Raw genomic sequence first — 55,974 nt, forward strand, 5'->3', positions numbered from 1 at the left:
GCGTGCACCACTACCAGGGTGTGCCCGTCATCGTCACCTACCACCCCGCCTACCTGCTGCGCGCCCTGCCCGAAAAGGCCAAGGCCTGGCAGGACCTGTGCCTGGCGCTGGAGGTGATGGGCGCCAGCGGTGAAGCCGGCGCTGCCTGACGGGATCAAGCCGCCGCGTTTGCGCTGGCGCAGCACCCGCGCTGCGCAGCGGCCGCGCCTGCCCACCGCTTGACCCAGGTCATTCAGACGCGCCTGTCGCCGCCGTAAGGTGCCGCCGGTGCGTGCGCTGCCACCGCAGCGTGCGCCGACCGAAGGAGTGCGCCCCATGGTGGAAGACCTTGCCCGAGCCCTGAGCGCCGCGGCCCAACCGCGCGCGATCGCCGATGCGCCGGACGCCGAGCCGCTGCCGCAGCGCGCGCCCGATCTGGTCTGCCCCGCCGGCAGTCTGCCGGCGCTGAAAGCGGCCGTGGACGAAGGCGCCGACTGCGTCTACCTCGGCCTGCGCGACGCGACCAACGCGCGCAACTTCGCCGGTCTGAACTTTGACGAAACAGCCATCCGCACCGGCATCGACTACGCCCACCGGCGCGGCCGCCAGATCTTGCTGGCCTTGAACACCTACCCGCAGGCGCGCGCGCCCGAAGCCTGGTTCGCCGCGTTGGACCAGGCCGCCGCCTGGGGCGTGGACGCGGTGATCCTGGCCGATCCGGGCCTGATGCAGTACGCGCAGAGCCGCCATCCTGGGCTGCGGCTGCATCTGTCGGTGCAGGGCTCGGCTACGCACCACGACGCCATCAACTTCTACCAGGCGCAGTTCGGCATCCAGCGTGCGGTGCTGCCGCGCGTGCTGTCGCTCACGCAGGTGCGGCAGGTGATCGAGCGCACCTCGGTCGAGATCGAGGTGTTCGGCTTCGGCAGCCTGTGCGTGATGGTCGAGGGGCGCTGCGCGCTGTCGTCGTACGTCACCGGCGAATCGCCCAACACGCACGGCGTGTGCTCGCCCGCCAAGGCGGTGCGCTGGCAGCAGACGCCCAAGGGGCTGGAGTCGCGCCTGAACGGCGTGCTGATCGACCGCTACGCCGACGGCGAGCACGCGGGCTACCCGACGCTGTGCAAGGGGCGCTTCGACGTGGCCGACGAGCACGACTACTACGCGCTGGAAGAGCCCACCAGCCTGAACACGCTGGAGCTGCTGCCCGAGTTGGTGAAGATCGGCGTGCGCGCCATCAAGATCGAAGGCCGCCAGCGCAGCCCGGCCTACGTGGCGCAGGTCACGCGCGTGTGGCGCGAGGCCATCGACCACTGCATGGCGCAGCCGCACCGCTATTCGCCGCGCACGCACTGGATGGCGGCGCTGAACGAGGTCGCCGAAGGCCAGCAGCACACGCTGGGCGCCTACCACCGGCCGTGGAAATGAGTGCCGCGCCCGAACCCGCCGCCCATCGAACAGAGATCCGCGCCATGCAACTCGCCCTCGGTCCCCTGCTGTACTACTGGCCGCGCGACACCGTGTTCGCGTTCTACGACGCCATGGCCACCACGGCGGTGGACGTGGTCTATCTGGGCGAAACCGTCTGCTCGCGCCGACACGAGCTGCGCCAGGCCGACTGGCTCGCGCTGGCGCACATGCTCAGGGATGCAGGCAAGCAACCCATTCTGTCCACGCAGGTCCTGCTGGAATCCACCGCCGAAGTCGCGCAGATGAACCGCATCGTGGGGCAGCGCGAGTTCATGGTCGAGGCCAACGACATGGGCGCGGTGCAGCACCTCGCGGGTCAGTGCGCTTTTGTCGCCGGGCCGCAGCTCAACCTGTTCAACGCGGCGTCGCTGGCGTGGATGGCGTCGCTGGGCGCCGCGCGCTGGGTCATGCCGCTGGAAATGCAGCGCGACGACCTGCGCGCCCTGCAGGCCACGCGGCCCGCAGGCTTGCAGACCGAGGTGTTCGCGCATGGGCGCCTGCCGCTGGCGTTCTCGGCGCGCTGCTTCAGTGCGCGCCACGCCAACCGCCCCAAGGACGACTGCGGCTTTCGCTGCCTGGACGACCCGGACGGCCTGCGCCTGCACACGCGCGAGGGCGCGCCGTTTCTGGTGCTCAACGGCACGCAGACCCAGTCGGCGCGCGTGCACCACCTGCTGGCCGAGGTGCCCGAGCTGCGCGCGCTAGGCGTCGACGTGCTGCGGCTCAGCCCGCAGTCGCAAGGCATGGCGCAGGTGATCGCCGCGTTCGACGCTGCGCGCCGTGACCTGCCCATGGCCGCGCCGCCCATGCCGGACGCGCCCTGCAACGGTTACTGGCACGGCCAGCCGGGCATGGCGCAGTGGCCGCAAGCCTCGCCCGCCTGAGCGCTGCCCTTCTTGCATTGCTTGTTGTTCCAACGGATTGCCATGTCGCCCGATTCCGCTGCTCCTTCCCACGCCCGCGGCGCAGAGTTCGCCGTGCCCGCACCGGTCGCCGCCCTGCTTGCGCGCCTGCCGGCGCTGCCCGGCTCCTTGCTGCTCGTGACGGCGCTCAATGCGGTGCTCATCCGCCACCTGCCTGGCGACGTGCGCCAGCGGCTGGCGCACAGGCGCCTGTCGATCCGCGTGCGCGACGCACGCGTGGCGTTCGACTTCGTGTGGATGGGATCGCACTTCGAGCCGCGCCCGCCGCAGGCCGAGCCAGACCTGATCGTGAGCGCCAGCGCGCACGACTTTCTGCGGCTGGCGCAGCGCAAGGTGGATGCCGACACGCTGTTCTTCAGCCGGCGCCTGGTGATGGAGGGCGATACCGAACTCGGTCTGGTCGTGAAGAACGCCATGGACGCCATCGAGCTGCCCGTGCTCGACCCGCGCCACTGGAGCCCGCGTGCGGTGCTGGCGCGCCGCACCCAAGCCGCGCGAGGCCGGGCATGACCCCCGCGCGCGACGCCGAACAGCCGCTGGTCTACGCCTGCTCGGGCTGCTCCAGCGCGGCGCAGCTGGCGAACCACGTTGCCCTGCAGCTCGACCGGCGCGGCGTGGCCGAGATGTCCTGCATTGCGGGCGTGGGCGGCGACGTTCCGCACCTGCTGAAGACCGCGCAATCGGGGCGACCGGTGGTCGTGCTGGACGGCTGCCCGCTGGAGTGCGCCCGCAGTTGCCTCGCGCGCCATGGCATCGCGCCAGACCGGCACTACCTGATGCACGAGATGGGCGTGAAAAAGCGCAACCACGAGGACTTCGATGCGCAGGAAGCCGCACGCGTGCTGACCGCGGTCGAAGCGGATCTGAAAGAACGGCCTGTGATCGCTTCCCGCGACACGGCGCCCGCGCATGGCTGAGGCCCGGCGCCGCCTCATCGTCGGCATCTCGGGCGCCAGCGGCGCGGTGTATGGCGTGCGCTTGCTGCAGGCGCTGCGCGCCGTACCGGGCGTCAGCACCCACGCCGTCGTGTCGCGCGCGGGCTGGCTCACGCTGCGCCACGAACTCGACATGGGTCAGGGCGAGGTGGCCGCACTGGCCCATACGCTGCATGCCCACGACGACGTCGGTGCCTCGATCGCCAGCGGCTCGTTCGGCGCGCAGGCCATGGTGGTCGCGCCCTGCTCCATGCGCACGCTCAGCGCCGTGGCCCATGGCCTGGGCGACAACCTGCTCACGCGCGCCGCGGACGTGATGCTGAAAGAGCGCCGCCGCCTGGTGCTGATGGTGCGCGAATCGCCGCTGCATCTGGTGCACCTGCGCAACATGGTCACGGTGACCGAGATGGGCGCGATCGTCTGCCCGCCCGTGCCCGCGTTCTACCAACGCCCGAGCAGCCTGGACGAGGTGGTCAGTCACACCGTGGCGCGCACGCTCGACCTGCTGGAGGTGCCGCATGCGCCGGTGCCGCGCTGGAGCGGTCTGCCTGAAGCCAACAACGCTACCGAATGAGTAGCTGGCTGCGCTTGAATCTATTGCCTTTCAGGGCATTTCCATCTTGAACTCACCCGACTGCGATCTGCGCGATTTCATCGCCCGGCTGGAGGCCAACGGCGAGCTGCGCCGCATCGCCCACCCCGTTTCGCCGCACCTGGAAATGACGGCGCTCTCCGCCCACGTTCTCCACAAGGGCGGCCCCGCGCTGTTGTTTGAACATCCGGTGGGGCACGGCATGCCCGTGCTCACCAACCTGTTTGGCACACCCGGGCGCGTGGTCAGTGCCCTGGGCCTGCAGGCCATGAGCGAGCTGCGCGCCACCGGCGAGCTGCTGGCCGAGTTGCGAGAACCCGCACCCCCGCAGGGCATGCGCGATCTGTGGGCGCGTCGCGGTCTGTTGCAGAAGCTGCGCCACATGGCGCCGATCACGGTGCGCAAGCCGCCCTGTCAGGCCATGGTGCGCGAAGGCGCCGAGGTCGACCTGGGCGCACTGCCCGTGCAGCACTGCTGGCCGGGTGACGCAGCGCCGCTCATCACCTGGGGCCTGACCATCACGCGCGGGCCGCGCAAGCCACGGCAGAACCTGGGCATCTACCGGCAGCAGGTGCTGTCGCGCAATGAACTCATCCTGCGTTGGCTGCCGCACCGCGGCGGCGCGCTCGACTTCGCCGAACACGCTACCGCGTTTCCGGGCACGCCCTACCCCGTGGCGGTCGCCATCGGCGCCGATCCGGCGACCTTGCTCGCCGCCGTGACGCCCGTTCCCGACAGCCTGTCCGAATACCAGTTTGCCGGCTTGCTGCGCGGCGCGCGCACCGAGGTGGCGCCCGCGATCGGTGTGCCGCTCGACGTGCCCGCGCGAGCGGAGATCGTGCTGGAAGGCCACATTCGCCCCGACCCCGGTCATCCGAGCGGCTGGCAGCATGCGATGGAAGGCCCGTACGGCGACCATACCGGCTACTACAACGAGCGCGCCGCATTCCCCGTGCTCACCGTCGAGCGCATCACCCAGCGCGCCGGTGCGATCTACCACAGCACCTACACCGGTCGGCCGCCCGATGAGCCCGCGATGCTCGGGCTGGCGCTCAACGAGATGTTCGTGCCGCTCATGCAGCGCGCCTTTCCTGAAATCGCCGACTTCTACCTGCCGCCCGAAGCGTGCAGCTACCGCATGGCCGTCGTCAGCATCCGCAAGGCCTACCCCGGCCACGCGCGCCGCGTGATGATGGGGGTATGGGGCCACCTGCGCCAGTTCCTGTACACCAAGTTCGTCGTGGTGGTGGACGCGGACGTTGATGTGCGGCACTGGCCCGACGTGGTCTGGGCGATGAGCACACGCATGGACCCGGCGCGCGATACGCTGATGGTGGAGCACACGCCCATCGACTACCTTGACTTCGCCTCGCCGGAGCCTGGCCTGGGCAGCAAGATGGGCCTGGACGCCACGCACAAATGGCCAGGGGAAACACGCCGCGAATGGGGCCGCCCCATGACCATGGATGCGCAGGTCGGCGCACGGATGCGGGCGCTGGCGGATGCGTTGGGCCTTTAGGCCGCGCCGGGCGGCGAGCCGTTGCAAGGGGCTCGCGAAGGTGACCCCATGAATGGCGAGCGATGCAGCCCACGCCGCGGACAGTGTCTGAGGTGGCGTGCTGCGAAGTCGTGTTCTGGACAGTTTTCACACGTACAGACGGCCATCTGGACACGTCAGGCCGTCCCCATCGCGCGCTGGCGCGATATACCCCTCCCTGTCACCTTTCTTCGTTCGTGATTACCCCGATGACCAGATGCGTTCCTTGATCTAGATTATTAGATATCGAAGCAAATAACGCGCCGCAGCGTACGGCGCACCGAGCGCAGGTTGCTCAGTTCGGCGCAACCGCCGGCGGCGACCTGTCTGCCGACATCAGCATATTCATCGGAGCCAACAACCACATGGACAAACGAACCTTCCTCGGGTTGCTCGCCGCGACGGCTGCTCTGCCCAGCCTGGCGCAGGATGCGGCCTGGCCGAGCCGCCCCATTCGCATCATCACCCCCGCGGGCGCCGGCGGCGCGGGCGATATCCTGGCGCGCGAATTCGCCACGCGCTTGTCGACCCGGCTGGGCCAACCCGTCATCGTGGACAACCGCCCAGGCGCGAATGGCACTATCGCCACCGTGGCCGCCGCCCGGGCGCCTGCCGACGGACACACCTTGCTGCTGACCCTGACGCAGCACGTTCAGGCGCCAGTTCAGTACAAGGACGTGGGGTATGACCCCTTCAACTTCACACCGCTGACGCGCATCGGCGCCGTGGTCACGCTGCTGGTGATTCGGCCGGAACTGGGCGTGCGCAATGCCGCCGACCTGCTGCGCCTGGCGCCGGGCAAGAACTGGAGCTTCGGCGCCACGGCCACGGGCACGCAGGTAGTCATGGAGGCCTTCAACAAGCACCGAAATCTGGGACTGCTGTCGGTGCCGTACAAGGGCGAGCCCGCTGCGCTGACCGACCTGCTGGGCGGCCAGATCGACATGGCCCTGGCCACGATGGCTGGCGCCAAGCCCTACTTGCAGACGGGCAAGCTGGTGCCCGTCGGCATCAGCGCCCCGCAGCGCGCCAAATCCATGCCGAACATCCCCACCTTTGCCGAGCAAGGCGTGGACGATTTCGGCTGGGTCGGCTGGTACGGCTTCCTGGCGCCTCCGGGCCTGCCGCCCGCCATCGCCACCCGTCTGATGGCCGAGTTCAAGGCGATCCTTGAAGAGCCCGGCATGCGCACGCGGCTGGAGGCGCTCGACATGATGAACAACTTTGCCGAAGGCCCTGCGTTCATGGCCGACATGAAACGCGACACCGCCAACTGGACAGCGCTGGTCAAGCGCTCGGGCCTGAGCTTCGACCGTTGACGCCCCCACGCGCCGCCTCCCACACCAAGATGCCGACATGAGTTCCCGCACCCTCGACAGCAAGTACTGGCGCGCCAGCTGGATCCGTTTTCGCGAACCGGTGGAACAATTCGCGCAGGCCGAATCGCTCGTGCTGCACGCGCACGATGGCGTGCAGGTGCGCGGCCTCGCCTGGGTGCCCAAGCACCATCCGAAGCCACGCGTGGCAGTGATCGCCGCGCACCAGCGGGTGGACTTCTCGCGCCACTACGCATTCCCCGCGCTGCTGCGCGCTGGCTACCTCTGCGTGGGTGCCAATTTGCGCTCGCTGCACAACGACACCAACTGTGTACACGAGCAGTTGCTGCTGGACGTGGCAGCCTACGTCAACTGGCTGAAAAACGAGCGTGGCATCGAAAAGGTGGTTTGGCTGGGCAATTCGGGCGGCGGGTCGCTGGGGACGTTCTACCAACAGCAGGCCAAAGCGGCGCCTGCCGATAGGCTGAAGCTGACCCCCGGTGGCCGCCCCATCCCACTTGCAGATGCGTCGATGCCGGCCTTTGACGGCATGATCATTAGCGCCGCCCACACCGGGCAGGGCAACATCATCAACGGCACCATCGATCCCTCCGTGGTGGATGAACACGAGCCGTTCCTGACCGACGCCTCGCTCGACATGTACGACCCTGCGAACGGATTTCAGCCCGCGCCGGAATGGAGCCGCTACAGCGCCGAGTTCGTGGCGTGCTACCAGCAGGCGCAACGGGCACGCGTGAAGCGCATCGACGACATCGCCCGCGCGATGATCGCCGAGCGCCAGTCCAACGAACAGTTATGTCGGTCTGACTGGTTCGATCGCCTTTCCTACGCTCAGCAGCGAAGCGCCTTGCAGCGCGCCAACTTCACGCCGGTGATGGTCACACACCGCACGATGGCCAACCTCCACTACGTCGACAACAGCATCGACCCGAGCGATCGCGCGTACGGCTGCCTGCTGAGCAACCGCCCGGACATCATGAACTACCAGTTGCTGGGGTTTGCCCGCCTGCAAACGCCCGATGCCTGGCTTTCCACTTGGTCCGGAATCAGCAGCAACGCCGACCTGCTCAAGACCGCGCCCGCCGTGACCGAACCCGTCATCGTTATCCACGCCGGTCGCGATCTGGATGTCTACCCTTCGCACACACAGGCCATCCTGGACGCTCTGGGCAGCACCGACAAGACCCGGCACGACTTTCCGAATCGGCTGCACTACTTTGAGCCTGGAGACGAGGCCGAAGACCCCAATGCCCCGGTGCTCGAGCAAATGGCGGCCGTCCTCCCCTGGATGGCACAGCGTTTTGCGCCCTGACGCTGAAGGCTGCCAAGTTACCGCAGCCATATGCGCAGTGACCTCGGACAGCAGCCGCACCTGCCCACGGCGCTGACTCGAAAGCGGAAAACGCTTCTAATTCGATAGCTTCCAGCGCACGTTGGGCGCGCCTTAGCGCACAAAAACATTCAAAAACCCAGGGCGCCTGAATGCCCGGATGACAGCACGCTCAGGCGTCGATGTTCACCGCGCGCAGTGCGTTGGTTTCGATGAAATCGCGGCGCGGCTCAACCTCGTCGCCCATGAGGGTGGTGAACACGCGATCGGCTTCGATGGCGTCATCGATCTGTACGCGCAGCAGGCGGCGGACTTCGGGATCCATCGTGGTTTCCCAAAGCTGCTCGGGGTTCATCTCACCCAGACCCTTGTAGCGCTGACGGCTGGTGGTGCGCTCTGCCTCAGCCAGCAGCCATTGCATGGCTTCGCGGAAGCTGCCGACGGCTTGCTCGCGCTGGCGCTCACCTTCACCGCGTGTCGCGCGCGCACCTTCGCCCAGCAGCCCTTTGAAGGTCTGAGCGGCCTCCACCAGTGCAGCGTAATCCGCACCTTGAACGAAGTCCTGCGTCACCACGCTGCTCTTGATGTTGCCGTGGTGCGGCCGGCTGATGCGCAGCACCGGCTTGTCGGTGCGCACGTCGAACTCGCTGGCGACTTCGGGCGTGGTGCCGTTCGTGTGCATGGCCGCCAGTTGCTGCTGCAATGCGATGGCGCTGGCCTCCGCGCTCTCGACCGTGTCCAGATTCAATACCACGCCGCTGGCGATGGCGCGCAACGCCTCGGCGTCCATGAAGACCGACAGGCGCTCGATCACCGACTCGGCAAGCTGGTATTTGCGCGCCAATTCGGCCAACGTGTCGCCAGACAGTTCCTGCGGCTGCGCACCACCCGTATGGATGACCGCGTCCTTCAAGGCCACGCGCATGAGGAAAGCCTCCAGCGCAGCGCCGTCCTTGAGGTAAAGCTCTTCCTTGCCCGCCTTGACCTTGTACAGCGGGGGCTGGGCGATGTAGATGTGCCCGCGCTCGACCAATTCAGACATCTGCCGGTAGAAAAAGGTGAGCAGCAGCGTGCGGATGTGGGCGCCGTCCACGTCCGCGTCGGTCATGATGATGATGCGGTGGTAGCGCAGCTTGTCGATGTTGAAATCATCGGCGCCGCTCTTTCCGGAGTCGGCCGCGGTCTTGCCGATGCCCGTGCCCAAGGCGGTGATCAGCGTGACGATTTCGTTGCTGGTGAGCAGCTTTTCATAGCGGGCACGCTCGACATTCAGGATCTTTCCGCGCAGCGGCAGGATGGCCTGAAACTTGCGATCGCGACCCTGCTTGGCGGAGCCGCCGGCAGAGTCGCCCTCGACGATGTAGATCTCGCACAGCGAGGGATCTTTCTCCTGGCAGTCGGCCAGTTTGCCGGGCAGGCCGAAGCCGTCGAGTACGCCCTTGCGGCGTGTCATCTCGCGCGCCTTGCGCGCGGCCTCGCGCGCACGCGCCGCTTCAACGATCTTGCCGCAGATGATCTTGGCGTCGTTGGGGCGCTCTTCCAGGTACTCGGCAAGCGACCGGGCCACGATGTCTTCGACCGGCGCGCGGACCTCACTGCTGACCAGCTTGTCCTTGGTCTGGCTGCTGAACTTGGGCTCGGGCACCTTCACGCTGAGCACGCAGGTCAGCCCTTCGCGCATGTCGTCGCCCGAGACGTCGACCTTGGCCTTCTTGGCCAGTTCGTTGTCGGCGATGTACTTGCTGATCACACGCGTCATGGCCGCGCGCAGGCCGGTCAGATGCGTGCCACCGTCGCGCTGCGGAATGTTGTTGGTGAAGCAGAGCACCTGCTCGTTGTAGCCGTCGTTCCACTGCATGGCGACTTCAACGCCGATCTCGGTGTCGGGAATGCCGCCGTACGAGTCGGCCGGGCGGGCGCCCGTGGCGTGGAAGGCGTTCGGGTGCAGCACGCGCTTGCCGCCGTTGATGAAATCGACAAACCCCTTGACACCGCCAGCGCCGGAAAAATCGTCTTCCTTGCCGCTGCGCTCATCGATGAGGCGAATGCGCACGCCGTTGTTGAGAAAGCTCAGTTCGCGCAGGCGCTTGCTGAGGATCTCGTAGTGAAACTCGTTGTTTTCCTTGAAGATTTCGGTGTCGGGCAGAAAGCGGACTTCGGTGCCGCGCTTTTCGGTGTCGCCCGTGATCTTCATCGGCGAGATTTCGACACCGCTCACCTGTTCAAGCACGCGGTCCTGCACGAAGCCTCGGCTGAACTCGAGTTCGTGCTTCTTGCCGTCGCGGCGCACGGTCAGGCGCAGCTTGCTGGAGAGCGCGTTGACGCAACTCACGCCCACACCGTGCAGTCCGCCCGATACCTTGTAGCTGTTCTGGTTGAACTTGCCGCCGGCGTGCAATTCGGTCAGGGCGATCTCGGCGGCCGAGCGCTTGGGCTCGTGTTTGTCGTCCATCTTGACGCCGGTGGGAATGCCGCGCCCGTTGTCGACCACGCTGATGGAGTTGTCGCTGTGGATGGTGACAACGATGTCGTCACAGAAACCGGCCAGCGCTTCGTCGATGGAGTTGTCCACGACTTCAAACACAAGGTGGTGCAGACCGGTGCCATCGCTGGTATCACCAATGTACATGCCAGGGCGCTTGCGCACCGCTTCCAGGCCTTCGAGGATCTGAATGGCACCTTCGCCGTACCCTTCGGCGCCACGCGGCGCCTGCGGTTGGCGCGGTTGGTCGGGGTGTTGGTTGGGGTCGGTCATATCGTTCTTTCGCACTTTTTAAGGTCAAAACCCGCCGGAGCCGGCGGGTTCAGAGCGCAAGCAGCTCTCAATTCAATAGCGATTTCAAATGCGCATCGGCATCACGACGTACTTGAATTGCGCGTTGTCGGGAATGGTTACCAGCGCCGAGCTGTTGGAATCCTGCAGCTCGATCTTGACCATGTCCTGGCCCATGTTGGCCAGCGCATCGATCAGGTAGGTGACGTTGAAGCCGATCTCGATGGCGTCGCCACCGTAGTCGATGTCGAGCTCGTCGACGGCCTCTTCCTGCTCGGCGTTGTTCGAGGCAATGCGCAGCAGGCCCGGCTCGACGTTCAGGCGCACGCCCTTGAACTTCTCGCTGGTCAGGATCGCGGTGCGCTGCAGGCTGGCCAGCAGCGGCGCACGCCCCAGGGTGACGGTGTTCTTGTGGCTCTTGGGAATCACGCGGTTGTAGTCAGGGAACTTGCCCTCGACCAGCTTGGTCACGAATTCCATGTGGCCGAAGCTGAACTTGGCCTGGTTGCCGGCAAACTGCATTTCGATCATCGGCGCCTCTTGCCCTTCGGGCACGCTGGCGTCGGACAGCAGGCGCTGCAGCTCGATCACGGTTTTGCGCGGCAGGATGACTTCCTGCTTGGGCACTTCGACATCCAGCGTGGCGCCCGTGTAAGCCAGGCGGTGGCCATCGGTGGCAACCAGGCTCAGCTGGCGACCTTCGGCCACGAACAGAATGCCATTCAGGTAGTAGCGGATGTCGTGCACCGCCATGGCGAAAGCCACCTGATCGAGCAGCTGCTTGAGCGTCTTTTGCGGCACCTGAAACGCGGGGCCGAAGTTGGGCGCTTCCTGCACCAGCGGGAAGTCTTCGGCCGGCAGCGTTTGCAGCGTGAAACGGCTCTTGCCGCCTTTCAGAACCAGCTTGGCCTGCTGCGATTCCAGGCTGACGGTCTGATCGGCCGGCATGGTGCGCAGAATGTCGATCAGCTTGCGCGCGCCGACGGTGGTGGCGAAGTTGCCCGCATCGCCACCCAGGTTGGCATTGGTGCGAATCTGGATTTCGAGGTCGCTGGTGGTCAGTTGGATCGTCTCGCCCGTCTTGCGCAACAGCACGTTGGCCAGCACCGGCAAGGTGTGGCGCCGCTCGACGATGCCCGACACGGACTGAAGCGCAGCCAGCAATTGGTTTTGGGTGGTCTTCAGAACAATCATGTCTTCCTCGTCAGGGCTCGTCTTGGCGGGCGGCGCAGGGGCCACCACAGGTCGATGGAAATGTTTTGTTTAACGCGCGCGCGTGCGCGAATGTCAACCCCGTATTGTCGCCGCTTTTGTGTCAGCTCTTTTCAGCCTTTCAGCGTCTGTTCCAGCACGTGGAGCTGCTGGTTCAGCTCGGTCAGCTGCTGGCGTTCGGCCGCGATCTTGCGCACGGCGTGCAGCACGGTCGTATGGTCGCGCCCGCCGAACAACTCGCCTATCTCGGGCAGGCTTTTCTGAGTCAGCTCTTTGGCCAGGTACATCGCGATCTGGCGCGGCCGCACGATCGAGGCTGGACGCTTCTTGCTGTACATGTCTGACACCTTGATCTTGTAGTAGTCGGCCACGGTTTTCTGGATGTTTTCAACGCTGATCTGGCGGTTCTGGATAGACAGCAGGTCTCGCAACGCTTCACGCGCCAACGGAATGGAGATTTCCTTCTGGTTGAAGCGTGAATACGCAAGAATCTTGCGCAGCGCCCCTTCGAGCTCACGCACGTTGGAGCGCACGTTCTTGGCGACGAAGAACGCCACCTCCTCCGGCATGTCGGCACCTTCGCTGGCGGCCTTGTTGATTAGGATCGCCACACGCATTTCCAGCTCGGGCGGCTCCAGCGCCACGGTCAAACCAGAATCGAAGCGCGACACCAAGCGCTCATGGATGTCTGCCAGGCCCTTGGGATAGGTGTCGCTGGTCATGACGATGTGGCTCTTTTTGGCCAACAGCGCCTCGAAGGCGTTGAAGAATTCCTCTTGCGTCCGGTCCTTGTTGGCGAAGAACTGCACGTCGTCGATCAGCAGCAAGTCCAGCGAGTGGTAGCGGTTCTTGAATTCGTCGAAGGCTTTGCGCTGGTAGGCCTTGACCACATCGGACACAAACTGCTCCGCATGGATGTAGAGAACTTTCGCATCCGGGCGACCGGCCAACAGATGGTTACCCACAGCGTGCATGAGGTGCGTCTTGCCCAAACCGACACCGCCATAGATGAACAGCGGGTTGTAGAGGCGTCCAGGCGCGCCAGCAACGTGAAGCGCTGCAGCCCGCGCCATCCGGTTGGCCGACCCTTCAACCAGGGTATCGAAGGTCAGGGCGCTGTTGAGCCGGTGTCGTTGCGTTTGGGCTTGTTGCGCCTCGACGACTTCATTGGAGGGAGGTCGGCTCGAAATATCCGCATCGACTATTGCAGCCCCCTGAGGCGACGCAGGTGCCGAAGAAACGCTATGTTTTGTTGGCAACACCCGCGGAGCAAGCGCCAACTCCACCTTCACTGGCTGTTCATACAGACGCTCCAGGACGTCAGCGATCCGACCTGCGTACTGAGCACGCACCCAATCCAGCTTGAACCGGTTCGCAATGAAAAGCGTGAGACGCGCATCGGCGGGCGCAAATTGCGCTGCCAAGGGCTTAATCCAAGTATTGAACTGCTGCTCAGGCAGCTCCTGAGCAAGAACATCTTGGCAAGCTGACCAAAGGGACGAGGCTGGGTCTCCGGGGCCCGCCGCAGGCGGAACATCTAGCATTGAATGCACCCCGAGACTGTGGATAAACCTAAATTTTGCAACCTTCAATTATCTCATAGAAGAGGGTTTTCCACATGACTGGGGGGCCCGCTCGGAAGCATACGGCACTCCGCTGCTGGCAATTGAGTAGAGATACGCTTGGCTCACGGCAGTTTGTCTGCGATAATGCGGGGTTCCCCTGTGTGCGTTCACGGTGGCGCCGTCGGTTCGGTCCGATGTCGCGCGCGCTAGGCAGCGTTTTCGCTCGCCACGCCAAGGGATGCCGGGCGCGCAAGTCGGCCGCCCAAACATTCAAGCCCATCGAATTCAAGGACGACTTGTCATGAAACGCACTTACCAACCTTCCAAGACTCGCCGCGCTCGCACGCACGGTTTTCTGGTCCGCATGAAGACCCGCGGTGGCCGCGCCGTCATCAACGCACGCCGCGCCAAGGGCCGCAAGCGCCTGGCCGTCTGATAGTCGAAGCTTTCGCGTTCCGCCCCCCTCGGCGCGCCACGGTTCGGATAGCCAGGCCGGAGCTGGTTCATGCGGCGTTTGCGTACCCGCGCCCAGTTTCAGGCCCTGCTGCGCACGCCGCCTGTGGCCAAAACCGCTCATTTCGCGCTGCACCGGTTGAAGGCGACCTCGCCCGATGTCGCTGAAGGCGGCCCCGTGTCCGCGCCCGCCTTTCTGCCTGCTGGTTCCGCATGGCTGGGTGCCATGACGCCCAAGCGCTGTGCGCGTCGCGCGGTCACGCGCAACGCCATTCGCCGTCAGATCTACGCTATGGGCGAGCAGCTGAATCTGCCCTTGAGCGATCAGGCCTATCTGATCCGTTTGCGGGCGGCGTATTCACCAACCCGGTTCCCGAGCGCGCGCTCTGAAGCACTGCTCCACGCGGTTCGCGCCGAATTGCTCCAGTTGTTTCAGCGGATTCAGCCGTCATGCGCGCCGTGTTGATCGCCCTCGTCAAAGGCTACCGGCTGATGCTGTCGCCGTGGCTGGGCGCTTCGTGCCGGTTTGAACCCACCTGCTCGGTGTACGCGATCAGCGCCCTCGAGCGCCACGGCAGCCTGGCCGGCAGCTACCTGACCCTGCGGCGACTGGCGCGCTGCCAGCCCTGGTGCCAGGGCGGCTGCGACCCGGTGCCCGACACACCTCCCAAGCTTTTCACCGGGCTGTTGGCCAGCCGGGAAGCGAAGCCGTCTTCTCCTCGTCAGTCCTCATGAACGACATTCGCCGCACGATCCTTTGGGTCATCTTTGCCTTTTCCCTGGTCATGCTGTGGGATCAGTGGCAGGTTCACAACGGCAAAAAGCCCACCTTCTTCCCCGGTAGCGCCACCACGGCCGCCAGTGGGGCCAGCGCCCCGGCGTCGGCCGCACAAGCCCCAGGCTCGGCACCGTCGGCGGTGCCCAGCGCACAGACCTCGGCAACAGGCGCGACGCCGCCGACCGGTGCCCCCGCCACAGCGGCCGCCGCCACGCCGCGGGAGCGCGTGGAAATCACCTCCGACGTGCTCAAACTCACCTTCGATACCGAAGGTGGCACGCTCATCAAGAGCGAATTCCTCAAATTCCCAGAGCAAGACCAGCAGGGCGCTCCCTTCGTGCTGCTCGACACCAGCGCCAACCGGGTTTACCAGGCGCAAACAGGCCTGATCGGCGGCAATTTCCCGACCCACAAGACGCCGATGACCTTCACCGGCGACCGCGCGCTGAAGGACGGCGCCAACGATCTGGTGCTGCGCTTTGCCTCCGCCGATGTGGGTGGCGTGCGCCTGACCAAGACCTACACGCTCAAGCGCGGCTCCTACGTGATCGATGTCCGCCACGAAGTGGTCAACGACAGCGGCCAGCCCGTCAACCCTCAGCTGTACCTGCAACTGGTGCGCGACGGTAACAAGGCGCCGGGCGAATCGTCGTTCTATTCCACCTTCACTGGCCCGGCGTTCTACACCGACGCCAAGAAGTTCCAGAAGGTGGCCTTTACCGATATCGAAAAAGGCAAGGCGGACTTCGTCACCCAATCGCCGGACGGCTGGGTCGCGATGGTTCAGCACTACTTTGCCAGCGCGTGGCTGCCGGCGCCGGGCAAGAACCATGAAAACTTCGCCCGCAAAGTGGGTGACAACCTCTACGCGGCCGGCCTCATCACGCCATTTGGCGCCGTCGCGCCGGGCCAGACCGGCACGACCCATAGCCGCCTGTTTGTCGGCCCCCAGGAAGAAAAGATGCTGGAGGGCATCGCCCCCGGCCTGGAGTTGGTCAAGGACTACGGTTTCTTCACAATCCTGTCCAAGCCGCTGTACTGGCTGCTCGACAAGCTGCACGGCTTCATCGGCAACTGGGGCTGGTCGATCGTGGCGCTGGTGGTGCTGCTGAAGATCGCCTTTTACTGGTTCAACGCCAAGGCCTACGCGTCGATGGCCAAGATGAAAGCCATCAACCCCAAGGTGATGGAGCTGCGTGAGCGCTACAAGGACAACCCGCAGCAGATGCAGATGGAGATGATGCGCATCTACCGCGAGGAAAAGGTCAACCCGATGGGCGGCTGCCTGCCGATCATCATCCAGATTCCCGTGTTCATTGCGCTGTACTGGGTGCTGCTGTCGTCGGTCGAAATGCGCGGCGCGCCCTGGATCCTGTGGATCAAGGATTTGTCGGTGCGGGACCCGTACTTCATCCTGCCGATCATCATGACGCTGACCACGCTGCTGCAGACGGCGCTGAACCCGGCGCCGCCCGATCCGATGCAGGCCAAGCTGATGTGGTTCATGCCGCTCATCTTCAGCGTGATGTTCTTCTTCTTCCCGGCCGGCCTGGTGGTGTACTGGATCACGAACAACGTTCTGACCATCGCGCAGCAGTGGATTATCAACACCCGCATGGGGGTGCCACCCCAGTTCAATCTGCCGAAATTCAAGTAGAAGCGTCCCTCTGCTTCCGTCTGAGCCGCGCCCTGCATGGGTCGCGGCTTTTTTTTGCGCTGTCAGCCGGGTAGAAACACTGGTCGGTATTTGCCGGTTTTTTTGTAGCATTGCCGGTTTCAACATTCCGTCCGGAAAGGCTTCCCCTATGGCACGTTCCCTGTTTGCTCGCGGCGCGGTTGCGCTGGCCGTCCTGGCCGCCACCGGGCTGGCCCACTCGGCCACCTTGCGCATCGCAGGCGCCAACGACATCCTGACGTTCGACCCGGCCGGTCAGAACCACCAGACCACGCTGGCCTACCAGCAGATGGTGTACGAGAGCCTGATCCGCTACGACGAGAAGTTCCAGATCCAGCCCGCGCTGGCCACCAAGTGGACGTTCGTCACGCCCACCCAGCTGCGCTTCGAGCTGCGCAAGGGCGTCAAATTCCACGACGGCGCCCCGTTCACCGCCGACGATGTGGTGTTCTCCATCACGCGCGTGATGACCCCGCCGTCCAACCTGACTTCCGCCGCCCAGAGCGTCAAGGAAGTCAAGAAGGTGGACGACTTCACCGTCGACGTGATCCTCAAGGGCCCCAGCCCCGTGGTGCTGCGCGAGCTGGTGGAGGCGCGCATCATGAACAAGGCCTGGGCCGAGAAGAACAACGCCACCAAAGCGCAGGACTACAAGGCCAAGGAAGAGAATTTCGCGTCCCGCAATGCCAACGGCACGGGACCGTTCCAACTGGTCGGCTGGCAGCCGGACACCAAGACCACGCTGAAGAAAAACCCGAACTGGTGGGACAAGCCCAAGGGCAACATTGACGAGGTGATCTTCACCCCGATAAAGTCCGCCGCCACGCGCTCGGCCGCGCTGATCTCCGGCCAAGTCGACATGGTGGTCGACCCACCGGTGCAAGACCTGGAGCGCACCAAGCGCGACCCCAACATCCGCGTCATCGAAGGCGCCGAGAACCGCACCATCTTCCTGGGCTTCGATCAGTTCCGCGAAGAACTGATGGGCTCCAACGTCAAGGGCAAGAACCCGCTGAAGGACAAGCGCGTGCGCCAGGCGCTCTACCAGGCGGTGGACATGGGCGCGATCGAAAAGAACGTCATGCGCGGCCTGGGCAAGCCCACCGGCACGATGATCGCCCCGATGGTCCATGGCTGGACCAAGGAACTGGGTGCGCGCGCGTCCAAGTACGACGTGAACGCCGCCAAGAAGCTGCTGGCCGATGCGGGTTACCCCAACGGCTTTGAGCTGACGCTGGACTGCCCGAACGACCGCTACGTCAACGACGAGGCGATCTGCCAGGCGATCACCGCGATGTGGACCCGCGTCGGCGTCAAGACGAAGCTGCAGACCAACCCCATGGCCATCCACAGCGCCAAGATCCAGAAGTTCGACGTCAGCGCCTACATGCTGGGCTGGGGCGTGGCCACGTTCGACGCGCTGTATTCGCTCGATTCGCTGATCAGCACCGTCGATCCGAAGGGCGGCGCGGCCGGCAACTTCAACTGCGGCCGCATGAGCAACCCGAAGGTTGATCTGCTGATTAACAACATCAAGACGGAGATGGACGCCAAGAAGCGCGACGACATGATCCACGAGGCGCTGCAGATCGTGAAGGACGACTACAACTACCTGCCGCTGCACGACCAGATCCGCCCCTGGGCCATGCGCAAGAACGTGACCACCGTGCACCGTGCGGACGATCGCCCGATGCCGACCTGGACAACTATCAAATAAATAGCTACTCGCGCAGATGGTTGTAGGGCTACCGCCCTATTCGATCTAAAACCCCGGCCAATGCGCCGGGGTTTTTCTTTGTTCAGGCTGCGAGCCGGTTGACCCGCAGCTGCCCGCCTTGCATCACCAGCGGAATGCGTTCGCCCTGCCCGGCCAGGCAGTGCAGATCGTCCAGCGGGTTGCCGTCCACCAGCAGCAGGTCGGCGCGCGCGCCGGGCACGATTTCGCCCAGTCGGCCAGCCTCGCCCAGGATTTCCGCGCCGATCAGCGTCGCGCTTTGCAGCACTTCCAGTGGCGTCTGCACCTGCGCACGGATCAGGAATTCTTCGCTCTGGAGCCCGTGCGACGCTCCCAGCAGATCGGTGCCAAAACCCAGCTTCACACCCGCTTCCCGAAAGATCTGCAGCGATTGCAGCCCGGCTTCGCGCACCTGCGCGATCTTGGCGACGCTGTCGGCGCCCAGCCCCAGCCGCTGCCCGTCGCGCGCCAGCGCTTCGTACGTAATGAGCGTGGGCACGGCATACGCGCCGCGCGCGGCCATCAGCGCAGCGGTGGGCGCATCGATCAGGTTGCCGTGCTCGATGGTGCGCACGCCGCATTCCACCGCGCGGCGGATCGCCTCGGGCGTGTAGGCGTGCGCCAGCACATAGGTGTGGCGCGCGGCGGCTTCGTCGACGATGGCGCGCGTTTCCTCCAGCGAGTACCCCAGCGCGTTGACCGGGTCGGTGGGCGAGGCCACGCCGCCCGACGACATGATCTTGATCTGGTCGGCGCCCATCTGCAGCAGCTCGCGCACGGCGCGCCGCGCCGCGTCCACGCCATCCACCACGCGCGTGCTAGCCAGCCGCTGGCAACCACAGCCCAGCGGCTGCAAGCGGTCGCTTCGTGGCCGGAAATCACCGTGTCCGCCCGTCGGGCTGAGCGCCGGGCCGCTGACGAATAGACGCGGGCCGGTCACTGTGCCGTCCATGCCGTCGTCGATGGCGGCCTTCAGCGCGTGGTCGGCACCGCCCGCATCGCGCACGGTGGTGAAGCCGCGCTGCAGCATCCCGCGCAGGATGGGCAGCGCGCGCAAGGCCAGCGTGGTGTTGGCGGTGTCGGCCAGCAGGCCCAGGTTGGTCTGCGAGAAGGTGACGTGCACGTGGCAATCGATCAGCCCCGGCATCAAGGTGCGGCCGCCGCCGTCGATGCTGCGGGCGCTGGCCGCCGCGATGGGCCGGTCGGACACCTCGCGCACGGCGTCGTCTTCGACCAGCACGCTGTGATCGGGCCGCAGCTCGCCCGATCGCACGTCGAGCAGGTGGACGTTGTGCAGCAGGATCAGGCTCATGGCGAACGGCGCGGGGCGTGCAGCGGGGTATCGGACAATCATGCCATGCAGCCGCCACGCCCCGACCCCATCGTTGCCATTGCCACAGCCCCCGGGCGCGGCGCCGTGGGCATCGTGCGCGTCTCCGGCCACGCGCTCGGGCCGCTGGCCGATGCGCTGCTCGGCCGCCTGCCAGCGCCCCGTGTGGCGGCCTACGGGCCGTTTCGCGACGCCGATGGTTCCGGCATCGACCACGGCCTGGCCCTGCACTTTCCGGCCCCGCATTCGTACACGGGCGAAGACGTGCTGGAGCTGCAGGCGCACGGCGGCCCCGTGGTGCTTCAGCTGCTGCTGGCCCGCTGCCTGACAGCGGCGGCCGAGGTCGACGCCGGCACGGGCGCGGCACGCCTGCCCCGCCTGCGGTTGGCACGGCCGGGCGAGTTCACCGAGCGCGCCTTCCTGAACGACAAGCTCGATCTGGCGCAAGCCGAGGCGGTGATGGACCTGATCGACGCCAGCACCGAGGCGGCAGCGCGCTCGGCAAGCCGATCGCTCGCGGGCGAGTTCTCGGGCGCCATCCACACGCTGCGCGACGGGCTGATCCACCTGCGCATGCTGATCGAGGCGACGCTGGACTTTCCTGAGGAAGAAATCGACGTTCTGAGCACGCACGACGTGCGCGGACAGCTATCAAACTTGAAGCAAACGTTGGCCGATGTGCAGGCGCGTGCGCGCCAGGGTGCGCTGCTGCGCGAAGGCATCAAGGTCGTGATCGCCGGACAGCCGAACGCGGGCAAGAGCTCGCTGCTGAACGCGTTGGCGGGGGCCGAGCTGGCCATCGTCACGCCCATCGCCGGCACCACGCGCGACGTGGTGCAGCAGACCATCCAGATCGAGGGCGTGCCGCTGCACGTGCTGGACACCGCGGGGCTGCGCCAGAGCGAGGACGAGGTTGAGCGCATCGGCATCGAGCGTGCCTGGGCACACATCGCCTCGGCCGATGCGGTGTTGCTGCTGCACGATCTGACGCGGCTGCAAGACCCGACCTACCAGGTCGAGGACCGCCACATCGCCGCCGAGATGGCGGCGCAGCTGCCGCGCAGCGTGCCGGTGCTGCACGTCTGGAACAAGCACGATGCGGTGCCTGGCGCGCTGCCCGCAGGGGACGGGATCGGCCTGTCGGCCAAGACGGGCGACGGCTTGGAGGCGCTGCGCCAGCGGCTGCTGGCGCTGGCCGGCTGGCAGGCGGGCGCGGAAGGTGGTGTGTTCATCGCCCGCCAGCGGCACCTGCAGGCGCTGGCGCGCGCGAACGACCATCTGGCGGCCGCCGAAGCCCACCTCGGGCCGCCGGCAGCCGCGCTGGACCTGCTGGCGGAAGAGCTGCGGCTGGCGCAAGTGGCGCTGGGCGAGATCACGGGCGAGTTCTCGGCCGACGACCTGCTGGGCGTGATCTTCTCGCGCTTTTGCATCGGCAAGTAGCGCGCATGGCCGGAAGCCACGCGTCTGAAGAGTGTCAGATGAAAATGGCCTGTAAGGCAGACAGGGCCTGCGCGGCCAGCTATCGAATCAGAAGTTAGTCTACTGTGGCAGGGGTGCGGTCGGCTGCCCGCGCTGGACTCAGTGCCCTTCGAAATCGACCAGCGTGAACAGCGACAGCCCGGATTCCTTCAGCCGGGCCGAGCCGCCCAGCTCCGGCAAGTCAACGATGGCAGCGCCTTCGGTGACGACGGCGCCCTGCTTTTCGAGCAGTCGGCGGCCCGCCATCATGGTGCCGCCCGTGGCGATCAAGTCGTCGATCAGCAGCACACGCTGGCCGGGCTGCACGGCGTCGGTGTGCAGCTCGACAGTGGCGCTGCCGTACTCCAGCTCATAGGTCTCTTCGACCGTGGTGAACGGCAGCTTGCCCTTCTTGCGGATCGGCACGAAACCGACGTTCAACTCGTACGCCACGACCGAGCCGACGATGAAGCCGCGCGCATCGAGCCCTGCAACCACGTCGGGACGCAGGGCCGGGTCCATGTAGCGGTGAACGAAAGCGTCGATCAGCACGCGGAACACGCGCGGGTTCTGCAGCAGCGGCGTGATGTCGCGAAACTGCACGCCCGGCGCGGGCCAGTCGGGCACGGTGCGGATGTGCTGGCGCAGGTAATCGCTGACGGACAAGGGTGTAGTCATGGGCCGATTGTGCCGCGCGGCCGCGGGAGAGCTCAAGCGGCCAGCGCCAGCTCGGCGCGGGCCAGTGCGTCCGCCCTGCCAGACAGCACGACGGTGTCGCCGCCATTCACCTGCGGATCGTCGTCTGTGGGTGCGGGGCGGCCGTTGCGGCGGCGCAGGCTGATGGCGCGCAGCTCGCCTCCGCTCTCGCTCAGCACCTGCGCGAGGTGGCGCCCGGCGAACCGTTCGGGGATCGTGAAGGTGGCCAGACGCTCTTGCGCCATCTCGTCGTCGCTCACATCGTCAGCGCCGTGGAAGAAGCCGCGCAATAGGCCGTAGCGGGCCTCGCGCTGCTCCTGCACGATGCGGATCACGCGGCGCATGGGCACGCCCATGAGCGCGAGGGCGTGGCTGGCCAGCATGAGCGAGCCTTCCAGCGATTCGGGTACCACCTCGGTGGCGCCAGCTGTGCGCAGGATTTCAAGGTCGCGGTCGGTCTGGGTGCGAACGATCACGGGAACCTGCGGCGCGTGGTGGCGCACCGTGTCCAGAACCTTCATCACGCTGTGCTGGTCCAGGTAGGTGATGGCCACCGCACTGGCGCGCCCCAGCCCCGCTGCAATCAGCGCCTGCGCCTTGGCGGCATCGCCAAACGCCACCGCATGGCCCGCCGCGCGCGCCTGGCGCACACGGTCGGGGTCCAGGTCCAGCGCGACATAGGGAATGCCTTCGCGCTCCAGAAGGCGCGCCATCGCCTGACCACTGCGCCCATAGCCGCAGATCAGCACGTGGGCACGGGTATTGATCGATTCTTGAGCGATCGAAGTCATCTGCAGCGACTGCTGCATCCATTCGCTGGCCACCAGCCGCATCACGATGCGGTTGCTGGCCATGATGATGAAGGGCGTGGCCAGCATCGACAGCACCATGGCGGCAAGTACGGGCGTAAACAGTTCCGGCGGCACCAGCCCACCGCGCCGCCCGATAGACAGCAGCACAAAACCGAATTCACCGGCCTGGGCAAGGTAGAGACCGGTGCGCAGGGCCACACCGCCGCTGGCACCCAACCAGCGCGCCAGCGCGGTCACGAGCACCAGCTTGAAGGTCACGGGGATGAGCAGCAGCACCAGAACCAGGTACCACTGCATGACCACCTGACGCCAGTCGAGCAGCATACCGATGGTGATGAAGAACAGACCGAGCAGCACGTCGTGGAAAGGGCGGATCTCGGACTCGACCTGCACCTTGAACTCCGTCTCCGATATCAGCACGCCGCAGATGAAGGCCCCCAGCGCCAGGCTCAGCCCGGCCTGCTCTGTCAACCAGGCCAGACCGAGCGTCATCAGCAGCAAGTTGAGTACAAACAGCTCTTCGCTCTTGACCCGCGCCACCAGCGTCAGCCACCACCGCATCACGCGCTGGCCGCCCCACAACAGCAACGTGATCAGCAGGGCCGCCTTGAAACCCGCCGCCAGCAGCGCGCCGGCCAGCGCCTCTGGCGCGGCGCCCAATGCCGGCACGAGCACCAGCAGCCAGACCACGGCCAAGTCCTGGAACAGCAGCACGCCCATGACGCGCTGGCCGTAGGGCGAATCCAGTTCAAGGCGATCAGCCATCATCTTGACGACGATAGCGGTGCTGCTCATGGCCAACGCCCCCGACAGGGTTAGCGAGGTCTGCCAGCCCAGCGGCCACACCTGCGGGAGCCAAGCCTGCAGCGCCACGCCAGCCAGCGTGACGACCAGCATCGTCAGGCCCACTTGCGCAAGGCCCAGGCCAAACACATGGCGCCGCATGGCACGCAGCTTGGGCAGGTTGAATTCGAGCCCGATCACGAACATCAGAAACACGACGCCATACTCGGCCAGGTGCCGTATGCTTTCAGCGTCCTGCCCGTAGGCAAGTCCAAGCGTGTGGGGCTCCATCATGACCCCCGCCACCAGGTAGCCCAGGATGGCGGGGAGCTTGAGCCAGCGACAGGCTGTCACTGCCAGCACGGCGGCCAGCAAGTACAGCAGCGTGAGCTCAAGCGCATTCATCCACGAATGCTACTGGAACGCACTCTATAAAATCCCAAGGATGAGTTTCGACCCTGCCCAGGCACTGCGCTTGGCCCATGAGACGCTGGCCATCGAGGCTGCCGCCGTGCTCGGCCTGCAACGCAGGCTGAACAGCGACTTTTCGCGCGCCGTAGCCATGGTGCTGGGTGTGACCGGTCGCGTGGTCGTCATGGGCATGGGCAAGAGCGGCCACATCGGCCGCAAGATCGCCGCCACTCTGGCCTCCACCGGCACGCCCGCGATGTTCGTTCACCCTGCCGAAGCGAGCCACGGCGACCTAGGCATGGTGATGCCGGTCGATGTGGTGCTGGCGATCTCCAACAGCGGTGAAGCCGACGAACTCACCACGCTGCTCCCGCTGATCCGCCGCATGGGCGCACCTCTGGTCGCGATGACGGGCAACCCGCAATCGACACTCGGCCGCAACGCCGACCTGGTGCTGGACAGCAGCGTCGAGCGGGAGGCCTGTCCCCTAAACCTTGCCCCGACGGCGAGCACCACCGCCCAAATGGCCTTGGGCGATGCGCTTGCCATGGCGCTGCTGGATGCGCGCGGTTTCAAGACCGAGGACTTTGCGCGTTCGCACCCCGGTGGCGCCTTGGGGCGCCGCCTGCTGACCCGCGTAATGGACATCATGCGCAGTGGCGAGGCCGTGCCACGCGTGGGGCCGGAGGCGGACTTCAGTGTGCTGATGCGGGAGATGACGCGCAAGGGCCTGGGCGCGTCGGCCGTCGTCGACGACGATGGCCGAGCCCTGGGCATCTTCACCGACGGCGATCTGCGTCGCTTGGTGGAAACCGGGCGCGATCTGCGTGCTCTGACGGCCCGTGAAGTCATGCACGGCACCCCACGGCATGTCCGTTCCGACGCTCTGGCCGCGGAGGCAGCCAAGCTGATGGAGCAGCACCGCGTCACCGTGCTGCTGGTCCACGATGCCGACGGCAGGTTGGTCGGGGCCATCAACAGCAACGACCTCATGCGTGCGAAAGTGATCTGATGAGGCCAAGCATGCATTGGCCACCCGATACGCTGCTGGCGGCGCAAGGCATTCGCGTCGTCTTCTTTGACGTCGATGGCGTATTGACCGACGGGGGTCTGTATTTTTCCGCTGAGGGTGAAACGCTGAAGCGTTTTCATACCCTTGACGGCCATGGGATCAAATTGCTGGCACAGGCTGGCATTGTGCCGGCAGTCATCTCCGGCCGTGACTCCGCCGCGCTGCGCAAACGGCTTGGCGCGCTGGGGGTATCCCATGCCCGACTGGGCACTGAGGACAAGTTGCCGGCTGCCGAAGCGCTGCTGGCCGAATTGGGCCTCACGTGGCAGGAGGCGGCAGCGATGGGCGATGACTGGCCAGATTTGCCCGTGATGGCGCGTGCTGCCTTTTCCTGCGCGCCGCCGGGTGCTCACGCCGAGGCATTGGCGGTAGCGACCTACGTAACCCGGGCCCGTGCCGGCGAGGGGGCTGCGCGCGAGCTGTGCGACCTGTTGCTGGTGGCGAGTGGACAGTACGACCGCCTGCTGAACACCCATCTTCAGATCGGCCTGGCTGACACGGAAAGCTCGACATGACCGAATCGCGCCTGATGCGCATTGGCCGCGACCAGCTTTCGACTTGGTTGCCTGCCCTGTTGATGATGCTGTTCGCCCTTGGGACTTGGTGGCTCGTGCGCAGCGCGCCCAAGTTCGCAACCGATGCGCAGCCTCGCGCCGTGTCCAAGGAGCCGGATTACTTTATGCAGCAGTTCCGGGTGCGCAGCTTCGACGCCAACGGTCGCATGACGTCCGATCTCACGGGCGTGGAGGGTCACCATTTCCCTGTCACCGATACGCTGGAGGTCAAGGATCCGCATATGCGCTCGATCGACGCACGGGGGCGCGTCACGGTCGGCACCGCATTGCGCGGCGTTTCGAACAGCGATGGTTCGGAAATTCAGCTCTACGGCAACGCGGTGGTGGTGCGCGAGCCGATCACCCGCCCGGATGGCACCGTCGTGCCGCGCTTGGAGTTCCGCGGCGACTATCTGCATGCGTTTGTCGACGAAGACAGGGTGAGCTCCGACAAACCCGTCGAATTGCTGCGCGGCACCGACCGCTTCGTGGGCGACCAGTTCGAGTACAACGACAAGACCGGCGTTGCCCAGCTGAAGGGGCGGGTACGCGGCGTGCTGCAGCCCAAGCCTTCGGCCAAACCCTAGCCTGAATGCGCTCGGGCCAGCCCCCACCCCCGTTGGCGTTCATCACCGGCGCATCGAGCGGCATCGGACAGGCATTGGCGCTGCGCTACCGACAGGCGGGCTGGCGCGTCGCCCTGATTGCGCGCCGCAAAGAGGCCATGCAGGCCTGGACGCTGGCCCAGGGTTGGTCACCTGACTGCTTCAGGATCTATGCTGCAGACGTGTCGGCGCCGGATGAGGTCATCGCCGCTGCGCAGGCGTGTCTGGCCGAGCAAGGGTTGCCCGACGTTGTAATCGCCAACGCGGGCATCAGCATTGGCATGGACACCGCCGAACACAGCGACCTTGACGTCATGTCACGCACGCTGGCGACCAACAACATCGGCATGGCAGCGACATTCCACCCATTCGTGGCGCCCATGCGTCAGCGTGGCAGTGGACGACTTGTAGGCATCGCCAGCGTCGCAGCCGTTCGTGGCCTACCCGGTCACGGGGCGTACTGCGCCAGCAAAGCCGGCGTCGTCAGCTACTGCGAGAGCCTGCGCGGCGAACTGCGCGGTTCGGGTGTCAAGGTGTTGACGATCGCCCCTGGCTTCATAGACACGCCGCTCACTCGGGGCAACCGCTATCCGATGCCTTTCCTGATGTCTGCACCTGCATTTGCCAACCAGGCCTTTCGCGCCATCCAGGCTGGCCGGAGCTACTGCGTCATTCCCTGGCAGATGGGCGTGGTCGCCAAGTTGATGCGCGCACTGCCCAATGCCATGTTCGATCGGCTGATGCACGGTCGAGGGCGCAAAGCGCGCGAGGGCGAGGTTTGACTTCCATGCGCAAGCATGCAGCGCACTGGACACACCCTTTGGACGGATTAAGCGTCACCCACGAAAAAGGCCCCTAAGGGGCCTTTCAGTGCGCGTATCGCAGACGTGAGATTCGACGAACGATCAATAGTCGTCGCCACCGTCGCGGCCGCCACCGTCGTAACGGTCGTCGCGGCGACCGCCGCCACCACCGTAACCGCCTTCGCGACGACCACCGCCAGCGCCACCGCCACGCGGACCTGCGCCATAGGGGCTGCGGAAGCTGCCATCGCCGCCACCGCCATCACGGCTGCCACCGTAGCCACCGCCGCCTTCGCGACGACCGCCACCGTAACCGCCGCCGCCGCCTTCGCGACGACCACCGCCGTAGCCGCCACCGCCACCGCCACCGTAACCACCACCGCCACCACCGTAGCCGCCACCGCCACCGCCGTACCCACCGGAGCGGGGAGGACGTGCTTCCATCGGGCGTGCTTCGTTCACGACCACGTTGCGGCCGCCCAGCGACTGACCGTTCATGCCGTTGATGGCGGCTTGCGCCTCATCATCGCTGCCCATTTCGACGAAACCAAAGCCCTTGGAGCGACCGGTATCGCGCTCCATCATCACCTTGGCGCTCGTGACCGAGCCAAACTCGGCAAAGGCTTGCTCCAGATCGGCGTCGCGCACCGAATACGGCAAGTTGCCGACGTACAGTTTGTTGCCCATTAAACAGGGACTCCTCAAAGACAAAAGAAAAGCGATGGAGTCCGCAAACCGCCTTCGACGAAGCTGCGCTGGGCCGGCAAGGAAGGGAGACTGACTGAGTTCACCGCAAAGACCACAAGATGTGCCAAGTGCACATGGCCAGAATTATGCGGCAGAACGCCCAAAGTCAAGCATCCGGATAATCCCCGACCAAAATAAATGGCTATTCGGCGCTGGGGCCTGTTGTACGCGCGACACGCCAGGCGCCTAGAATGCGCCTCCCGCGCCCGCCTTGCCCGGCCCCGAACTGCCAAAAAAGCGTTTCTGCCCCTGGCTCCGCCGCCCGCTTCGACTCACCCTCTTCCCAGAAATCAAGCACCGGATGGAAGCCTTTCTGATATCCACAGGCATCGTCGCCCTCGCCGAAATGGGCGACAAGACCCAGTTGCTGTCCCTGATCCTCGCCGCACGCTTTCGCAAGCCTTGGCCGATCGTCCTCGGCATCCTGGTCGCCACGCTGGTCAACCACGCGCTGGCTGGGGCGGTGGGCAGTTGGGTAACCACCTTTCTTGGGCCCGACGTGCTGCGCTGGGTGTTGGGGTTGTCGTTCATCGCCATGGCGATCTGGATGTTGATTCCCGACAAGTTGGACGACAGCGACACCCCCTCCAGCACCGGCAGCCTGGGCGTCTTTGGGACCACGGTGGTCGCGTTCTTCCTTGCCGAGATGGGCGACAAGACCCAGATCGCCACCGTGGCCCTCGCCGCGCAGTACAAGGCCTGGTTCGCCGTGGTGGCGGGCACCACCCTGGGCATGATGCTGGCCAATGCGCCCGTCGTCTGGTTTGGCGACAAACTGGTCAAGAAGGTGCCCATCCGCGTGGTGCACACGGTGTCGGCGGCCATTTTTGCAGCACTGGGTGTAGTAGCACTGATCGGCTGGGGGCAGTAAGGCGCCGCCTGGCGCGCTATACTGACCCTTCAGCGCCGATTTGCCTCAGCTTGCGGGCGCTCAATAAATTCCGCTAAAACCGAGCGCATGAAAGACCCGGCGCCGTTTTGGCGAACCGGGTTTTTTGTTGCCACCATGTCGTTCATCGTTTCGCCGCAAACCCTGCAGTTCGACGCACCGCTGCCCTTGCAGAGTGGCGCGTCGATCCGCGGCTATTCGCTCACCTACGAAACCTACGGGCAGCTCAACGCCGCGCGCGACAACGCGGTGCTGGTCTGCCACGCGCTCAATGCGTCGCACCACGTCGCCGGCACGCACGAGGGCCAGCCGCGCAGCGAAGGCTGGTGGGACAACATGATCGGCCCGGGCAAGCCGGTCGATACCAACCGCTTCTTCGTCATCGGCGTCAACAACCTGGGCTCATGCTTCGGCAGCACCGGGCCGATGCACACGAACCCCGACACCGGCCGCGTCTACGGCGCCGACTTTCCGGTGGTCACGGTCGAGGACTGGGTCAACGCGCAAGCCCGCCTGCTCGATGCGCTCGGCATCCAGCAGTTGGCGGCCGTCATGGGCGGCAGCCTCGGCGGCATGCAGGCGCTGTCGTGGGCGCTTCAGTACCCCGACCGCATGCGCCACGCTGTGGTGGTGGCCAGCGCGCCCAATCTGTCGGCCGAAAACATCGCGTTCAACGAGGTGGCGCGCCGCGCCATCGTCACTGACCCCGATTTCCACGGCGGCAACTTCTACGACCACGGCGTCGTGCCCAAGCGCGGACTGCGCATTGCGCGCATGGTCGGGCACATCACCTACCTCTCGGACGATGTGATGAACGAGAAATTCGGCCGCCAGCTGCGCGACGCGGTGGCCGAGAACGTCAACGGCTACCGCTTCAGCACGCAGGACGTCGAGTTCCAGATCGAAAGCTACCTGCGCCACCAGGGCGACAAGTTCAGCGACTATTTCGACGCCAATACCTACCTGCTGATCACGCGCGCACTCGACTATTTCGACCCGGCGCGCGCCTTTGGCGGGGACCTCACGCAGGCGCTGGCGCGTGCAACGGCCAAGTTCCTGCTGGTCAGCTTCACCACCGACTGGCGCTTTTCGCCAGCGCGCAGCCGCGAGATCGTCAAGGCGCTGCTGGAGAACGACCGCGACGTCAGTTACGCCGAGATCGACGCGCCCCACGGGCACGACGCCTTCCTGCTGGAGGATTCGCGTTATCTGAACCTTGTCAGATCCTATTTTGATAGCATGCTGCGCGCACCTGATAAGGGCCAGACGCCAAAAACGCATGAAACTCAGGCAACGGGAGTGCACTCATGAGCGACACCGCTGTGCTCCGCTCGATCGCCCGGCTGGTGCCTGAAGGCTCGCGCGTGCTCGACCTGGGCTGTGGCGACGGCGCCCTGCTCGACCTGCTCACGCGGGAAAAGGGCTGCACTGGCTACGGCATCGAGATCGACGACGACAACGTACTCGCCTGCGTGCAGCGCGGCATCAACGTGCTGCAGCTCAACCTGCACCAGGGGCTGAAAGCGTTCCAGGACCAGAGCTTTGACGTCGTCCTGCAGATCGACACCTTGCAGCACCTGCGCAACGCCGAAGTCATGCTGCGCGAAACCGCCCGCGTCGGCCGCATGGGCATCGTCGCCTTCCCCAACTTCGCCCACTGGCCCAATCGCCTGTCGGTGTTGCGCGGGCGCATGCCGGTCACGCGTCGCCTGCCCTACCAGTGGTACGACACGCCGAACATCCGCGTCGGTACCTATCGCGACTTTGACGCGCTGGCGCGCAAGAACGGCTTGCGCGTGCTCGACAGCTTTGGCCTGCAGGACGGCCACGAGGTGCGCACACTTCCCAACCTGCGTGCGGCCACGGCGGTGTTCAAGCTCAGCGGAAGTTGAATGCCATCTGGCTGAAGCGCTTGTGCAGCGAGCGCAAGCAGCTACTGTTTCCATAGTGACGACGATGCGACTCCCCACCCTTCAATCGCTCAGCGCGGATCTGTCCGCCGGCCGCACCACCGCCCAGCAGTTGACCGCCGCCGCCCTCGCGCGCGCGCAAGACCCTGCCGGCGAAGGCGCCCGCGTGTTCACGCGGCTGGACGCGGAGCGCGCCCGTGCGGCCGCGCAGGCGTCCGACACGCTGCGCGCGGCAGGCATCGTGCGTTCGCCGCTGGAAGGCGTTCCGGTGTCCATCAAGGATCTGTTCGACGTAACGGGTCAAGTCACGACCGCGGGCTCCGTCGTGCTGAAAGGCGCGGCGCCCGCCACGCGCAACGCACCGGTCATCGACCGCCTGATCGCCGCCGGCGCCGTCATCGTCGGCCGCACCAACATGACCGAGTTCGCGTTCTCCGGCCTCGGCCTCAACCCGCACTACGGCACGCCCAAGAACCCCTGGGACCGCGCCACCGGGCGCATCCCGGGCGGCTCGTCGTCCGGCGCGGCGGTGTCGGTGACCGACGGCATGGCCGCGGTCGGCATTGGCAGCGACACCGGCGGCTCGGTGCGCATTCCGTCGGCGCTGTGCGGGCTGACCGGCTTCAAGCCGACGCAGCGCCGCGTACCCATCGCAGGCACCGTGCCGCTGTCGACATCGCTCGATTCGATCGGTCCGCTGGCCGCCAGCGTGCGCGACTGCGCCATCGTCGACGCGATTCTGGCGGGCGAACCGGTGCCGTCTGAGGCCGCACTGCCGCTGCGCGGCGCTCGCCTGGCCATACCGCAAACGCTGGCGCTGGACGGCATGGACGCGCAGGTCGCCACGGCCTTTAAGCGCGCCTGTGCCCGCCTGGCTGAAGCCGGTGCGCTGCTGGCGCCGCTGGCCATCCCCGAGTTCGCCGAGCTGGGCGCCCTGCACGCGCGCGGCACCCTGGCCGCCGCTGAAGCCTGGGCTTGGCACCGAGGCCTGCTGGCTAAGCACGAAACCGACTACGACCGGCGCGTGGCCAGCCGCATCCGCGGCGCGCAGGCCATGGGCGCGGCCGACTACATCGACCTGCAGCAGGCGCGCCGCCGCTGGATCGCCCAGGTCGAAGCGCGCATCGCGTCGTACGACGCCTTGCTCATGCCCACGGTGCCGGTGGTCGCGCCAGCGATTGCCGACCTGCAAGCCAGCGACGACGCCTACACCGCCGCCAACGGCCTGATCCTGCGCAACAGCACCTTCATCAACTTCCTGGACGGCTGCGCGCTGTCGTTGCCCTGCCATCGCGCGGGCGAAGCGCCGGTCGGCCTCACGCTGGCCGGTCCGGCCATGGCCGACGCGCGCATCCTGGCGCTGGGCGCCGCCGTGGAGGCGCTGCTGGCCGCCTAAAGCAGCGCGTAGGTGGTGCTAGCGCGGCAAACGCTCTTGCCGTCGTCCGCGCCGCGCAAGTCGATCTCACCGAACGCCATGGTCTTGCCAGCGCGCAGCACGCGCGCTTCAATCAGCGCGTCCTGGTTCGACAGCGGCTTCAGGAAGCTGGTGCTGAGCTGTACCGTGGTGCATGGCCGAAATTCGCCAAAGTGCCGGATCAGCGCCAGCACCATCGCGGTGTCGGCCGCCGCCATCATGGCCTGCCCGCACAGCATGCCGCCGCTGCGCGCCAATTGCTCGCTGTGCGGCAAGCGCAGCAACACGGCGCCTTCAGGCTGCGTCGGCTCCACACGCAGGCCCAGCGCTTGAACCCAGGGCGCGAAGTAATCGGTCAGGGCGGCTTGAAGGGTGGTGATGTCGGTCATGCGGCGATCGTAGCGGCCAGCGCGTTGGGGGCGAGGTGAACACGGGTGGCTCATCCGCCTCGGTGTTGTGCGCATATTTCACACAGTCGTATCAAAAAATGTAGCTGCCTGCGCTTGCTCCACGCCTGCCAAAGCCTTTTTTGTCGAGATATTGAGTCCACCGCAGCTCTTGCTCGGGCGACCGCCACACTCCTTCAGATGACGGATGTTTTTAGCGCGGCCGATTTCCACAATCGCCGGCATCGCATCGCCCGCCAAGGAAATCGCCGTGTCCGCTCAACTTCCTCAACGTCTCCTGCGCCGCTGGCGCGCCCTCTTCGCGCTGGTTGCCCTGGCGCTCGGTGCCGTCGCCCCCGTTTCCGCCGCCTGGGTCACCACGCCGTGGGCGCCCGAGGCGGGTGAGGTGTTCGATATCGTGCCGCACGCTAACGCCCCGACGCAGGGCATCTTGGTAGGCGGCGCCGAGTTTTTCGGCAGTGGCACCCTTGGCAAAGGCATCGTGCGGCTGAACGCGGCTACCTTGGCGCAGGACACCGGCTTCACGGCCAGCGTGACCCAGGGTGCCAACGCGGGCGAGGTGCACGCCATCGCCGTGCAGTCGGACGGAAAGATCGTCATCGGCGGACGGTTTGACGCAGTCAACGGCGTGGCGCGCAGCAACATCGCCCGCCTGAACGTCGACGGCACGCTGGATGCCACCTACACCGCCAGCGTCACTGCCGGGAGCGAAGGAATCCTGACCATGGTGATGCAGCCCGACAACAGCGTGCTCATCGGCGGCGGCTTCACGCAGGTCAACAGCACGGCACGCGACTACCTCGCCCGCCTGACCCCTGCGGGCGCGCTGGACGCAGGTTTCAGCAACCCCGCCCTGGACAACCAGGTGCGCACCCTGGCGCTGCAGCCCGACGGCGCCGTGCTGGCGGGCGGCTTCTTCAACGTGGCGCATGGGCAACCGCGTGACGCGCTGGTCCGGCTGACTGCCAACGGCTCGCTAGACACCACGTTCGCCAACCCCGCCATCACAGGTTGGGTGAACGCGCTATACCTTCAGCCCAACGGGCAGTTGCTCGTGGGCGGTTCACTGGGCACGATTGTCGGCGCGGCGCGCGAGGGGCTGGCTCGGCTGAACGCCAATGGCACGCTGGACGCCGGCTTCACGGTCGACGCGGACGGATCGGTGCATGACATCGTCAGCGCCGACGCCAGCCGGGTCGTCATTGTCGGGGGCTTTGAAAACGTCGCGGGCACGCCGCTGCGGCGCGTGGCGCGCATCAACTACAGCACCGGCGCGCTCGACCCCACGCTGACCGACGTCGGCGTGCTGAACGCCGGCTTCATCACGTACACCGCCTTCTCGCGCAGCCCGACCGATGTGTTGATCGGCGGCTGGTTCGCCCTGGTGGACGGGCAGTCGCGCAGCAACCTCGCGCAGATCGTTGAGCAGGCCGGCGCGCCGCTGGCGCCCAGCATCACGCAGACGCAGGGCCTCAACAGCGGGGCAATGGTCACCGTGGCAGCGCCCGCCGACACTGGCAGCGGCCCGGTGACCGGCTACAACGTGACCTGCACGCCGATGGGGCCTGGCGCACCGGTCACTGCCAGTGGCCTCAGCCCGGTGGCGCTGACCGGCATGGTCAACGGCACGCCGTACCAATGCGTGGCACGCGCGGTCAATGCCGCCGGTGCGGGTCCGGCCTCGGCGCCGGCAATGGTCACACCCACCGCCGATGGCGGCGTGGTGCCGGTGCCCACGCTGTCGATTGGCGCGCTGGTAGGGCTCGCGCTGGGCTGCGGTGCGCTTATGGGGTGGCGGCGGGGGCGCGCCATCCGCTCTTGATTTGGTAGCTGCTTGCGCTTGCTCTGCCTAGGCTTTCGCCATTTTTTCTGACAAGATTTTCCTGAACCCGAGGGGCACCACCATGAAGCTGACCCGCTCCTTGTTCATTGCCACGACCGTGCTGGCCGCCAGTGGCGCGCTGCAGGCGCAGACCTTCGTCACCACCACGGCGCTACCAGCCGCCGTGCCCGATCCGGCCAACGGTTGTAACACCCCGGCCGACCCGCTGAACCTGACCATTCCGGTGAGCGGCATCACCGGCCCGCTGAGCAGCCTGTCGGTGCAGATCGGGCTGTCGGTGGCCAGCGCCGGGGACGTGATCATCGACCTGGTTGCGCCCGGTGGCGCGCCCAGCCTGCCGCTGGTCGGCCGCATCGGCGCGAATGGTGCGCTCAGCCCGGGCGACTTCTCCGTTCTTTCCGGCACCTACCGCTTCGTCGATCCCAGTGCGCCCGGAGCGGCCAGCATCTGGGCCGCTGCTGCGGCGGCGGCCGACGACGCGGTGATTTCGCCGGGCACCTACTACACCTCCGAAGTCGGGGGCGCGGTCAGCTCCAGTGGGGTCGGCACGCCGCTGAACGCCACCTTCGCCGGCCTGACCCCGACGCAGATCAACGGCAACTGGACGCTGCGCATCGTCGACTATTGCCACCGCGACGCCACCGCCGTCCAGGGCCCCGTCGCGCTGACCTTGAACGCGGCAGCCCCCGTGGCGGTCTCCACGCTCCGCGAATGGAGCCTGGCGCTGCTGGCACTCATCTGCGCGGCAGCTGCAACGCGCCGCTTCTCAACTGCGCGCCGGCCGATCCGCTGAGGCCTGGGGGCGTGGCCGCCCGACGACATCTTCCGGGCTCGCTTCTTGCTCCTGTTTCAGGAGCTGTTTACGCCCGCTGTTACTGCATTTTCTGGGTCTTCAACCCAATCTCCAGGGAGTACACATCCTTCACATGAAGGATGCCCGGCGTTGACCCTGCCTCAACAATTCTCTTGCGGACTGCGCCCGGGTGTGCCAAAACATCACTCCCCAAGCGCAGTGCCGAGGAAGGGAAACCCACACCATGCCGACCGGCGCCCCCGAACCCGAGGTGCTGAGCACCGCTGCGGGCGCTGAGCCTGTGCCCGCAACCGCAGCCGAAGACGAGGTCTCACTGGCCGCCTTCGATCGCGTTCAGACGGCCCTGTACCGCGCCGTGGGCGCGGACGCGGCCTGGTCCGATGCTCTGCAGGTGATCGCACAGGAATTCGACGCCAGCTTCTCGATGCTCGTGGCCGCCGGCCAGGGCCAGCGCGACCAGAGCTTTTACGCCGCCTGGAACCACCCCGAAGCCGCGGCGCGCGCCTATTCGGACCACTGGTGGCAGCACGACCTGTGGCTGCAGCAGGGCGTGGCGCGCGGCCTGATGCGGCAGGGCAACATCATGCGCGGCAGCGACCTGGTGCCCCCTGCCGTACTGCGCGCCAGTCCGTTCTACCGCGACTACCTTGCCACGCTGCCGGCCGAACATCTGCTGGTGTGCCTGGTCTCCGACGGGCGCACGCCCGGCATGGCGCCGCCGTCCCACCTGAGCTTCTTTCGGCGGCCGACGCAGCCCGATTTCAGCACCGGCGATGTCGCCCGGCTGCGGCGCCTGTACCCGCACGTGCTGCGCGCGTTCGATCTGCACTGGAGCACGCGGCGGCTGGAAGACCAGGTCACGCTGCTGCACCGCTTTCTCGACGCGTTCGATTTCGGCCTGCTGATGCTGGACCCAGCCGCTGCCGTCACTTACGCCAACCAGACCGCACGCGAGCTCAGCACCCAGCCCACCCTGGCACGCTGGCTGGGCAGCCTGCCGCAGCGCGTGCAGACGCACGAGCCGCTGGGCAAGCTGGTACGAAGCTGCGCGCGCGGCCAGGGTGGCGGGCGCGTGCTGGGCGAGCGCACGCCCGAGCTGATCGCGCTGGCGCTGCCCGTGGGCGGGCCGACCGATCAACCCGGTGCGTGCATGCTGCTGCTGACCACCTACGCCCAGATGCCTTCGTCGGCACTGGACTTCGTGATACGCACCTTCGGCCTGAGCCAGGCCGAGGCGCGCCTGCTGCCGCTGCTGTTGCACGGTCACTCGCCCGCGGACATCGCTGCCGATCTGGGCGTCAAGCTGAGCACCGTGCGCACCCAACTGTCGGCCATCTTCGCCAAGACCGGTGCGATGCGCCAGCAGGACCTGATCCGCCTGCTGGGCAGCGTGCCCCCGGTGCGCCTGCTGGAGAAAAGCGTATGAGCGTGCCAGCCGGTGGCACTGCGCCGCTTTCCCTCACCGAGTTCGATCAATTCCTGCACACCTTGTACGGGGCCGTGGGCCACGACGAAGCGTGGACGGAAGTGGTGCGCGCGCTGGCCGCGGCCCTGCGGGCCGACGTGGCCTGCTGGTGCACGACCGACGGCGAAGGGCCGCAAGCGCCGAGCTTCTACGCCGCCTGGAACCTGCCAGAGGAGCTCAACCGTGCCTACGCGGAACGCTGGCTGCCCGACAACCCCTGGCTGCAGGCCGGCCTGGTGCGCAATGCGTTCATGCAGGGCAGCATCCTGCGCGGCACGGATCTGGTGCCTGCGCCGGTGCTGCGCCAGACCCGCTTTTACCGCGAGTACATGCTGCGCTACCCGGTCGAGCACATGCTGACGGCGGTGATGTCCGACGGCAGCGTGCCAGGCCTGGCGCCACCGATGCTGCTGAACCTGTTCCGCCACCCGCAGCAGCCCGATTTCGACGCCGCCGACGTCGCACGGCTTCACCTGCTCTACCCGCACCTGCTGCGCGCGTTCGACCTTCACTGGCTGCAGCGCCGGCGACAGGAGCAGGTCGGCCTGCTGCACCAGTTCCTCGACGCACTGGACTTCGGCATGGTGATGCTCGACCCCGCGGCGCAGGCGCTCTACGCCAACTACGCCGCGCGCGCCCTCGCCGCCACGCCATCGCTGGCGCCTTGGCTGGGTCAGTTGCCAGTGCGGGTAACGGCGCACGATGCCCTCGCCCGGCTGGTGCACGCGGCGGCGCGAGGGCGCGGCGGCGGACTGGTGCTGGGGGACGAGCAGCGCCGCCTGATGGCGCTGGCGCTGCCGATCGACGAGCATCGTCGTCTTACCGCTGACGGTGCCCCGAATCCGGCGCCACCGCCTGGCGCCTGCATGCTGCTGCTGGCCCAGCAAGGGCATGCGCCGACGGGCGTGCCCGATTTCGTCACCCGGCTCTTCGGCCTGTCGGCGGCCGAGGCGCGCGTGCTGCCGCTGCTGCTGCGCGGTCAACCCCCGGCCGACATCGCCACCGAATTGGGCGTCAAGCTGAGCACCGTGCGCACGCAACTGTCGGCCATCTTCGCCAAGACCGGCGCAATGCGCCAGCAGGATTTGATCCGCCTGCTGGGCAGCGTGCCACCGGTGCGGCTGTGATCCGAGATGTATGCAGAATAGGCTTTTCCGCCTACAACCACCTGCGCGAGCAGCTATTACTTTGGCAGCATTTTGAAAGTCATGAGCGATGGGCACCCACTTCGCGCGCCACGTCGGCCTCGAAGTTGTCGGCCAGCAGCGCGCTCTGCACGTCCGAGCCTGCCAGCCAGCCCGGGTACTCGCGGCGAAAGTCGCTGACGATCTGGTCCAGCGGCAAATCGTCGAAGCTGCCGCGCTCGTTCACATACTCCATGTGCCGGTTGCCGGCCTTGTCGAACGCGTGGTAGATCGAGTCGTGTTCGCCATCGAAGTCCAGCGGGTGCAGCCCGAACTTCTCGCACAGGCTCAGGTTGAACGCGGGCGTCGCCTTGCGCCAGGCGCCGTTGAGCCAGATCTCGGTGTAGCCGTGCCAGATGAACATGTCGGTCTTCATGGTCTCGCGCATGCGCTCGGTCGACAGGTGGTTGCGAACGTCGGCAAAGCCCAGGCGCGCCGGCAGGCCGGCGGCACGGCATACGGCCGCCAGCAGCGTGGCCTTGGGCACGCACCAGCCGTAGCCTTGTGCCAGCACGGTGCTGGCGCGCATGCCGTCGGGCGACAGGTCGATGCGGTAGGGGTCGTAGCGGAAGGCGTCGCGCACGGCATGCACCAGCGCCACGGCGCGTTGGCGCTCATCGGCGCCGCGGTCGTGTTCACGCACGAAGGCCAGCACAGCCGGATGGGTGCTGTCGATCGCTTCGGTGGGCGCCAGATGCGCCGGGGTGGGTTGAGGGCTCATGGCCCAACGGTAGCAAAAAACGAGGCGCCGGGCTTTGATCGGAACGAAGGAGTCCGCCGCTCAGGCGCGCAGCAGGCTCGCCAAGTCGTCCATCCGCGCGAACAGCTTCCGCGCGCCGGCCGCTCGCAGCGTCTCGGCCGGGCCGCCCGGCGGACAGTAGCCCCACACCGTGGCGCCTGCGGCCACGCCGGCCTGCACGCCGGTGGGCGTGTCCTCCACCACCAGGCAGCGCGCAGGAGCTGCGGCCAGGTGCGCGGCGGCGGCCAGATAAACGTCGGGCGCGGGCTTGGTGCGCGGCATGTCATGCCCGCTGAACACCGCGCCGCCGAACCAGGGCGTCAGGCCGACCTGCGCCAGTTGCATCTCCACCTTGAAGCGGTCGGCGCCCGAGGCACAGGCGATGCGCCCACCGGTGGCCGCGTGCGCAGCTTCCACGGCGGCATGGGCGCCCGGGATGGCCTGCAGGCTGACCGTGAGGGCGGCGTTGCGCTCGGCATAGAAGCGCGCCATCCAGGCGTCGGTCAGCGGCTTGCCGGTGCGCGCCTCGATCAGCGCGGTCTTGCTGCGCACCGTGACGCCGACAAACTCGGCCATGCACGCGGCCAGGGGCATGTCCCAACCGGCCTCGGCCAGCAGGTCGCGCAGCACGGCCATGGTGATCGGCTCGCTGTCGACCAGCACGCCATCGCAGTCGAAAAGCACGGCTTCAAACGGCATCACCGCCTCCAGAACTGGGGAGTGAACAGCACCATGACCGACAGCAATTCCAGCCGCCCGAGCAGCATGGCGATGGTGCAGATCCAGATCTGGAAGTCGGTCAGCGCGCCGTAGTTGCCTGCCGGCCCCACCTTGCCCATGCCTGGGCCGATGTTGTTGAGGTTGCCGACCACGGCGGTGAAGGCGGTCACCACGTCCAGGCCCGAAGCCAGCATCAGCATGGTCAGCCCGACCATCACGCCGCCGTAGATCAGCATGTAGGCCATCACGGCCCAGATCACGTCGGTCGGCACGGTCACGTTGCCCAGCGCAATCGGGCGCACGATGCGCGGGTGCAGGATGCGCACCAGCTCGCGCTGCGCGAGCTTGATCAACACCAGCATGCGCACCATCTTGATGCCGCCGCCCGTGGAGCCCGCGCACGACGCAAAACAGCCCAGAAACAGCAGCAGCACCGGCACGAAGGACGGCCACAGCAGGTAATCGGTGGTGGCGTAGCCGGTGGTGGTGGCGACCGACACCACCTGGAAGGCTGCCTGCCGGATCGCGGTGGCGAAGTCGGGGTACTCCTGGTGGATTAGCAGCATCAGCGTGACCACGACGGACGACAGCAGCAGCACCATCACATAGGCACGCACTTCGGCATCGCGCGTCACCGGGTGCAGCGAGCGCTGGCGCCACACCAGGAAGTAGCGCGCAAAGCTGATGCCGGCCAGCGTCATGAACACCACGGCCATCCACTCCAGCGTGGGCGAATTCCAGTAGCCGAAGCTGTCGTCGTGCGATGACAGGCCGCCCAGCCCCACGGTCGTGCACATGTGCATGAAGGCATCGGGCCAGCTCATGCCGCCCCAGCGGTAGGCCAGCATGCAGCTGAGCGACAGCACGAAGTACACGCCCCACAGGCCGCGCGCGGTCTCGGCGATGCGCGGCGTCAGGCGCTGCTCCTTCATCGGGCCGGGCATCTCGGCCTTGTAGAGCTGGGTGCCCCCCAGGCCCAGCAGCGGCAGCACGGCCACCGCCAGCAGCATCACGCCCAGGCCACCGATCAGCTGCAGAAAGCAGCGCCAGATGTTGACCGACGGCGCCAGCAGATCCAGCCCCGCGAGCGAGGTGGCGCCGGTGGCGGTCAGGCCGCTCATGGCTTCGAAATACGCGTCGGTGAAGCCGATGCCGTGCACCACGAACAGCAGCGGCAGCGCCGCGTAGGCCGGCAGCACCACCCACACCAGCGTGACCAGCAGGAAGCCGTCGCGCACCGACAGCTCACGCGACGCGTGCCGTGTGCGCCACCACAGCCAGGTGCCGGTGGCCAGCGTGAACAGAAAGCACCAGGCCCACACGCGCGTGTTCTGGCCGCCCTCGCCCACCCAGTCCCACGCCATCGGCACGAAGAAGGCGAACGAGAACCCCATGATCACCCATGAGAGCACGAGAAAGGTGGCGGCAAAGCGCTTCATGTGACGGGGCGCTTGCGCTCAGAAGAAGGTGGCGCGCACCTGGAACAGCTTCTCCACCTCGCGCACCATGCGCTTGTGCGGCAGGAAGATGATGACGTGGTCGTCGGTCTCGATCTCGACGTCGTGTGTCGGGATGACCACCCGCGCTTGGTTGCCGGCACCGCGCACGATGCCGCCGATGCGCGCGCCCGGCGGCAGCGGAATCTGCTCGATGCGCCGCCCCACCAGGTGCGAGGTGCGCGCATCGCCGTGCGCCACCCCCTCCAGCGCCTCGGCCGTGCCGCGGCGCAGGCTGTGCACTGCGGCCACCGCGCCGCGCCGCACGTGCATCAGCAGCTCGCCGATCACGGCGTGCGAGGGCGAAATCGCGATGTCGATGGTGCTGCCCTGCATCATGTCGGCGTAGGCGCGGCGGTTGATCAGCGCCATCACGCGGCGCGCACCCATGCGCTTGGCCAGCATGGCCGACATGATGTTGTCCTCGTCGTCGCTGGTCAGGGCGATGAACAGGTCCATGTCGCTGACGTTCTCGTCCAGCAGCAGCTCCTCGTCGGCACCGTCGCCTTCGAGCACCAGCATGTCGGGCGGCAGCTCGGACGCCAGGTATTCGCAGCGCTTGCGGTCGCGCTCGATCAGCTTGACCTCGCACTTGCCGATCAGGCTGCGCGCCAGCCGCAGGCCGACGCGGCCGCCGCCCGCAATCATCACGCGGCGCACCGGCCGGTCCGGGTTGCCGATGGCGTGCAGCGCGGCGCGCACGCCTTCGCGGGGCACCAGGATGAAGATCTCGTCGCCGGGAAAGACCTTGGTGTCGCCATCGATCAGCTGGTCTTGCTCGCCGCGGTACAGCGCGACGATGCGCACCGGCAGGTCGGGGTGCAGCGCGCGGAATTCGGCGATGGTGTGGTTGGCCAGCAGGCTGTCGTAGGCCACCCGCAGCGCGACCAGGTGCGCCTGCCCCTGCGAGAACTGCACCACCTGCAGCGCCTCGGGGTATTCGATGAGCAGGTGGATGTAGCGCGTGACCGAATTTTCGGGGCAGATCACGTGGTCGACCGCGAAACCGTCCTTTTCCAGCAGCTTGTCGCCGGTGGCGAACTCGGGCGAGCGCAGGCGCGCGATGGTGGTCGGGATACCAAACACGTCGTGCGCAATCTTGCAGGCCACCAGGTTGGTCTCGTCCAGCGAGGTGGCGGCGATGAACAGGTCGCAGTCGTCCGCACCGGCGCCGCGCAGCACCGACGGCTGAATGCCGTTGCCGGCCACGCCGCGCAGTTCAACCCGCTCTTCCAGCGCGTGCAGGCGCTCCGGGTCGGGGTCGACCACGGTGATGTCGTTGGCCTCGGACGCCAGCGTCTCGGCCACGCTTTCGCCGACGCGCCCGGCGCCCAGAATGATGATTCTCATCGCGCCACCCGCACCGCTTCAGGGGCGTTGTTAACTTCTTTTTTCATAGCTGTCTGCGCACGTCGCTCTAGGGCTGGAGCCCAAAAACACCTAATACTGATCTCCGTCCACATACCACCAGCGCAGCACGCCAGCGGCGTCGGCGCGGCGCACGAAACGGCTGCGCTCGTGCAGCCGCACCGCCCGTCCCGCGACGCGCCAGCGCGCGACGAATTCCACTTCGGCCTGCTCCGCACCGGTCGCCTGGTGCGAACGCACCTCCAGCCCCAGCCACCTTGCGCCGGGGTCGAAGTCCAGCGCGGCCGGGCGCTGAGGCTCGGCCCAGGTCGCCAGCAGGTAGTCTGCCCGCTCAGCCACGAAGGCACTGTAGCGCGAGCGCATCAGGCTCTCCGCGTCCGGTGCGGGCAGCGTCCAGTCGTCCACATAGCGCCCGCAGCACGCCGCCCACGTCAGCGGCTGGCGCCGGGCGTTGTGGCGGCCACAGGGGCAGGAATCGGCGGCGCGCAGCGGCATGGCTTGGGGCAAGATGGGGTATTCGCAAGCTATTGTCGGAGATTGGCCATGTTCCAGATGAGTGTGCCGTGGTGGGAGTTCGTGGTGCGGGGCATCATCGTCTACGCCTTCCTGCTGGTGTTCCTGCGCCTGACCGGGCGGCGCCAGATCGGGCAGTACGACCCCTTCGATCTGGTGCTGCTGCTGATCTTGTCCAACGCCGTGCAGAACAGCATGAACGGCGGCGACAACTCGCTGGTGGGCGGCATGATTTCGGCGCTGACGCTGATCGCCTGCCACGTCGTGATGGCGCGCCTGTGCTGGCGCAACCGGCGCATCGCGCGCTGGATTGACGGCGCGCCGCAGACGCTGATTCAGAAGGGCGAGCTGCGTGAGGACGTGATGCGGTCGGAACGGCTGACCGTCGACGACGTGCACGCCGCCCTGCGCGCCGCCGGTTGCCTGCACACGCACGAGGTGCAATTGGCCACCATCGAAACCAACGGCCAGATCACCGTGGTGCTGCGCAACCGCGACTCGCAGCGGGCGATGGACGCGGAAAGCTGACGTTTGCTACCCATTTGGTAGCTGCCTGCGCAGGTGGTTGTAGCGCCAAAGGCAGATTTCACCCATATTTCGCTTGACCCTGCGTGGCGACGCGCGCCCCAACCGGCACGCGCCCAGCGAAATGTGAATGTTGTCCGCGCAGCCGCAATGCTCCGGCACAATCGGCGAATGCTGAAAACAAAAATACACAGTCCTGACGCGACGCTTCGACCCGCTTCCGGCCGCCGCGCCTGCCTGACCGCGCTGGGTGGCGCCCTGATGGCGGCCGGCTGCACCAGCCTGGGCATCAGCCCGCGGCCAACGGCGGCGCTGATCCGGCTGGGCTTCGACCATGGCGGCGAAGCCATGGCGAAGGCCCTGGCCAAGCACGTGCCGGCGGGCGTGCACGAGGTGCTCGACGAGTCCTACGACGCCAGCGATGCCGACGCGCGGCTCGACGTGTTCACGCCCGCCGACGCGGCGCGCAGCGGACGCGCGCTGCCGACCATCGTCTGGGTCCACGGCGGCGCCTGGGTGTCGGGCGACAAGGGGCAGGTGGCCAACTACCTGCGCATCCTGGCCAGCCACGGCTACACGGTGGTGGGTGTCAACTATTCCATCGCACCGCGCAAGATCTACCCCGAGCCGCTGCGCCAGATCGGCGCCGCGCTGCGCCACCTGCAGGCGCACGCCCAGCGTCTGCACGTGGACCCGCAGCGCATCGTGCTGGCGGGCGACTCGGCCGGCGCGCAGCTGGCCGCGCAGGTCGCCAACCTGATCAGCGTGCCGACGTACGCGCGCGAGGTCGGTGTGGCGCCCACGCTGCAGCGCGCCCAGCTGCGCGGCGTGCTGTTGTATTGCGGTGCCTACGACATCGCCACCGTGGATTTCAAGGGGCCGTTCGGCCCCTTCCTGCAGACCGTGCTGTGGGCCTACGCGGGCGAGCGCGACTTCCTGAATGCGCCCAAGTTCCGCCCCGCGTCGGTGCTGCACTACGTCACGCGCGACTTCCCGCCGGCGTTCGTGTCGGCCGGCAACCACGACCCGCTGGAAAGCCAGTCGCGCGACTTGGTGGCCGCCCTCACCCGCCACGGCGTGCGCGTGGACAGCCAGTTCTACGCCAAGGACCACCAGCCCGCGCTGGGCCACGAGTACCAGTTCAACCTGGACCAGGACGACGGCCAGCGCGTGCTGCAGCGCTCGCTGCGTTTCCTGGCGGCCATCGTTTAAGCGCACACGCTCTTCAATTAGCTACATTTAAGGTAGCTTCCTGCGCAATCTGGAAGCGGGCTACAGGCACTTTTTCCTGAAATTTCGAACACGGCAAGGGCGCACCGAACACCGGTCACACCAGACCCAGATCGCGCGGCGTGACGCCCTCGAACACCTTGGCCAGTTGCGCCGGGCGCAGACCGAACTGGCGCGCAAACAGCCCGCCCAGCACCGCGCGGTATTCGTTCAGCACCGGGTAGTCGCGGTTCTGGAACAGGTGGGCAGCGTCGACCGGCACCTGCTCGCCCACCACACGGCCACCGCGCACGCCGCCGCCCAACACCCAGTACACGGTGCCATGGCCGTGGTCGGTGCCGCGGTTGCCGTTCTGGCGGAAGGTGCGGCCAAACTCGCTGAGCACCACCACGGTGGTGTCGCGCCAGGCCGGGCCCATGGCTTCGGCCAGTTGGGCCAAGCCTTGCCCCAGATCGCCCAGGCGCGTGGCCAGGTTGCCCTGGGCGCCCCCTTGGTTGACGTGCGTGTCCCAGCCGCCCACGTCGACGAAGCCGAGGTTGTAGCCGCTGGCCATCAAGCGGCCAATGCGCCGCGCCTCGGCGCCAAAGCCGCGCGCAGTGAGCGCGTTGCGGCCAGCCGCGTCCATCTCGTCCGCCAACTGACGCGCCACATTGGCACGCACCGCAAAGCCCTCCTGCACCGGGGCCGCCAGCGGCGTATCGTCGTACATGTCGGCGATCAGCTGGCGCTGGCGTGCGTCCAAAGCAGGCTTGCCGATTGCGCGCAGCGCCATGTTGGGCACCTGCAGACGCCCTTGCAGCGACAGCGGCAGCTGGTCGGTGAAAGCCATGGGCGCGGCTCCGTTGACCACCTCGGCCAAACGGCTGAGAAAGCCTGAGCGGTAGTTGCGCCGCCCGTCCAGCGGCTGGCCGAGCTCGATGCCGTCCTGGGTCTCGAAGTGGCTGCGCGAGGTGTCATCCGTGCCCGCAAAGGCGACAAAGGCCAGCTCGCGCTTCTGGAACATCGGCCAAAGGCTGTTCTTGAGGGCCGGATGCAGTCCCCACTGCGCATCGAGCGGCAGCGCGGCCAGCGGATCGGCCTCACCACCTGCGCCAGGCTTGGCGATCGCGATGTCAGGGCGGCTCTCGTAGTAGAAGCTGCTGCCCGTGGGCACCAGCAGGTTGCAGCCATCGTACGCACCGCGCAGAAAGACGATCAGCAGGCGTGCGCTGGCGGCCGGCGCCGCCAGCAGGGCGCCAGCGCCCGCGGCGAGAGGCAGCGTGCCCAGGGTGTGGAGCAGTTGGCGGCGTTGCATGGCAAGTCCTTGAAGAATGCGGCGACTGGTCTGGCGCTTCAGCGGCGCATGAATTCCGGTGACGAGAGCAGCAAGGTGTTCCACTCGCCTGGCGTGCGGGCCTGCGCCAGCGCCTGACGGGTGCGCGCGCTCAGCGTGGCGGCGCCGGGTGCCTGCGCATACACCGCGCGTGCACCGGACGGCGCGGCGGGTGCGCCAGCAGGCGCTTCCTCGCCCGGCGAACGTGCCAAGTCGGGCCGGCCAACGCCAAGGGACCGCGCGACCTCGAAACGCGTGGCCATCTGCCCCGGGCTGGACCAGGCACCCTCTGAGAGCGGGTAGCCGTCGGGCGTCTGCCGGCCATACAGCGGCTCGCCCAGACGGTTGAGCCAGTTGAGCACGGGTGCGGTGTTCATCAAGGGCGTATCGCCGTAGCTCAGCCGCAGCGCCGAGACGACGTAGCGCATCGGGTCCTTGAACTTGCGACCCGCCCCTTGCGCGAACTCGCTGGACGTGAACAGCGTGCGCAAGGTGGCGGCGATGTCGCCGTCGCTGCGCTGGAAGGTCTGCGCCATGCGCTCGATCAGCGCCGCCGGGGCGTCGTCGGCCAGCCAGTAGTGCGCGAGCTTGGTGCTGAGGTAGCGCGCCGTGGCAGGCGCGCGCACCAGACGATCCAGCGCCTCGTCCACCTCAGCCATGCCCTGGCCACGGATCGGCTGGCCAAGAAAGGTCTTCGGCTCCATGTCGTGGCGACGCGGGTTGAACTCGAACACGCCCTCGCGCACGTAGAGCGGCTGCAACCGGGGCGGCAGGCGCGGCGGCTTGCGCGAAGCGTCGGTCTGCACGCCGACACCCGTGAGCACGCGCGCCAGCTCCTGTACATCGTGCTGGGTGTAGCCCGCGTCCACGCCCAGCGTGTGAAGCTCCATCAGCTCGCGTGCGTAGTTCTCGTTCAAGCGGCCAGCGGCGTTCTGCGCGTTGTCCAGAAACTGCAGCATCGCCGGGTGGCGCACCACGGCGCCCAGCAAATCGCGGAACCTGCCCAGCGCGTGCGCTCGGATGGCGCTGTCTTCGTAGTCGCCGACCATCGCGCGCACCAGGCCCTTGCCCTGGTAGACGCTGAAATGGTTGAGCCAGAACCAGGTCATCTGCTCCTGCACCTGGCGCGGCGAATAGACGGCGCGCAGCAGGTGGCGCTCGGCCGCTTCGCGCGCCAGTCGCGTCATCTCCTGCTGCCAGCGGCGGCGCTCGGCCGCCTTGGCTTCGTCGTCGGTCAGCGCGTTGGCCGCCTTGCGCTGCGCGGCCATGTCGGCCACCAGGGCCGGCATGGGGCGCTGGCTGATGGTCATGGCCTCAATGCGCGCCTGCACCTGTGTGGGCAAGACCAGCGGCGCGCTATCGGCCCGAAGCTGCGCATCGAGCCAAGCGGTCGTCGCACCGCGCGACAGCGCTGCTGGCAGGGAGGCTTCAACGCCCCAGGTGAGACGATCCGCGGCCTGAAGCGCGGCCGCTGGGCTGGCAGGCGCGGCAAGGGATGCGCACCCGCCGAGCAGTGCGGCAGCCAGCAGCAAGGGGGCGAACGGCGCACGTGGCGCAACGGACAGACGAGGCATGGACGTTTCCGACGTAGTAGCGGCTGTGGGCGCTGCCACGGCAACGCATTCAAGCCTAGTCGGATAACGTCTGGCCGCAAGCGGTCGGGGGCCGCTCCTTACACTTTCAAGCCAACTTCACGCGCGCTTCACCGGCAGCGTGCGGCCATTCACAGCGCGCGCTGGATAATGATCTTCTGCACGTCGCTCGTGCCTTCGTAGATCTGGCAGACGCGCACGTCGCGGTAGATGCGCTCGACCGGAAAGTCGTTGACGTAACCGTAGCCGCCCAGCGTCTGAATGGCCGCGCTGCAGACCTGCTCGGCCGTCTCGCTGGCGAACAGCTTGGCCATGGCCGCCTCCTTCAGACAGGGCAAGCCCGCATCGCGCAGCGCAGCGGCGTGCCAGATCAGCTGGCGCGCCGCTTCGAGGCGCGTGGCGCAGTCGGCGAGCCGAAAGCCCACCGCCTGGTGGTTAAAGATGGCGGTGCCAAAGCTCTCGCGCTCCTTGGCGTACTGGATGGCCACTTCGAGCGCGCTGCGCGCCATGCCGACGCTTTGCGCGGCGATGCCGATGCGGCCACCCTCCAGCGCGCTGAGTGCGATACGGTAGCCCTCGCCTTCCTGGCCGATCAGGTTCTCGGCGGGCACGCGGCAGTTCTCGAGGTTGATCTGCGCTGTGTCGCTGCTGTGCTGGCCCAGCTTGTCTTCGAGGCGGGCGACGACCCAGCCGGTGTTGCCTAGGTTGTGGGTCGGCACGATGAAGGCGCTCATGCCCTTCTTGCCCGCCGACTTGTCGGTGACGGCGATGACCACCGCCACGTGCCCGTTTTGCCCGCTGGTGATGAACTGCTTGACGCCATTGAGCACGTACTCATCGCCGTCACGAACCGCGGTGGTGCGCAGGCTGGACGCATCGCTGCCGACGTGCGGCTCGGTCAGCGCAAAGGCGCCCAGCATTTCGCCACGCGCGGCCGGCGCCAGCCATTGCTGTTTCTGTGCCTCGCTGCCATAGCGCATCAGGATGGCGTTGAACGGGCAGTTGGTCACGCTGATCGGCGTGCTGGTGCCCCCGTCCCCGGCGGCCACTTCCTCGAGCACCAGCGCGAGGGTCACGTAGTCAAGCCCCGCACCGCCATACTCTTCCGGTACGCAGATGCCGTAGCAGCCCAGTTCGGCCAGGCCCTGATGGGCGGCCTTGGGGAAGCTGTGCTCACGGTCCCATTGCGCGGCGTTCGGCCACAGCTGTTCCTGCGCGAAGGTGCGCACGGCATCGCGCACCATTTCCTGGTCGGTGGTCAACAACATGGCTTAAGGTTTCCTTTGTGACAATTCCATGATCATGCGCGCGGTCAGGTACAGGCGCCGCGGAATCGCGTCGATCAGTGCGTACTCGGCCTCGTCGCTGTGAAAGCCGTACCCCGGCAAGCCCATGCTTTCGACCACGGGCTTGCCCGACAGCGCGGCGTAGCCCGCATCGGTGCCGGCTCCCACGCGGTCGATCACCGCCAGCGTCTGGCCAAGTTCCGCGTAGATGGCTTGCGCCTGCGCGCCCATCGCCCGCCCACTGGCGTTGGCGGTGAAGCCAGGGCGACCGCGTTCGGCACGGATGGTGATTTCCGACTTGGCCAGGCGCTTCTGGTTCTGGATGCGGTCTTCCAGCGTGCGCAGCAAGCCTGTCAGGTCTTCCTCGCGCGCGAATCGGATATCGGCCTCCAGCTGCGCGCGATCGGGCACCACGTTGGGCACCGTCCCCGCGCTCATGACGGTCCAGTTGAAGCGCAATTCGCGCGCCGGGTTGTCGAGCTCGCGCGTGCGACCGATGATGTCCGCCGCCTCGACCAGCGCGTTGACGCCCAGTTCCGGGTTGGCCCCGGCATGCGCCGACGCTCCCTGCACCGCCACCTTGTAGTAGGCAATGCTGGAAGTGCCCAGGATCAGTGGCTCTTCGTGCTGGGAGGTCGGCTCGAACGACAGCACGGCATCGGCCTCGGCGGCCAGCCGCTGGATCAGCGCGCGCGAGCCGAACGAGCCGCGCTCTTCGTCGCTGTTGAGCATCACCGTGATCGGCCCGTGTTCCGCCCCGCGCGCCTTCAGCAGCCGCAGCGTGTGCAGGATCTGCGCGATGCCGCCCTTGTTGTCTGCCACGCCAGGGCCGTAGGCACGATCGCCTTCCACACGAAACGGGTGCTTGGCCAGCGTGCCTTTCGGGTACACGGTGTCCATGTGGGCGATCAGCAGCAACCGGGTCGCGCCCTTGCCGGGTATCCGCCCGACCAGGTTGTCGCCGACCACGTCGCCGTCAGGCTTGTGCCGCGTCACCGTCGCACCAACCGCACGCAACTCGCGCTCCAGCACCTGCGCGAGCTGGGCCAGGCCCTCTGCGTTGCCGGTGCCGGTTTCGATGTTGACCAGGCGCTCAAGCGTGCGCATCAGCGCGGGTTGCTCCGCGCGCGCGGCCTGCAGCAGGCCGGCGTCAAGGCGGCCGGGCTGTGCGGTGGCGGCGGTCACCGTGGATGGGGATGGGTGACCCGTTGTTCCGCCCGTTTCGGCGCATCCCATCAGGCCGAAGACGATCGCCGTCAATCCAGCGGCCAGAGGCAAATTCCAGCGGTTCAACGTCGGCGCCCCTGTGGGTGCATTCTTTTCATGCGCAGCATGTCTCCTATCGGCCAATCGTAGCCGAGCACCAGGCGGCAGGAGACAGGACCTCACCAGCCGGACGCAGGCCTGCCATCGTGGTGCACAAAGCGCACCCCCGCGTCCGGCGGAAGCGCGGCCACCACGCGCCGCATGCCGCTAACGCTGTCGGCCACCGTCACGGGCGCGCTGTCGCCGCCCATGGAGGTCTGCACCCAACCCGGATGCAGGCAGACAAAGGTGCTGCCCGGGTACGCGGTGTGCGCCGACGCCACCGCCATGTTCAGCGCCGCCTTACTCACGCGGTACAGCCACGCGCCGGAGCCCGACACGCCGCCGATCAGCCCCATCGCACTCGACACGAAGGCGTAGCGCCCGCCCGCCGCCTGCACCAGCGGCGCGACCTGTGGAATGGCCTGCATGGCGCCCAGCACGTTGGTGTGCATGACGCGGTCGAACTGCTCGCGCGAGGGTGGCTGGGTGGCGCTGGCGCGCGAGCACATGACGCCCGCAACGTGCCAGGCGGTATCGATCTTCTCGCCGTCGAGCTGCCAGGAGAGGCCGCTGACGCTCGCCGGATCGGACAAGTCCACCCGCAAGGCCGTGGCGCCCGCCGCGCGCAGACGCGCCAGGGCGTCGTCACCGCGCGCGGTTGCGATCACGCGCTCACCGTCCGCCAGCGCCTGCTGCACCAGTTCCCAGCCGATGCCGCGCGACGCCCCCAATACGAAGGTGGTGCTGGCCATGGCTCAGTCCTTCTCCGCCACCGTCAGGCCTTCGTCGGCCAGCTGGGCCGCGTAGCGCGACCACGCCTGCGCGTCGGTCTCGGTCACGATGTCGGCACCTAGCTGGGCCTTTAGCATCGCATTCATCGACGGGAAGGTGCCCGCCGCCGCACGCTCGTCCGCTTCCCACAAGCGCGATCTCATCAAGGCCTTGGGGCAATGCAGGTAGGCCTCCTGCACCGCCACCTCGATGACCAGCGCTGGCAATTTGCGCGCCTCGGGCTGAGCGAAGCGCCGGGCGAAAGCGGCCTCGTCGCGCAAGGCGGCACGGCCGTTCACACGCAGCACTTCGTTCACGCCGGGGATCAAAAAAAGCACACCGATGCGCGGGTCGGCGATCAGGTTTTCCAGCGTGTCCAGACGGTTGTTGCCGGTGGCATCAGGGATCAGCAGCGTGCGCGCGTCGGCCACCTGCACGAAGCCCGGCCGGCCACCGCGCGGCGACGCATCCACCAGCGCGTCCTGCGCTGTCGCGCCCGCGCTGGCCAGCACGCACAGCGGCGCATGCGCGATGAAGCGCCGCATCGTCTCGTCCAGGTGGTCCAGCTCCTTGGCGCGCGAACGCGGCGACGCCTGGGGGTACAGACGCCGCAGATCGGCGATGCTCGTGATCATGAGGTGCTTTCTCCGATTTTCATAAGAAATAGGCCTCCGACCTTACAACCACCTGCGCAGACAGCTCCTCATTTCAGAGCATCTCGACCGCCATCGCGGTCGCCTCGCCACCGCCGATGCACAGCGTGGCCAGGCCTTTCTTCAGCCCACGTTGCTTCAGCGCGTACAGCAGCGTGACCAGAATGCGCGCGCCGCTGGCGCCAATCGGGTGGCCCAAGGCGCAGGCGCCGCCGTTCACGTTGACCTTGTCGTGCGGCACTTTCAAATCGTGCATCAACGCCATCGGCACGACGGCAAAGGCTTCGTTGATTTCCCACAGGTCGACGTCGTCCACGGCCCAGCAGGCCTTCTTCAGCGCCTTTTGGGTCGCGCCGATCGGGGCGGTGCTGAACCACTCGGGCTCTTGCGCATGCGTGGCGTGGCTGGCGATGCGCGCCAACGGTTTCAGGCCCATCTGCTTGGCGGTCGATTCGCGCATCAGCACCAGCGCGGCTGCGCCGTCGTTGATACTGGAGCTGGCCGCGGCCGTCACCGTGCCGTCCTTCTTGAACGCGGGCTTGAGCGTGGGGATCTTGTCGATGTTGATCTTGCCCGGGCCTTCGTCGGTGTCGACCACGCGCTCGCCCTTGCGGTCCTTCAGCGTCACGGGCGTGATCTCGTCCTTGAACGCTCCGCTCTTGATAGCTTCCTGCGCACGCTGGACGCTGGCCATGGCGAATTTGTCTTGATGGTCGCGGGTGAAGTTGTATTTGGCCGCGCAGTCTTCGCCAAAGGTGCCCATGCTGCGGCCGGGCTCGTAGGCGTCTTCTAGACCGTCCAGCATCATGTGGTCAAAGATGCGGTCGTGGCCCATGCGGTAGCCGCCGCGGCCCTTTTGCAGCAGGTAGGGCGCGTTGGTCATGCTTTCCATGCCGCCGGCCACCAGCACGTCGTGCGTGCCTGCCACCAGCATGTCGTGCGCGAACATGGCCGCGCGCATGCCGGAGCCGCACATCTTGGACAGCGTCACCGCGCCGGCCGACTTGGGCAGCCCGCCCTTGAACGCGGCCTGGCGCGCCGGCGCCTGGCCCTGGCCCGCCAGCAGGCAGTTGCCGAACAGCACTTCGGTGACCAGCTCAGGGTCGATGCCGGCGCGCTCCACCGCCGCCTTGATGGCCGCGCCACCCAGGTCGTGTGCGGCCAGGCCAGAGAAGTCGCCCTGGAAACTGCCCATAGGGGTGCGGGCGGCGGAAACGATGACGATATCTTCTTTAGACATTTTTGCTCTCCTTCTGAATTGACTGAATAGAAATAATTCTATCTTCGAGGTTAAAAATCTTGTTCGAACTATCAATCATCAAATTAATTCCCGAGTTTATGGTTTTAGCTACGCGCTTCATTTTTCTGGTCATTGCACCCGTCCCTTGAAAGGACTCTCCGAATTTTTTTGTGCTATCTAACGCTTCTCGAGTAGAAACCAGGAAACCCAACGCGCTTTCCAAAAATCCCGCGGCATCATTTACAAGCAAGGGCTCCGCCTCAATCTGATCCATTAATGAAATCATCCCTGGCAATACACGATCTAGGTGCCGCGCGTACTCTGCGGAACCAATTCCAAATCGAGTAGCTGGCCCCTCCAATTCGCCTGCCAGCTGATCGGCGAGCGCGAGTCTGTCGACGGCACCACCGGCTCGGCTTTCGATCAATCGCACCTGAGCAGTCCCCTTGGTAAAGATCACGCCGATCTCCTCGGTAATAGTCGACAAAACCTCCAACGATTGCGTCAACTCGACTATGGCGATCTCGCTCTCCGCTTGAATTTCCAGGAATCCTGGTTCATCAGTCTCTTCATCGTCAATGCGTGCTGTCTCACCCTCTTCCGGCACAAGCTCACCCCGCGATTCAAACCATATTCGAGTCGCCGCGACGGGGTCACCTCCACTTGACAAGGCGGTTGAAATACTAGACCCAAGCTGTCTTCTGGCTTCTACGATACCGTTAGGCGTACGCTTAAAACGGATAGTTCGAATTGCCGATATATCAAATGGCAAATGATCACGCTCGCCAATCTGAACAGTCAGTTTTCCCGTCGAATGCCTCAGACCAAGTTCATACATTACATTCGGGTTCGCCCCACTTACATCGGCTATGACAAGATAGGCGTCTCTAAGTCGCCTAAAGATTTGGTCATTTATTTCTCCAGTTCTCGATATCTGATCAGCTCGTACTGATTGCAAGCCGCAAAATTTGCACGCAGGTTCAATGATCTCTTCGAGAACCTCTATCGCTCGTTCGTACGCTATGCGCGCGGGACTCCCAGACTCAGCGTCCTTATCGCCGATGGGTCCGATGACAAACGCTTCGAGTTCTCTTCCATCCATTTTTTTCCGCTCCGTTCATAGCACTCACTACTCCGACGGCTCCGCCGTTGTCGGGGTACTTGTATCTGCCCGATCCGCCGGTGTCTCCGCCTGAGCCGCCGCCGGGTCGACCAACTCGCCTGCGCCCTTTACCCCGCCATTGAACTCAAACCGCCGGTGCGCCCCGTAGGGGAAGAAGTCCAGCACTTCGCCGCGCTGAATGCGCTCCTTGGTGCTTTGCCAGAAGCCGGGCTCGAGCAGGTCGGCGTGGTGGCGCATGAAGGCCTCGCGCACGCGCGGGTTGCCAAGCAGGAAGGGGCCGAAGGTTTCGGGAAAGACGTCGTTCTTGGCGACGCTGTACCAGACCTCGCCACTCATCTCGTCTTCTTCGTTGCGCGGCGCAGGAACCTGCCGGAAGTTGCAGTCGGTGAGGTATTCGATCTCGTCGTAGTCGTAGAAAACGACCTTGCCGTGGCGGGTGACGCCAAAGTTCTTCCACAGCATGTCGCCCGGGAAAATGTTGGCGGCGACCAGGTCCTTGATGGCGTTGCCGTATTCGATGACGACGTGTTCCAGCTGCGCATTGGCGGCGGCGTCATCGGGGCCGGCGTCGAAGGCTTCCTGCAGGTAGAGGTTGAGCGGGACCATGCGCCGCTCGATGTAGGCGTGGCCAAGGATGACTTCGGTCTGGCCGTCGCCGTCGCGGTCGGACACTTCCAGCTGGCTGGCGGCGTGCTGCTCCAGCTCAGCGATCAGCGCGTCGTCGAAGCGGCTGCGCGGAAAGGCGAGCAGCGAGAACTCCATGGTGTCAGCCATGCGGCCGACGCGGTCGTGGCGCTTGACCAGCTGGTACTTCGCGCGCACCTGTTCGCGCGTGGTGTCCTTTGGGGGCGGAAACCAGTCCTTGATGACCTTGAAGACGTAGGGAAAGCTGGGAAGGTCGAACACCAGCATGACCATGCCCTTGATGCCCGGCGCGATGCGGAAGGCGTCGGTGGAATGGCGCAGGTGCCACAGCAGGTCGCGGTAGAACAGGTTCTTGCCCTGCTTGGCCAAGCCGAGTGCGTTGTAGATCTCGGCGCGCGGCTTGCGCGGCATCAGGCTGCGCAGGAACTGCACGTAGCCTGACGGAATTTCCATGTCCACCATGAAGTAGGCACGCGAGAAGCTGAACAGCAGCAGCATGTCCTCTTCGCCAAACAAGGCCGCGTCGACATAGACCACACCCGGATCGCGGTGCAGCAGCGGCAGGGCGAACGGCACTTCGCGAAAGCCGTTGATCAGCTTGCCGACCAGGTACGCGCCCTTGTTGCGGTAGAACAGGTTGGAGAGCACCTGCACCTGGAAGTTGGGGCGCTGGCGGTCGGTGCCCAGCTCGCTGCGCAGCGCATCGGCCACGCGCTGGGCGTCGCGTTCGATGTCGTCAAAGCGGCAGCGCAGGTCGTAAGACTTCAGCACCTCCGCCATGGTGGCGTGCAGGGCGTCGATGCTCGGATAGAACGACCGGAAGGTGGGCTTGGCACCGGGGTCGTCCGTTTCCAGGTACTCCGTGCTGATGGCCGGGCGCACGAAGATGAAGTCGTTGTGGAAATAGCTGCGGTGCAGGATCTTGGTGGTGACCGAATTGAAAAAGGTCTCGGCCAGCTCGGGCTGCTTGTGCTGCACCAGCAGCCCGATGTAATTGAGCTTGGCCTGTTGCCACACGGCCATGGGCTGGTCGCCGGCCTTGAATTCCCGCTCCAGCCGGCGCTGACATTCGCGCACGCGCAGGTCGTAGAACTCGATGCGCTCACGTTGGGCACGCTGCTGACCGCGCCAGTCGCAGGTTTCGAAACGGTGTTTGGCACGCGCCGACTCCGTGCGGAACAAGCGGTAATGGCGGTTGAAACCGTCGATCATGGCGTGGGCCATGTCGCGTGCCAGGGCGGCATCGACGGCGTTCAGCAGCATGTCAGACCTCGTCGGCCTGCGGGTCGGTGTCGTCCAGCTCGGGCACGAAGGTGGCGGCGCGCGGATAGCGTTTGATCGCAGCGCGGTACACGTCCACCACGTGATCGGGCCGCGACATGGTGACCTGCAGGTCCTTGACCTTGCCGTCCTTCAGGCCGTAGCACCAGCCATGGATCGACAGCTGCTGGCCGCGCGCCCAGGCGTCCTGCACGATGGTCGACTGCGCGACGTGGCCGACCTGCTCGATCGCGTTCATCTCGCACAGCGCGTCTTCCTGCTCGCCGCCGCACAGGTGCATCAGACGGCCGCGGTGGCGCATCTTCACGTCGTTGACGTGGCGCAGCCAGTTGTCGGCCAGGCCCACGCGCTGGTCGTGCAGCACCGCGAGCACGCCGCCGCAGCCGTAATGGCCGACGACCATGATGTGCTTGACCTTCAGCACGTCGACGGCGAACTGGATCACCGACAGCGCGTTCAGGTCGGACGGCACCACCACGTTGGCCACGTTGCGGTGCACGAACACTTCGCCCGGCGCCAGGCCAATGACCTGGTTGGCCGGCACGCGGCTGTCGGAGCAGCCGATCCACAGGTATTCCGGTGTTTGCTGGGCCGCCAGGGTCTTGAAGAAGCCCGGCTGCTCGCGCTCCACCCGTTCGGCCCAGGCGTGGTTGGCATTGATGAGGTGTTGAAGCGAAGAAG

At 66.4% G+C, this 55,974-nt stretch carries 53 protein-coding genes (2 of these 53 only partly in view); 29 read left to right on the forward strand and 24 right to left on the reverse strand.

All coding sequences use genetic code 11. The features are described 5' to 3' along the window. From FVQ98_RS03710 to FVQ98_RS03750, 9 genes are all read left to right on the forward strand, one after another. Nucleotides 1-149 carry the end of a uracil-DNA glycosylase gene (locus FVQ98_RS03710; RefSeq protein WP_187265613.1) on the forward strand. Its footprint begins 880 nt before the window's first position, so only the last 149 of its 1,029 coding nucleotides appear in the window; its start codon lies off the left edge, out of view; it ends in the stop codon at nucleotides 147-149. A gap of 166 nt (nucleotides 150-315) precedes the next feature. Then, nucleotides 316-1,407: a ubiquinone anaerobic biosynthesis protein UbiU gene (ubiU, locus tag FVQ98_RS03715; RefSeq protein ID WP_147912075.1), complete on the forward strand. Its 1,092-nt coding sequence runs from the start codon at nucleotides 316-318 to the stop codon at nucleotides 1,405-1,407. 44 nt (nucleotides 1,408-1,451) lie between these two features. Further along, nucleotides 1,452-2,333, forward strand: coding sequence for a ubiquinone anaerobic biosynthesis protein UbiV (gene ubiV / locus FVQ98_RS03720; RefSeq protein ID WP_147912076.1), 882 nt, complete (start codon nucleotides 1,452-1,454; stop codon nucleotides 2,331-2,333). Nucleotides 2,334-2,375: 42 nt separating this feature from the next. Then, a complete protein-coding gene (gene ubiT / locus FVQ98_RS03725) occupies nucleotides 2,376-2,882 on the forward strand; it encodes a ubiquinone anaerobic biosynthesis accessory factor UbiT (RefSeq protein ID WP_147912077.1) in 507 nt (168 codons plus the stop codon). Next, the gene (locus tag FVQ98_RS03730; protein ID WP_147912078.1) at nucleotides 2,879-3,289 is read left to right on the forward strand and encodes a putative zinc-binding protein; all 411 of its coding nucleotides are present in this window, start codon (nucleotides 2,879-2,881) and stop codon (nucleotides 3,287-3,289) included. Before ubiT ends, FVQ98_RS03730 begins: the two co-directional genes overlap by 4 nt. Then, a complete protein-coding gene (locus FVQ98_RS03735; protein WP_147912079.1) occupies nucleotides 3,282-3,881 on the forward strand; it encodes a UbiX family flavin prenyltransferase in 600 nt (199 codons plus the stop codon). The genes FVQ98_RS03730 and FVQ98_RS03735 overlap by 8 nt, the downstream gene beginning before the upstream one ends. Before the next feature lie 46 nt (nucleotides 3,882-3,927). Then, complete coding sequence (locus tag FVQ98_RS03740; RefSeq protein WP_255507614.1) at nucleotides 3,928-5,418, forward strand: UbiD family decarboxylase; 1,491 nt, start codon at nucleotides 3,928-3,930, stop codon at nucleotides 5,416-5,418. A gap of 383 nt (nucleotides 5,419-5,801) precedes the next feature. Continuing rightward, a complete protein-coding gene (locus FVQ98_RS03745; RefSeq protein ID WP_147912080.1) occupies nucleotides 5,802-6,755 on the forward strand; it encodes a Bug family tripartite tricarboxylate transporter substrate binding protein in 954 nt (317 codons plus the stop codon). 37 nt (nucleotides 6,756-6,792) lie between these two features. Continuing rightward, entirely contained in the window at nucleotides 6,793-8,085 is a 1,293-nt protein-coding gene (locus FVQ98_RS03750; RefSeq protein ID WP_147912081.1) for an alpha/beta fold hydrolase domain-containing protein, read from the forward strand. A 190-nt stretch (nucleotides 8,086-8,275) separates the two neighbouring features. On the opposite strand, the gene gyrB is transcribed toward FVQ98_RS03750, so the two are convergent. The 3 genes from gyrB to dnaA all read right to left on the reverse strand — a co-directional run bounded on the left by gyrB (nucleotide 8,276) and on the right by dnaA (nucleotide 13,632). Then, nucleotides 8,276-10,858: a DNA topoisomerase (ATP-hydrolyzing) subunit B gene (gene gyrB, locus FVQ98_RS03755; protein WP_147912082.1), complete on the reverse strand. Its 2,583-nt coding sequence runs from the start codon at nucleotides 10,856-10,858 to the stop codon at nucleotides 8,276-8,278. A gap of 84 nt (nucleotides 10,859-10,942) precedes the next feature. Next, entirely contained in the window at nucleotides 10,943-12,070 is a 1,128-nt protein-coding gene (dnaN, locus tag FVQ98_RS03760; protein WP_147912083.1) for a DNA polymerase III subunit beta, read from the reverse strand. A 131-nt stretch (nucleotides 12,071-12,201) separates the two neighbouring features. Next, the gene (gene dnaA, locus FVQ98_RS03765; RefSeq protein ID WP_147912084.1) at nucleotides 12,202-13,632 is read right to left on the reverse strand and encodes a chromosomal replication initiator protein DnaA; all 1,431 of its coding nucleotides are present in this window, start codon (nucleotides 13,630-13,632) and stop codon (nucleotides 12,202-12,204) included. Nucleotides 13,633-13,954: 322 nt separating this feature from the next. Here dnaA and rpmH point away from each other — a divergent pair, with 322 nt between their 5' ends. From rpmH to FVQ98_RS03790, 5 genes are all read left to right on the forward strand, one after another. Continuing rightward, a complete protein-coding gene (gene rpmH / locus FVQ98_RS03770) occupies nucleotides 13,955-14,089 on the forward strand; it encodes a 50S ribosomal protein L34 (RefSeq protein ID WP_005798102.1) in 135 nt (44 codons plus the stop codon). A 69-nt stretch (nucleotides 14,090-14,158) separates the two neighbouring features. Then, a complete protein-coding gene (locus tag FVQ98_RS03775) occupies nucleotides 14,159-14,572 on the forward strand; it encodes a ribonuclease P protein component (RefSeq protein ID WP_147912085.1) in 414 nt (137 codons plus the stop codon). After that, the gene (gene yidD, locus FVQ98_RS03780; protein ID WP_147912086.1) at nucleotides 14,557-14,841 is read left to right on the forward strand and encodes a membrane protein insertion efficiency factor YidD; all 285 of its coding nucleotides are present in this window, start codon (nucleotides 14,557-14,559) and stop codon (nucleotides 14,839-14,841) included. Before FVQ98_RS03775 ends, yidD begins: the two co-directional genes overlap by 16 nt. Further along, complete coding sequence (yidC, locus tag FVQ98_RS03785) at nucleotides 14,838-16,541, forward strand: membrane protein insertase YidC (protein WP_147912087.1); 1,704 nt, start codon at nucleotides 14,838-14,840, stop codon at nucleotides 16,539-16,541. Before yidD ends, yidC begins: the two co-directional genes overlap by 4 nt. 148 nt (nucleotides 16,542-16,689) lie before the next feature. Then, nucleotides 16,690-18,276 (forward strand): ABC transporter substrate-binding protein, encoded by a 1,587-nt coding sequence (locus tag FVQ98_RS03790; protein ID WP_147912088.1) that lies wholly within the window; start codon nucleotides 16,690-16,692, stop codon nucleotides 18,274-18,276. Nucleotides 18,277-18,358: 82 nt separating this feature from the next. Here FVQ98_RS03790 and FVQ98_RS03795 read toward each other — a convergent pair whose 3' ends face one another. After that, nucleotides 18,359-19,606, reverse strand: coding sequence for a metal-dependent hydrolase family protein (locus tag FVQ98_RS03795; protein ID WP_147912173.1), 1,248 nt, complete (start codon nucleotides 19,604-19,606; stop codon nucleotides 18,359-18,361). A gap of 45 nt (nucleotides 19,607-19,651) precedes the next feature. Between FVQ98_RS03795 and mnmE the strand changes: the two genes are divergently transcribed. Continuing rightward, entirely contained in the window at nucleotides 19,652-21,064 is a 1,413-nt protein-coding gene (gene mnmE / locus FVQ98_RS03800; RefSeq protein WP_147912089.1) for a tRNA uridine-5-carboxymethylaminomethyl(34) synthesis GTPase MnmE, read from the forward strand. A gap of 138 nt (nucleotides 21,065-21,202) precedes the next feature. Here the strand turns inward: mnmE and FVQ98_RS03805 are convergent, their stop codons facing one another. Both FVQ98_RS03805 and FVQ98_RS03810 read right to left on the reverse strand, forming a co-directional pair. After that, the gene (locus FVQ98_RS03805) at nucleotides 21,203-21,760 is read right to left on the reverse strand and encodes an adenine phosphoribosyltransferase (RefSeq protein ID WP_147912090.1); all 558 of its coding nucleotides are present in this window, start codon (nucleotides 21,758-21,760) and stop codon (nucleotides 21,203-21,205) included. A gap of 32 nt (nucleotides 21,761-21,792) precedes the next feature. Beyond that, nucleotides 21,793-23,778 carry a cation:proton antiporter gene (locus FVQ98_RS03810; protein ID WP_147912091.1) on the reverse strand — a complete coding sequence of 662 codons (1,986 nt, stop codon included), beginning with the start codon at nucleotides 23,776-23,778 and terminating at the stop codon, nucleotides 21,793-21,795. A gap of 40 nt (nucleotides 23,779-23,818) precedes the next feature. Between FVQ98_RS03810 and FVQ98_RS03815 the strand changes: the two genes are divergently transcribed. The 4 genes from FVQ98_RS03815 to FVQ98_RS03830 are packed head-to-tail and all read left to right on the forward strand — an operon-like array spanning nucleotide 23,819 to nucleotide 26,797. Beyond that, on the forward strand, nucleotides 23,819-24,796 hold the full coding sequence (locus FVQ98_RS03815) for a KpsF/GutQ family sugar-phosphate isomerase (protein ID WP_147912092.1): 978 nt from the start codon (nucleotides 23,819-23,821) through the stop codon (nucleotides 24,794-24,796). Between the two features lie 11 nt (nucleotides 24,797-24,807). Continuing rightward, entirely contained in the window at nucleotides 24,808-25,371 is a 564-nt protein-coding gene (locus FVQ98_RS03820; protein ID WP_370512912.1) for a KdsC family phosphatase, read from the forward strand. Then, a complete protein-coding gene (lptC, locus tag FVQ98_RS03825) occupies nucleotides 25,368-25,997 on the forward strand; it encodes an LPS export ABC transporter periplasmic protein LptC (RefSeq protein ID WP_147912094.1) in 630 nt (209 codons plus the stop codon). The genes FVQ98_RS03820 and lptC overlap by 4 nt, the downstream gene beginning before the upstream one ends. Before the next feature lie 5 nt (nucleotides 25,998-26,002). Then, nucleotides 26,003-26,797 (forward strand): SDR family oxidoreductase, encoded by a 795-nt coding sequence (locus tag FVQ98_RS03830; RefSeq protein ID WP_147912095.1) that lies wholly within the window; start codon nucleotides 26,003-26,005, stop codon nucleotides 26,795-26,797. Between the two features lie 123 nt (nucleotides 26,798-26,920). On the opposite strand, the gene FVQ98_RS03835 is transcribed toward FVQ98_RS03830, so the two are convergent. Beyond that, nucleotides 26,921-27,505: an RNA recognition motif domain-containing protein gene (locus tag FVQ98_RS03835; protein ID WP_147912096.1), complete on the reverse strand. Its 585-nt coding sequence runs from the start codon at nucleotides 27,503-27,505 to the stop codon at nucleotides 26,921-26,923. Nucleotides 27,506-27,866: 361 nt separating this feature from the next. Between FVQ98_RS03835 and FVQ98_RS03840 the strand changes: the two genes are divergently transcribed. The 4 genes from FVQ98_RS03840 (at nucleotide 27,867) to FVQ98_RS03855 (ending at nucleotide 31,760) form a co-directional block, all read left to right on the forward strand. Continuing rightward, nucleotides 27,867-28,436 (forward strand): TMEM165/GDT1 family protein, encoded by a 570-nt coding sequence (locus tag FVQ98_RS03840; RefSeq protein ID WP_147912097.1) that lies wholly within the window; start codon nucleotides 27,867-27,869, stop codon nucleotides 28,434-28,436. 135 nt (nucleotides 28,437-28,571) lie between these two features. Further along, nucleotides 28,572-29,765, forward strand: coding sequence for a homoserine O-succinyltransferase MetX (gene metX / locus FVQ98_RS03845; protein ID WP_147912098.1), 1,194 nt, complete (start codon nucleotides 28,572-28,574; stop codon nucleotides 29,763-29,765). Further along, a complete protein-coding gene (gene metW / locus FVQ98_RS03850) occupies nucleotides 29,762-30,346 on the forward strand; it encodes a methionine biosynthesis protein MetW (protein ID WP_147912099.1) in 585 nt (194 codons plus the stop codon). The genes metX and metW overlap by 4 nt, the downstream gene beginning before the upstream one ends. A gap of 64 nt (nucleotides 30,347-30,410) precedes the next feature. Beyond that, nucleotides 30,411-31,760 carry an amidase gene (locus FVQ98_RS03855; RefSeq protein ID WP_147912100.1) on the forward strand — a complete coding sequence of 450 codons (1,350 nt, stop codon included), beginning with the start codon at nucleotides 30,411-30,413 and terminating at the stop codon, nucleotides 31,758-31,760. Here the strand turns inward: FVQ98_RS03855 and FVQ98_RS03860 are convergent. Both FVQ98_RS03860 and FVQ98_RS19575 read right to left on the reverse strand, forming a co-directional pair. Further along, nucleotides 31,757-32,167: a PaaI family thioesterase gene (locus FVQ98_RS03860; RefSeq protein WP_147912101.1), complete on the reverse strand. Its 411-nt coding sequence runs from the start codon at nucleotides 32,165-32,167 to the stop codon at nucleotides 31,757-31,759. The two genes, FVQ98_RS03855 and FVQ98_RS03860, sit on opposite strands and share 4 nt — an antisense overlap. Before the next feature lie 78 nt (nucleotides 32,168-32,245). Continuing rightward, nucleotides 32,246-32,425 carry a hypothetical protein gene (locus tag FVQ98_RS19575; protein WP_187265615.1) on the reverse strand — a complete coding sequence of 60 codons (180 nt, stop codon included), beginning with the start codon at nucleotides 32,423-32,425 and terminating at the stop codon, nucleotides 32,246-32,248. 10 nt (nucleotides 32,426-32,435) lie between these two features. On the opposite strand from FVQ98_RS19575, the gene FVQ98_RS03865 reads away from it, so the two are divergent. From FVQ98_RS03865 to FVQ98_RS03880, 4 genes are all read left to right on the forward strand, one after another. Continuing rightward, a complete protein-coding gene (locus tag FVQ98_RS03865) occupies nucleotides 32,436-34,007 on the forward strand; it encodes a delta-60 repeat domain-containing protein (RefSeq protein WP_187265616.1) in 1,572 nt (523 codons plus the stop codon). 82 nt (nucleotides 34,008-34,089) lie between these two features. After that, the gene (locus FVQ98_RS03870) at nucleotides 34,090-34,821 is read left to right on the forward strand and encodes a hypothetical protein (protein ID WP_147912103.1); all 732 of its coding nucleotides are present in this window, start codon (nucleotides 34,090-34,092) and stop codon (nucleotides 34,819-34,821) included. A gap of 244 nt (nucleotides 34,822-35,065) precedes the next feature. Then, nucleotides 35,066-36,268: a helix-turn-helix transcriptional regulator gene (locus FVQ98_RS03875; RefSeq protein WP_147912104.1), complete on the forward strand. Its 1,203-nt coding sequence runs from the start codon at nucleotides 35,066-35,068 to the stop codon at nucleotides 36,266-36,268. Next, complete coding sequence (locus FVQ98_RS03880; protein ID WP_147912105.1) at nucleotides 36,265-37,434, forward strand: helix-turn-helix transcriptional regulator; 1,170 nt, start codon at nucleotides 36,265-36,267, stop codon at nucleotides 37,432-37,434. Before FVQ98_RS03875 ends, FVQ98_RS03880 begins: the two co-directional genes overlap by 4 nt. A gap of 79 nt (nucleotides 37,435-37,513) precedes the next feature. On the opposite strand, the gene FVQ98_RS03885 is transcribed toward FVQ98_RS03880, so the two are convergent. The 5 genes from FVQ98_RS03885 to FVQ98_RS03905 all read right to left on the reverse strand — a co-directional run bounded on the left by FVQ98_RS03885 (nucleotide 37,514) and on the right by FVQ98_RS03905 (nucleotide 42,309). Beyond that, nucleotides 37,514-38,212 (reverse strand): transglutaminase-like domain-containing protein, encoded by a 699-nt coding sequence (locus FVQ98_RS03885; RefSeq protein ID WP_147912106.1) that lies wholly within the window; start codon nucleotides 38,210-38,212, stop codon nucleotides 37,514-37,516. Nucleotides 38,213-38,272: 60 nt separating this feature from the next. Next, nucleotides 38,273-38,929 (reverse strand): HAD family hydrolase, encoded by a 657-nt coding sequence (locus FVQ98_RS03890; RefSeq protein WP_187265617.1) that lies wholly within the window; start codon nucleotides 38,927-38,929, stop codon nucleotides 38,273-38,275. Next, nucleotides 38,929-40,389 carry a TrkH family potassium uptake protein gene (locus FVQ98_RS03895; protein WP_147912108.1) on the reverse strand — a complete coding sequence of 487 codons (1,461 nt, stop codon included), beginning with the start codon at nucleotides 40,387-40,389 and terminating at the stop codon, nucleotides 38,929-38,931. The genes FVQ98_RS03890 and FVQ98_RS03895 overlap by 1 nt, the downstream gene beginning before the upstream one ends. Nucleotides 40,390-40,407: 18 nt before the next feature. After that, nucleotides 40,408-41,796, reverse strand: coding sequence for a Trk system potassium transporter TrkA (gene trkA / locus FVQ98_RS03900; protein WP_147912109.1), 1,389 nt, complete (start codon nucleotides 41,794-41,796; stop codon nucleotides 40,408-40,410). 90 nt (nucleotides 41,797-41,886) lie between these two features. Beyond that, nucleotides 41,887-42,309, reverse strand: a complete 423-nt coding sequence (locus FVQ98_RS03905) for a YchJ family protein (protein ID WP_147912174.1) — start codon at nucleotides 42,307-42,309, stop codon at nucleotides 41,887-41,889. Between the two features lie 48 nt (nucleotides 42,310-42,357). Between FVQ98_RS03905 and FVQ98_RS03910 the strand changes: the two genes are divergently transcribed. Beyond that, a complete protein-coding gene (locus FVQ98_RS03910) occupies nucleotides 42,358-42,855 on the forward strand; it encodes a DUF421 domain-containing protein (protein WP_147912110.1) in 498 nt (165 codons plus the stop codon). Between the two features lie 168 nt (nucleotides 42,856-43,023). Continuing rightward, nucleotides 43,024-44,064 carry an alpha/beta hydrolase gene (locus FVQ98_RS03915; RefSeq protein WP_222707551.1) on the forward strand — a complete coding sequence of 347 codons (1,041 nt, stop codon included), beginning with the start codon at nucleotides 43,024-43,026 and terminating at the stop codon, nucleotides 44,062-44,064. A 115-nt stretch (nucleotides 44,065-44,179) separates the two neighbouring features. Here the strand turns inward: FVQ98_RS03915 and FVQ98_RS03920 are convergent, their stop codons facing one another. The 10 genes from FVQ98_RS03920 to can form a co-directional block, all read right to left on the reverse strand. Then, entirely contained in the window at nucleotides 44,180-45,376 is a 1,197-nt protein-coding gene (locus FVQ98_RS03920; RefSeq protein WP_147912111.1) for a DUF1501 domain-containing protein, read from the reverse strand. A 38-nt stretch (nucleotides 45,377-45,414) separates the two neighbouring features. Then, nucleotides 45,415-46,968, reverse strand: a complete 1,554-nt coding sequence (locus tag FVQ98_RS03925) for a DUF1800 domain-containing protein (protein ID WP_147912112.1) — start codon at nucleotides 46,966-46,968, stop codon at nucleotides 45,415-45,417. A gap of 149 nt (nucleotides 46,969-47,117) precedes the next feature. Next, nucleotides 47,118-48,254, reverse strand: a complete 1,137-nt coding sequence (locus tag FVQ98_RS03930; protein ID WP_147912113.1) for an acyl-CoA dehydrogenase family protein — start codon at nucleotides 48,252-48,254, stop codon at nucleotides 47,118-47,120. Between the two features lie 3 nt (nucleotides 48,255-48,257). Next, nucleotides 48,258-49,457, reverse strand: a complete 1,200-nt coding sequence (locus tag FVQ98_RS03935; RefSeq protein ID WP_187265618.1) for a glutamate carboxypeptidase — start codon at nucleotides 49,455-49,457, stop codon at nucleotides 48,258-48,260. A gap of 200 nt (nucleotides 49,458-49,657) precedes the next feature. Continuing rightward, entirely contained in the window at nucleotides 49,658-50,332 is a 675-nt protein-coding gene (locus FVQ98_RS03940; RefSeq protein WP_147912115.1) for an SDR family oxidoreductase, read from the reverse strand. 3 nt (nucleotides 50,333-50,335) lie between these two features. Next, nucleotides 50,336-50,986, reverse strand: a complete 651-nt coding sequence (locus tag FVQ98_RS03945; RefSeq protein ID WP_147912116.1) for an MSMEG_1061 family FMN-dependent PPOX-type flavoprotein — start codon at nucleotides 50,984-50,986, stop codon at nucleotides 50,336-50,338. A gap of 73 nt (nucleotides 50,987-51,059) precedes the next feature. Next, a complete protein-coding gene (locus tag FVQ98_RS03950; RefSeq protein ID WP_147912117.1) occupies nucleotides 51,060-52,244 on the reverse strand; it encodes an acetyl-CoA C-acyltransferase in 1,185 nt (394 codons plus the stop codon). Continuing rightward, a complete protein-coding gene (locus FVQ98_RS03955; protein ID WP_147912118.1) occupies nucleotides 52,237-53,346 on the reverse strand; it encodes a hypothetical protein in 1,110 nt (369 codons plus the stop codon). The genes FVQ98_RS03950 and FVQ98_RS03955 overlap by 8 nt, the downstream gene beginning before the upstream one ends. A 27-nt stretch (nucleotides 53,347-53,373) precedes the next feature. Continuing rightward, nucleotides 53,374-55,275, reverse strand: coding sequence for a bifunctional isocitrate dehydrogenase kinase/phosphatase (gene aceK / locus FVQ98_RS03960; protein ID WP_147912119.1), 1,902 nt, complete (start codon nucleotides 55,273-55,275; stop codon nucleotides 53,374-53,376). 1 nt (nucleotide 55,276) lies between these two features. Further along, nucleotides 55,277-55,974 carry the 3' portion of a carbonate dehydratase gene (gene can, locus FVQ98_RS03965; RefSeq protein WP_147912120.1) on the reverse strand. The gene runs 7 nt beyond the window's last position, so 698 of the gene's 705 nt are visible here — the last part of the coding sequence; its start codon lies beyond the right edge, outside the window; the stop codon is at nucleotides 55,277-55,279.

The organism is Ottowia flava (assembly GCF_008017535.1).
Classification (GTDB): Bacteria; Pseudomonadota; Gammaproteobacteria; order Burkholderiales; family Burkholderiaceae_C; genus Ottowia; species Ottowia flava.

Coding starts and splice junctions, on each gene's coding strand:
- ubiU (WP_147912075.1), top strand. CDS start 316: ATGGTGGAAGACCTTGCCCGAGCCCTGAGCGCCGCGGCCCAACCGCGC.
- ubiV (WP_147912076.1), top strand. CDS start 1,452: ATGCAACTCGCCCTCGGTCCCCTGCTGTACTACTGGCCGCGCGACACC.
- ubiT (WP_147912077.1), top strand. CDS start 2,376: ATGTCGCCCGATTCCGCTGCTCCTTCCCACGCCCGCGGCGCAGAGTTC.
- FVQ98_RS03730 (WP_147912078.1), top strand. CDS start 2,879: ATGACCCCCGCGCGCGACGCCGAACAGCCGCTGGTCTACGCCTGCTCG.
- FVQ98_RS03735 (WP_147912079.1), top strand. CDS start 3,282: ATGGCTGAGGCCCGGCGCCGCCTCATCGTCGGCATCTCGGGCGCCAGC.
- FVQ98_RS03745 (WP_147912080.1), top strand. CDS start 5,802: ATGGACAAACGAACCTTCCTCGGGTTGCTCGCCGCGACGGCTGCTCTG.
- FVQ98_RS03750 (WP_147912081.1), top strand. CDS start 6,793: ATGAGTTCCCGCACCCTCGACAGCAAGTACTGGCGCGCCAGCTGGATC.
- gyrB (WP_147912082.1), bottom strand. CDS start 10,858: ATGACCGACCCCAACCAACACCCCGACCAACCGCGCCAACCGCAGGCG.
- dnaN (WP_147912083.1), bottom strand. CDS start 12,070: ATGATTGTTCTGAAGACCACCCAAAACCAATTGCTGGCTGCGCTTCAG.
- dnaA (WP_147912084.1), bottom strand. CDS start 13,632: ATGCTAGATGTTCCGCCTGCGGCGGGCCCCGGAGACCCAGCCTCGTCC.
- rpmH (WP_005798102.1), top strand. CDS start 13,955: ATGAAACGCACTTACCAACCTTCCAAGACTCGCCGCGCTCGCACGCAC.
- FVQ98_RS03775 (WP_147912085.1), top strand. CDS start 14,159: ATGCGGCGTTTGCGTACCCGCGCCCAGTTTCAGGCCCTGCTGCGCACG.
- yidD (WP_147912086.1), top strand. CDS start 14,557: ATGCGCGCCGTGTTGATCGCCCTCGTCAAAGGCTACCGGCTGATGCTG.
- yidC (WP_147912087.1), top strand. CDS start 14,838: ATGAACGACATTCGCCGCACGATCCTTTGGGTCATCTTTGCCTTTTCC.
- FVQ98_RS03790 (WP_147912088.1), top strand. CDS start 16,690: ATGGCACGTTCCCTGTTTGCTCGCGGCGCGGTTGCGCTGGCCGTCCTG.
- FVQ98_RS03795 (WP_147912173.1), bottom strand. CDS start 19,606: ATGAGCCTGATCCTGCTGCACAACGTCCACCTGCTCGACGTGCGATCG.
- mnmE (WP_147912089.1), top strand. CDS start 19,652: ATGCAGCCGCCACGCCCCGACCCCATCGTTGCCATTGCCACAGCCCCC.
- FVQ98_RS03805 (WP_147912090.1), bottom strand. CDS start 21,760: ATGACTACACCCTTGTCCGTCAGCGATTACCTGCGCCAGCACATCCGC.
- FVQ98_RS03810 (WP_147912091.1), bottom strand. CDS start 23,778: ATGAATGCGCTTGAGCTCACGCTGCTGTACTTGCTGGCCGCCGTGCTG.
- FVQ98_RS03815 (WP_147912092.1), top strand. CDS start 23,819: ATGAGTTTCGACCCTGCCCAGGCACTGCGCTTGGCCCATGAGACGCTG.
- FVQ98_RS03820 (WP_370512912.1), top strand. CDS start 24,808: ATGCATTGGCCACCCGATACGCTGCTGGCGGCGCAAGGCATTCGCGTC.
- lptC (WP_147912094.1), top strand. CDS start 25,368: ATGACCGAATCGCGCCTGATGCGCATTGGCCGCGACCAGCTTTCGACT.
- FVQ98_RS03830 (WP_147912095.1), top strand. CDS start 26,003: ATGCGCTCGGGCCAGCCCCCACCCCCGTTGGCGTTCATCACCGGCGCA.
- FVQ98_RS03835 (WP_147912096.1), bottom strand. CDS start 27,505: ATGGGCAACAAACTGTACGTCGGCAACTTGCCGTATTCGGTGCGCGAC.
- FVQ98_RS03840 (WP_147912097.1), top strand. CDS start 27,867: ATGGAAGCCTTTCTGATATCCACAGGCATCGTCGCCCTCGCCGAAATG.
- metX (WP_147912098.1), top strand. CDS start 28,572: ATGTCGTTCATCGTTTCGCCGCAAACCCTGCAGTTCGACGCACCGCTG.
- metW (WP_147912099.1), top strand. CDS start 29,762: ATGAGCGACACCGCTGTGCTCCGCTCGATCGCCCGGCTGGTGCCTGAA.
- FVQ98_RS03855 (WP_147912100.1), top strand. CDS start 30,411: ATGCGACTCCCCACCCTTCAATCGCTCAGCGCGGATCTGTCCGCCGGC.
- FVQ98_RS03860 (WP_147912101.1), bottom strand. CDS start 32,167: ATGACCGACATCACCACCCTTCAAGCCGCCCTGACCGATTACTTCGCG.
- FVQ98_RS03870 (WP_147912103.1), top strand. CDS start 34,090: ATGAAGCTGACCCGCTCCTTGTTCATTGCCACGACCGTGCTGGCCGCC.
- FVQ98_RS03875 (WP_147912104.1), top strand. CDS start 35,066: ATGCCGACCGGCGCCCCCGAACCCGAGGTGCTGAGCACCGCTGCGGGC.
- FVQ98_RS03880 (WP_147912105.1), top strand. CDS start 36,265: ATGAGCGTGCCAGCCGGTGGCACTGCGCCGCTTTCCCTCACCGAGTTC.
- FVQ98_RS03885 (WP_147912106.1), bottom strand. CDS start 38,212: ATGAGCCCTCAACCCACCCCGGCGCATCTGGCGCCCACCGAAGCGATC.
- FVQ98_RS03890 (WP_187265617.1), bottom strand. CDS start 38,929: ATGCCGTTTGAAGCCGTGCTTTTCGACTGCGATGGCGTGCTGGTCGAC.
- FVQ98_RS03895 (WP_147912108.1), bottom strand. CDS start 40,389: ATGAAGCGCTTTGCCGCCACCTTTCTCGTGCTCTCATGGGTGATCATG.
- trkA (WP_147912109.1), bottom strand. CDS start 41,796: ATGAGAATCATCATTCTGGGCGCCGGGCGCGTCGGCGAAAGCGTGGCC.
- FVQ98_RS03905 (WP_147912174.1), bottom strand. CDS start 42,309: ATGCCGCTGCGCGCCGCCGATTCCTGCCCCTGTGGCCGCCACAACGCC.
- FVQ98_RS03910 (WP_147912110.1), top strand. CDS start 42,358: ATGTTCCAGATGAGTGTGCCGTGGTGGGAGTTCGTGGTGCGGGGCATC.
- FVQ98_RS03915 (WP_222707551.1), top strand. CDS start 43,024: ATGCTGAAAACAAAAATACACAGTCCTGACGCGACGCTTCGACCCGCT.
- FVQ98_RS03920 (WP_147912111.1), bottom strand. CDS start 45,376: ATGCAACGCCGCCAACTGCTCCACACCCTGGGCACGCTGCCTCTCGCC.
- FVQ98_RS03925 (WP_147912112.1), bottom strand. CDS start 46,968: ATGCCTCGTCTGTCCGTTGCGCCACGTGCGCCGTTCGCCCCCTTGCTG.
- FVQ98_RS03930 (WP_147912113.1), bottom strand. CDS start 48,254: ATGTTGTTGACCACCGACCAGGAAATGGTGCGCGATGCCGTGCGCACC.
- FVQ98_RS03940 (WP_147912115.1), bottom strand. CDS start 50,332: ATGGCCAGCACCACCTTCGTATTGGGGGCGTCGCGCGGCATCGGCTGG.
- FVQ98_RS03945 (WP_147912116.1), bottom strand. CDS start 50,986: ATGATCACGAGCATCGCCGATCTGCGGCGTCTGTACCCCCAGGCGTCG.
- FVQ98_RS03950 (WP_147912117.1), bottom strand. CDS start 52,244: ATGTCTAAAGAAGATATCGTCATCGTTTCCGCCGCCCGCACCCCTATG.
- FVQ98_RS03955 (WP_147912118.1), bottom strand. CDS start 53,346: ATGGATGGAAGAGAACTCGAAGCGTTTGTCATCGGACCCATCGGCGAT.
- aceK (WP_147912119.1), bottom strand. CDS start 55,275: ATGCTGCTGAACGCCGTCGATGCCGCCCTGGCACGCGACATGGCCCAC.